The 53,877-nt window shown below is 67.0% G+C and carries 57 protein-coding genes (2 of these 57 cut by a window edge); 20 read left to right on the top strand and 37 right to left on the bottom strand.

All coding sequences use genetic code 11. The features are described 5' to 3' along the window. From PV773_RS15485 to acnA, 3 genes are all read right to left on the bottom strand, one after another. Window positions 1-190, bottom strand: the 5' portion of a protein-coding gene (locus tag PV773_RS15485; RefSeq protein ID WP_347967211.1) for a type II toxin-antitoxin system HigB family toxin. Its footprint begins 107 nt before the window's first position; only the first 190 of its 297 coding nucleotides appear in the window; its start codon is at window positions 188-190; its stop codon lies beyond the left edge, outside the window. A gap of 70 nt (window positions 191-260) precedes the next feature. Further along, entirely contained in the window at window positions 261-1,016 is a 756-nt protein-coding gene (locus PV773_RS15480; RefSeq protein ID WP_347967210.1) for a sulfite exporter TauE/SafE family protein, read from the bottom strand. A gap of 166 nt (window positions 1,017-1,182) precedes the next feature. Next, entirely contained in the window at window positions 1,183-3,873 is a 2,691-nt protein-coding gene (acnA, locus tag PV773_RS15475) for an aconitate hydratase AcnA (protein WP_347967209.1), read from the bottom strand. Between the two features lie 283 nt (window positions 3,874-4,156). Here acnA and ccmA point away from each other — a divergent pair, with 283 nt between their 5' ends. From ccmA to PV773_RS15455, 4 genes are all read left to right on the top strand, one after another. Next, complete coding sequence (ccmA, locus tag PV773_RS15470; RefSeq protein ID WP_347967208.1) at window positions 4,157-4,768, top strand: heme ABC exporter ATP-binding protein CcmA; 612 nt, start codon at window positions 4,157-4,159, stop codon at window positions 4,766-4,768. 222 nt (window positions 4,769-4,990) lie between these two features. Then, complete coding sequence (gene ccmB / locus PV773_RS15465; protein WP_347967207.1) at window positions 4,991-5,656, top strand: heme exporter protein CcmB; 666 nt, start codon at window positions 4,991-4,993, stop codon at window positions 5,654-5,656. Window positions 5,657-5,796: 140 nt separating this feature from the next. Then, on the top strand, window positions 5,797-5,967 hold the full coding sequence (gene ccmD, locus PV773_RS15460) for a heme exporter protein CcmD (protein WP_347967206.1): 171 nt from the start codon (window positions 5,797-5,799) through the stop codon (window positions 5,965-5,967). Continuing rightward, entirely contained in the window at window positions 5,964-6,539 is a 576-nt protein-coding gene (locus PV773_RS15455) for a DsbE family thiol:disulfide interchange protein (protein WP_347967205.1), read from the top strand. Before ccmD ends, PV773_RS15455 begins: the two co-directional genes overlap by 4 nt. A gap of 49 nt (window positions 6,540-6,588) precedes the next feature. Here PV773_RS15455 and PV773_RS15450 read toward each other — a convergent pair whose 3' ends face one another. The 5 genes from PV773_RS15450 to dapF form a co-directional block, all read right to left on the bottom strand. Then, window positions 6,589-6,756: a hypothetical protein gene (locus PV773_RS15450; protein ID WP_340040837.1), complete on the bottom strand. Its 168-nt coding sequence runs from the start codon at window positions 6,754-6,756 to the stop codon at window positions 6,589-6,591. A 165-nt stretch (window positions 6,757-6,921) separates the two neighbouring features. Then, window positions 6,922-7,575: a septation protein A gene (locus PV773_RS15445; RefSeq protein ID WP_347967204.1), complete on the bottom strand. Its 654-nt coding sequence runs from the start codon at window positions 7,573-7,575 to the stop codon at window positions 6,922-6,924. A 41-nt stretch (window positions 7,576-7,616) separates the two neighbouring features. Beyond that, a complete protein-coding gene (gene ftsY, locus PV773_RS15440) occupies window positions 7,617-9,389 on the bottom strand; it encodes a signal recognition particle-docking protein FtsY (protein WP_347967203.1) in 1,773 nt (590 codons plus the stop codon). A 13-nt stretch (window positions 9,390-9,402) separates the two neighbouring features. Beyond that, window positions 9,403-10,686 (bottom strand): tRNA (N(6)-L-threonylcarbamoyladenosine(37)-C(2))-methylthiotransferase MtaB, encoded by a 1,284-nt coding sequence (mtaB, locus tag PV773_RS15435; protein WP_347967202.1) that lies wholly within the window; start codon window positions 10,684-10,686, stop codon window positions 9,403-9,405. Continuing rightward, entirely contained in the window at window positions 10,686-11,570 is an 885-nt protein-coding gene (gene dapF / locus PV773_RS15430; RefSeq protein WP_347967201.1) for a diaminopimelate epimerase, read from the bottom strand. The genes mtaB and dapF overlap by 1 nt, the downstream gene beginning before the upstream one ends. 225 nt (window positions 11,571-11,795) lie before the next feature. Between dapF and PV773_RS15425 the strand changes: the two genes are divergently transcribed. Together PV773_RS15425 and zapE are read left to right on the top strand one after the other, a co-directional pair. Beyond that, on the top strand, window positions 11,796-12,335 hold the full coding sequence (locus PV773_RS15425) for a protease inhibitor Inh/omp19 family protein (protein ID WP_347967200.1): 540 nt from the start codon (window positions 11,796-11,798) through the stop codon (window positions 12,333-12,335). A gap of 32 nt (window positions 12,336-12,367) precedes the next feature. Then, on the top strand, window positions 12,368-13,561 hold the full coding sequence (zapE, locus tag PV773_RS15420) for a cell division protein ZapE (protein WP_347967199.1): 1,194 nt from the start codon (window positions 12,368-12,370) through the stop codon (window positions 13,559-13,561). 65 nt (window positions 13,562-13,626) lie between these two features. On the opposite strand, the gene PV773_RS15415 is transcribed toward zapE, so the two are convergent. Further along, window positions 13,627-14,325 carry a ceramidase domain-containing protein gene (locus PV773_RS15415; RefSeq protein ID WP_347967198.1) on the bottom strand — a complete coding sequence of 233 codons (699 nt, stop codon included), beginning with the start codon at window positions 14,323-14,325 and terminating at the stop codon, window positions 13,627-13,629. Window positions 14,326-14,543: 218 nt separating this feature from the next. Here PV773_RS15415 and PV773_RS15410 point away from each other — a divergent pair, with 218 nt between their 5' ends. Both PV773_RS15410 and PV773_RS15405 read left to right on the top strand, forming a co-directional pair. Beyond that, window positions 14,544-15,311, top strand: coding sequence for a DUF1223 domain-containing protein (locus PV773_RS15410; protein ID WP_347967197.1), 768 nt, complete (start codon window positions 14,544-14,546; stop codon window positions 15,309-15,311). A gap of 395 nt (window positions 15,312-15,706) precedes the next feature. Further along, window positions 15,707-16,093, top strand: a complete 387-nt coding sequence (locus tag PV773_RS15405) for a DUF2794 domain-containing protein (RefSeq protein ID WP_340040857.1) — start codon at window positions 15,707-15,709, stop codon at window positions 16,091-16,093. Window positions 16,094-16,112: 19 nt separating this feature from the next. Here PV773_RS15405 and PV773_RS15400 read toward each other — a convergent pair whose 3' ends face one another. Beyond that, entirely contained in the window at window positions 16,113-16,664 is a 552-nt protein-coding gene (locus PV773_RS15400) for a DUF308 domain-containing protein (RefSeq protein ID WP_347967196.1), read from the bottom strand. Between the two features lie 197 nt (window positions 16,665-16,861). Between PV773_RS15400 and PV773_RS15395 the strand changes: the two genes are divergently transcribed. Next, a complete protein-coding gene (locus tag PV773_RS15395; RefSeq protein WP_347967195.1) occupies window positions 16,862-18,964 on the top strand; it encodes an EAL domain-containing protein in 2,103 nt (700 codons plus the stop codon). On the opposite strand, the gene PV773_RS15390 is transcribed toward PV773_RS15395, so the two are convergent. The 6 genes from PV773_RS15390 to PV773_RS15365 all read right to left on the bottom strand — a co-directional run bounded on the left by PV773_RS15390 (window position 18,965) and on the right by PV773_RS15365 (window position 23,981). Continuing rightward, on the bottom strand, window positions 18,965-19,843 hold the full coding sequence (locus PV773_RS15390) for an SDR family oxidoreductase (protein ID WP_347967194.1): 879 nt from the start codon (window positions 19,841-19,843) through the stop codon (window positions 18,965-18,967). Window positions 19,844-19,878: 35 nt separating this feature from the next. Continuing rightward, window positions 19,879-20,322 (bottom strand): nuclear transport factor 2 family protein, encoded by a 444-nt coding sequence (locus PV773_RS15385; protein WP_347967193.1) that lies wholly within the window; start codon window positions 20,320-20,322, stop codon window positions 19,879-19,881. Between the two features lie 26 nt (window positions 20,323-20,348). Then, complete coding sequence (locus PV773_RS15380) at window positions 20,349-21,254, bottom strand: NAD-dependent epimerase/dehydratase family protein (RefSeq protein WP_347967192.1); 906 nt, start codon at window positions 21,252-21,254, stop codon at window positions 20,349-20,351. A 76-nt stretch (window positions 21,255-21,330) separates the two neighbouring features. Continuing rightward, window positions 21,331-22,980 carry a CopD family protein gene (locus tag PV773_RS15375; protein ID WP_347967191.1) on the bottom strand — a complete coding sequence of 550 codons (1,650 nt, stop codon included), beginning with the start codon at window positions 22,978-22,980 and terminating at the stop codon, window positions 21,331-21,333. Window position 22,981: 1 nt separating this feature from the next. Then, window positions 22,982-23,512, bottom strand: a complete 531-nt coding sequence (locus PV773_RS15370; RefSeq protein ID WP_347967190.1) for a copper chaperone PCu(A)C — start codon at window positions 23,510-23,512, stop codon at window positions 22,982-22,984. A gap of 88 nt (window positions 23,513-23,600) precedes the next feature. Further along, on the bottom strand, window positions 23,601-23,981 hold the full coding sequence (locus PV773_RS15365) for a hypothetical protein (protein WP_347967189.1): 381 nt from the start codon (window positions 23,979-23,981) through the stop codon (window positions 23,601-23,603). A 197-nt stretch (window positions 23,982-24,178) separates the two neighbouring features. On the opposite strand from PV773_RS15365, the gene PV773_RS15360 reads away from it, so the two are divergent. Continuing rightward, window positions 24,179-24,595, top strand: coding sequence for an ACT domain-containing protein (locus PV773_RS15360; RefSeq protein ID WP_347967188.1), 417 nt, complete (start codon window positions 24,179-24,181; stop codon window positions 24,593-24,595). On the opposite strand, the gene PV773_RS15355 is transcribed toward PV773_RS15360, so the two are convergent. From PV773_RS15355 to PV773_RS15340, 4 genes are all read right to left on the bottom strand, one after another. After that, the gene (locus PV773_RS15355; protein WP_347967187.1) at window positions 24,586-25,491 is read right to left on the bottom strand and encodes a bestrophin family ion channel; all 906 of its coding nucleotides are present in this window, start codon (window positions 25,489-25,491) and stop codon (window positions 24,586-24,588) included. The two genes, PV773_RS15360 and PV773_RS15355, sit on opposite strands and share 10 nt — an antisense overlap. A gap of 100 nt (window positions 25,492-25,591) precedes the next feature. Beyond that, complete coding sequence (locus PV773_RS15350; RefSeq protein ID WP_347967186.1) at window positions 25,592-25,978, bottom strand: GNAT family N-acetyltransferase; 387 nt, start codon at window positions 25,976-25,978, stop codon at window positions 25,592-25,594. Window positions 25,979-26,072: 94 nt separating this feature from the next. Beyond that, the gene (locus PV773_RS15345) at window positions 26,073-27,107 is read right to left on the bottom strand and encodes an aspartate-semialdehyde dehydrogenase (RefSeq protein ID WP_347967185.1); all 1,035 of its coding nucleotides are present in this window, start codon (window positions 27,105-27,107) and stop codon (window positions 26,073-26,075) included. A 108-nt stretch (window positions 27,108-27,215) separates the two neighbouring features. Then, window positions 27,216-27,347 (bottom strand): hypothetical protein, encoded by a 132-nt coding sequence (locus PV773_RS15340; protein ID WP_347967184.1) that lies wholly within the window; start codon window positions 27,345-27,347, stop codon window positions 27,216-27,218. Between the two features lie 154 nt (window positions 27,348-27,501). On the opposite strand from PV773_RS15340, the gene PV773_RS15335 reads away from it, so the two are divergent. Together PV773_RS15335 and PV773_RS15330 are read left to right on the top strand one after the other, a co-directional pair. Continuing rightward, entirely contained in the window at window positions 27,502-28,161 is a 660-nt protein-coding gene (locus tag PV773_RS15335; RefSeq protein ID WP_347967183.1) for a GNAT family protein, read from the top strand. A 243-nt stretch (window positions 28,162-28,404) separates the two neighbouring features. After that, window positions 28,405-29,166, top strand: coding sequence for a DUF805 domain-containing protein (locus PV773_RS15330; RefSeq protein ID WP_347967182.1), 762 nt, complete (start codon window positions 28,405-28,407; stop codon window positions 29,164-29,166). Window positions 29,167-29,234: 68 nt separating this feature from the next. On the opposite strand, the gene leuB is transcribed toward PV773_RS15330, so the two are convergent. The 5 genes from leuB to leuD all read right to left on the bottom strand — a co-directional run bounded on the left by leuB (window position 29,235) and on the right by leuD (window position 33,372). After that, complete coding sequence (gene leuB, locus PV773_RS15325; protein WP_347967181.1) at window positions 29,235-30,338, bottom strand: 3-isopropylmalate dehydrogenase; 1,104 nt, start codon at window positions 30,336-30,338, stop codon at window positions 29,235-29,237. A 150-nt stretch (window positions 30,339-30,488) separates the two neighbouring features. After that, on the bottom strand, window positions 30,489-31,292 hold the full coding sequence (locus PV773_RS15320) for an endonuclease/exonuclease/phosphatase family protein (RefSeq protein WP_347967180.1): 804 nt from the start codon (window positions 31,290-31,292) through the stop codon (window positions 30,489-30,491). Between the two features lie 16 nt (window positions 31,293-31,308). Continuing rightward, window positions 31,309-31,689, bottom strand: a complete 381-nt coding sequence (locus tag PV773_RS15315; protein ID WP_347967179.1) for a RidA family protein — start codon at window positions 31,687-31,689, stop codon at window positions 31,309-31,311. 10 nt (window positions 31,690-31,699) lie between these two features. Continuing rightward, entirely contained in the window at window positions 31,700-32,530 is an 831-nt protein-coding gene (locus tag PV773_RS15310; RefSeq protein WP_347967178.1) for a hypothetical protein, read from the bottom strand. Between the two features lie 236 nt (window positions 32,531-32,766). Then, complete coding sequence (gene leuD / locus PV773_RS15305) at window positions 32,767-33,372, bottom strand: 3-isopropylmalate dehydratase small subunit (protein WP_347967177.1); 606 nt, start codon at window positions 33,370-33,372, stop codon at window positions 32,767-32,769. 201 nt (window positions 33,373-33,573) lie between these two features. Here leuD and PV773_RS15300 point away from each other — a divergent pair, with 201 nt between their 5' ends. Next, window positions 33,574-34,767, top strand: a complete 1,194-nt coding sequence (locus tag PV773_RS15300; RefSeq protein WP_347967176.1) for a chloride channel protein — start codon at window positions 33,574-33,576, stop codon at window positions 34,765-34,767. A 45-nt stretch (window positions 34,768-34,812) separates the two neighbouring features. Here the strand turns inward: PV773_RS15300 and PV773_RS15295 are convergent, their stop codons facing one another. Next, window positions 34,813-35,262 (bottom strand): glyoxalase superfamily protein, encoded by a 450-nt coding sequence (locus PV773_RS15295; protein ID WP_347967175.1) that lies wholly within the window; start codon window positions 35,260-35,262, stop codon window positions 34,813-34,815. 262 nt (window positions 35,263-35,524) lie between these two features. On the opposite strand from PV773_RS15295, the gene PV773_RS15290 reads away from it, so the two are divergent. After that, window positions 35,525-35,833 carry a hypothetical protein gene (locus PV773_RS15290; protein WP_347967174.1) on the top strand — a complete coding sequence of 103 codons (309 nt, stop codon included), beginning with the start codon at window positions 35,525-35,527 and terminating at the stop codon, window positions 35,831-35,833. 63 nt (window positions 35,834-35,896) lie between these two features. Here the strand turns inward: PV773_RS15290 and PV773_RS15285 are convergent, their stop codons facing one another. The 5 genes from PV773_RS15285 to PV773_RS15265 form a co-directional block, all read right to left on the bottom strand. Continuing rightward, window positions 35,897-36,385, bottom strand: a complete 489-nt coding sequence (locus tag PV773_RS15285; protein WP_347967173.1) for an SRPBCC family protein — start codon at window positions 36,383-36,385, stop codon at window positions 35,897-35,899. Window positions 36,386-36,411: 26 nt separating this feature from the next. Beyond that, a complete protein-coding gene (locus tag PV773_RS15280; RefSeq protein ID WP_347967172.1) occupies window positions 36,412-36,753 on the bottom strand; it encodes a metalloregulator ArsR/SmtB family transcription factor in 342 nt (113 codons plus the stop codon). A gap of 149 nt (window positions 36,754-36,902) precedes the next feature. Continuing rightward, the gene (locus tag PV773_RS15275) at window positions 36,903-38,342 is read right to left on the bottom strand and encodes an FAD-binding oxidoreductase (protein WP_347967171.1); all 1,440 of its coding nucleotides are present in this window, start codon (window positions 38,340-38,342) and stop codon (window positions 36,903-36,905) included. A gap of 160 nt (window positions 38,343-38,502) precedes the next feature. Further along, the gene (locus PV773_RS15270) at window positions 38,503-39,291 is read right to left on the bottom strand and encodes a DUF2189 domain-containing protein (protein ID WP_347967170.1); all 789 of its coding nucleotides are present in this window, start codon (window positions 39,289-39,291) and stop codon (window positions 38,503-38,505) included. Between the two features lie 106 nt (window positions 39,292-39,397). Then, window positions 39,398-41,377 carry a BTAD domain-containing putative transcriptional regulator gene (locus PV773_RS15265; RefSeq protein ID WP_347967169.1) on the bottom strand — a complete coding sequence of 660 codons (1,980 nt, stop codon included), beginning with the start codon at window positions 41,375-41,377 and terminating at the stop codon, window positions 39,398-39,400. Window positions 41,378-41,550: 173 nt separating this feature from the next. On the opposite strand from PV773_RS15265, the gene PV773_RS15260 reads away from it, so the two are divergent. After that, entirely contained in the window at window positions 41,551-41,793 is a 243-nt protein-coding gene (locus tag PV773_RS15260) for a DUF1127 domain-containing protein (RefSeq protein WP_347967168.1), read from the top strand. A gap of 906 nt (window positions 41,794-42,699) precedes the next feature. Here PV773_RS15260 and PV773_RS15255 read toward each other — a convergent pair. Next, a complete protein-coding gene (locus PV773_RS15255) occupies window positions 42,700-43,869 on the bottom strand; it encodes an FAD-binding oxidoreductase (protein WP_347967167.1) in 1,170 nt (389 codons plus the stop codon). Window positions 43,870-43,965: 96 nt separating this feature from the next. Here PV773_RS15255 and PV773_RS15250 point away from each other — a divergent pair, with 96 nt between their 5' ends. Together PV773_RS15250 and PV773_RS15245 are read left to right on the top strand one after the other, a co-directional pair. Continuing rightward, the gene (locus PV773_RS15250; RefSeq protein WP_347967166.1) at window positions 43,966-44,856 is read left to right on the top strand and encodes a CoA ester lyase; all 891 of its coding nucleotides are present in this window, start codon (window positions 43,966-43,968) and stop codon (window positions 44,854-44,856) included. Between the two features lie 21 nt (window positions 44,857-44,877). Beyond that, the gene (locus tag PV773_RS15245; RefSeq protein ID WP_347967165.1) at window positions 44,878-45,084 is read left to right on the top strand and encodes a DUF1737 domain-containing protein; all 207 of its coding nucleotides are present in this window, start codon (window positions 44,878-44,880) and stop codon (window positions 45,082-45,084) included. A gap of 27 nt (window positions 45,085-45,111) precedes the next feature. Here PV773_RS15245 and PV773_RS15240 read toward each other — a convergent pair whose 3' ends face one another. Beyond that, window positions 45,112-45,534, bottom strand: coding sequence for a metallopeptidase family protein (locus PV773_RS15240; protein ID WP_340040922.1), 423 nt, complete (start codon window positions 45,532-45,534; stop codon window positions 45,112-45,114). Between the two features lie 192 nt (window positions 45,535-45,726). On the opposite strand from PV773_RS15240, the gene PV773_RS15235 reads away from it, so the two are divergent. Genes PV773_RS15235 through PV773_RS15225 form a run of 3 tightly spaced genes read left to right on the top strand, consistent with a single transcriptional unit; the run spans window position 45,727 to window position 51,462 of the window. Continuing rightward, complete coding sequence (locus tag PV773_RS15235) at window positions 45,727-46,737, top strand: hypothetical protein (RefSeq protein ID WP_347967164.1); 1,011 nt, start codon at window positions 45,727-45,729, stop codon at window positions 46,735-46,737. Next, window positions 46,679-48,136 (top strand): DNA polymerase Y family protein, encoded by a 1,458-nt coding sequence (locus PV773_RS15230; RefSeq protein ID WP_347967163.1) that lies wholly within the window; start codon window positions 46,679-46,681, stop codon window positions 48,134-48,136. The genes PV773_RS15235 and PV773_RS15230 overlap by 59 nt, the downstream gene beginning before the upstream one ends. Further along, complete coding sequence (locus PV773_RS15225; protein ID WP_347967162.1) at window positions 48,133-51,462, top strand: error-prone DNA polymerase; 3,330 nt, start codon at window positions 48,133-48,135, stop codon at window positions 51,460-51,462. Before PV773_RS15230 ends, PV773_RS15225 begins: the two co-directional genes overlap by 4 nt. Window positions 51,463-51,513: 51 nt before the next feature. Here the strand turns inward: PV773_RS15225 and PV773_RS15220 are convergent, their stop codons facing one another. The 4 genes from PV773_RS15220 to PV773_RS15205 all read right to left on the bottom strand — a co-directional run. Then, complete coding sequence (locus tag PV773_RS15220; RefSeq protein ID WP_347967161.1) at window positions 51,514-51,741, bottom strand: Trm112 family protein; 228 nt, start codon at window positions 51,739-51,741, stop codon at window positions 51,514-51,516. Window positions 51,742-51,869: 128 nt separating this feature from the next. After that, on the bottom strand, window positions 51,870-52,541 hold the full coding sequence (locus PV773_RS15215) for an LON peptidase substrate-binding domain-containing protein (RefSeq protein WP_347967160.1): 672 nt from the start codon (window positions 52,539-52,541) through the stop codon (window positions 51,870-51,872). 65 nt (window positions 52,542-52,606) lie between these two features. Beyond that, window positions 52,607-53,572 (bottom strand): thioredoxin, encoded by a 966-nt coding sequence (trxA, locus tag PV773_RS15210; protein WP_347967159.1) that lies wholly within the window; start codon window positions 53,570-53,572, stop codon window positions 52,607-52,609. Between the two features lie 60 nt (window positions 53,573-53,632). Then, window positions 53,633-53,877 carry the final stretch of a prolyl-tRNA synthetase associated domain-containing protein gene (locus PV773_RS15205; protein WP_347967158.1) on the bottom strand. Its footprint extends 268 nt past the window's final position, so 245 of the gene's 513 nt are visible here — the last part of the coding sequence; the start codon falls outside the window, past its right edge; its stop codon occupies window positions 53,633-53,635.

The raw sequence follows: 53,877 nt of genomic DNA, 5'->3' as shown, positions 1-53,877 counted from the left end.
TGCCCGCGATGTCGAAGACAATGCGGTTGTCGGCCACAAAATCGACGTTCGCGCCGAAGAAAGCCTTTACGTCAGCCGGGCCAGTCCAGGTGGCTGTGCCTACCGCATGATACCAAGCGGTCAGCGGACGCTGCGCCTGGGGATGTTTGTCCCAGAAGTCCCGCAGCGTCTTCTTGCTCAATATCTGCATGGCTACATATAGCTAGTTCCCAATTTGGGAACAAGTAGGATATTCCCAATATGGGAAGATCGTGGCGTCCTCAGCCCTTGGTGAAATAATAGAATGCCAAAAACAGCCCGACCGCGACCACGAAGCTGCGGACAACGGCCTGCGGCACGCGCCGCGCCGTCCAGACGCCGGCATAGCCGCCGAGCGCCACGCCCGGCACCATGATCGCCGCTTCCACCCAGGCCACCACCCCGCCCGAGGCGAAGATGACGATGGCGACCGCGGCGATGACGATGGACAGCATGTTCTTCAGCGCATTCAGCCGGTGGTAGTCGCCGCCTTCGGTGAGACCGAGGGTGGCGAGCATCATCACGCCCATGCCGGCGCCGAAGAAGCCGCCATAGATCGCGGTGAAGAACTGGACGATGCGGCCGGCGCGCGAGGACGATGCACCTTCCTGTCGCTGGGCGAGTTTTTTCGGCCGGAGCCAGGGGCCGGCGGCGAAAAGCGCGGTGGCGGCGAGCAGCAGCCACGGCACCAGCGCGCCGAACGAGACATTGTCCAGCGACAGCAGGATCAGAGCGCCGGCCAGCGCGCCGACGGCGGAGATGAAGGCGAAGGCGAGGGCGCCGCGCCACATGCGCCTGATGTCGGCGAGATAGGCGTAGGTCGACGTGACGTAGCCGGGGAACTGGGCGATCGACGATGTGGCGTTGGCGGCGATCGGCGGCAGGCCGGTCATGGTCAGCGCGCCGAAGGTGAGGAAGGTGCCGCCGCCGGCGATGGCATTGACGACGCCCGACAGGAAGCCGGAGAGGAAGAGGATGGCGACGGAAACAAGCGACAAGGCTGGCCTGCGGGGTGCGTTGCGATGCAATCGTCTCTAGGCAGCGCCGGCCCACAAGGCAAGGGATGCTGCCTTTCCGGTTCTTGCCGCTGTCGCCCAGGTCAGAAAAAAGCCGCCGGAGCTTGCGCCCCGGCGGCCTTGATTCACGTGTAACGCTACGGCCGCCTTACGCGGCGAGGTCGCGCAGAACGTACTGCAGGATGCCGCCGTTCTTGAAGTAGTCGAGTTCATCAAGCGTATCGATGCGGCAGAGGATCGGAACGTCCTTCGTCGAACCGTCGGCGAAGGTGATCTTGGCGACCATCTTCTGGCGCGGCTTGATGGTCTCGAGACCCTCGATCGTCACCTGTTCGTCGCCCTTGAGGCCGAGCGTCTTCCAGGTCGTGCCCTCTTCGAAGGTGAAGGGGATCACGCCCATGCCGACCAGGTTCGAGCGGTGGATGCGCTCGAACGACTGGGCGATGACCGCGCGCACGCCGAGCAGGTTGGTGCCCTTGGCTGCCCAGTCGCGCGACGAGCCGTTGCCGTACTCGACGCCGGCGAAGATCACCAGCGGCACGCCTTCGCTGCGGTACTGCATGGCGGCGTCGTAGATCGGCATCTCTTCCTTCGACGGATAGTGGAAGGTGTAGCCACCCTCGCGGCCGTTCTCGCCCAGCATGTGGTTGCGGATGCGGATGTTGGCGAAGGTGCCGCGCATCATCACCTCATGGTTGCCGCGGCGCGTGCCGTACTGGTTGAAGTCGGCGACGCCGACGCCATTGTCCATCAGGTACTTGCCGGCAGGCGAAGCCGCCTTGATCGAACCGGCCGGGGAGATGTGGTCGGTGGTGATCTTGTCGCCGAACAGGCCGAGCACGCGCGCACCCTCGATCTTGCCGATCTGGCCGGGCTTCGAGCCCATGCCGACGAAGTAGGGCGGGTTCTGCACATAGGTCGAGTTGTCGTCCCAGGTGTAGGTCTGGCCTTCCGGCGCCTTGACGTTCTGCCAGTTCTCGTCGCCCTTGAAGACGTCGGCATACTTGCGGGCGAACAGCTCGCGAGTGACGTTCTTGGCGATGAACTCCTCGATCTCGGCGCTGGTCGGCCAGATGTCCTTGAGGAACACCGGCTTGCCGTCGCGATCCTCGCCCAGCGGCTCGGTCGTCAGATCCTTGGTGACCGTGCCGGCGAGCGCATAGGCAACCACCAGCGGCGGCGAGGCCAGGTAGTTGGCCTGCACGTCGGGCGACACGCGGCCTTCGAAGTTGCGGTTGCCCGAGAGCACGGCCGCACCGATCAGGCCCTTGTCGTTGATGGTCTTCGAGATCGGCGCCGGCAGCGGGCCGGAGTTGCCGATGCAGGTCGTGCAGCCGAAGCCGACGAGGTTGAAGCCGATCTGGTCGAGCTCCTTCTGCAGGCCAGCCTTCTCAAGGTACTCGGCAACCACCTGCGAGCCGGGAGCGAGCGAGGTCTTGACCCACGGCTTCTGCTTGAGGCCGACGCGGTTGGCGTTGCGGGCGAGCAGGCCCGCGCCGATCAGCACGCTCGGGTTCGAGGTGTTTGTGCACGACGTGATCGCGGCGATCACCACGTCGCCGTGGCCGAGGTCGAAGGTCTCGCCCTCGACGGCATAGCGCTTGGCCGTGTCGACGGTCTTCTTGTACTCGGCTTCCAGCGCGGTCGCGAAGCCCGAGGCGATGCCTTCGAGCGGGATGCGGCCTTCGGGGCGCTTCGGGCCGGCCATCGACGGAACGACTTCGGAGAGCTCGAGTTCGAGCAGGTCGGTGAACACCGGATCGGTCGACGAGGCGTCGCGCCACATGCCCTGCGCCTTGGAATACTCCTCGACGAGCGCGATGCGGTTTTCGGCGCGGCCCGACATGTTGAGGTAGCGGATGGTCTCGGAATCGACCGGAAAGAAGCCGCAGGTCGCGCCATACTCCGGCGCCATGTTGCCGATGGTGGCGCGGTCGGCCAGCGTCATGTTGGAGAGGCCGGGGCCGAAAAACTCTACGAACTTGCCGACGACGCCCTTCTTGCGCAGCATCTGGGTGACGGTCAGCACCAGGTCGGTGGCGGTGACGCCTTCCTTGAGCTTGCCGGTCAGGCGGAAGCCGATGACCTCCGGCAAAAGCATGGAGACCGGCTGACCGAGCATCGCGGCCTCGGCCTCGATGCCGCCCACGCCCCAGCCGAGCACGCCCAGACCGTTGATCATGGTGGTGTGCGAGTCAGTGCCGACGCAGGTATCCGGATAGGCGGTCGTCACGCCGTCCTCGGTGTTCGTCCAGACGGTCTGGGCGAGGTATTCGAGGTTGACCTGGTGGCAGATGCCGGTGCCGGGCGGCACGACGCGGAAGTTGCGGAACGCCTGCTGGCCCCACTTCAGGAACTTGTAGCGCTCTTCGTTGCGCTCGTATTCGAGCTCGACGTTGCGGGCGAAGGCCAGGGGGGTGCCGAATTCGTCGACGATGACCGAGTGGTCGATGACGAGGTCGACCGGAACCAGCGGGTTGATCTTCTCGGGATCGCCGCCGAGCGTCTTGATGCCGTCACGCATGGCGGCGAGGTCGACCACGGCCGGAACACCGGTGAAGTCCTGCATCAGCACGCGGGCCGGGCGATAGGCGATCTCGACGCCGGCGGTGCCCTTGTCGGTCAGCCAGCCGGCCACGGCCTGGATGGCTTCCTTGGTGACCGAGCGGCCATCTTCGTTGCGCAGCAGGTTTTCCAGCAGCACCTTCATCGAGTAAGGCAGCTGCGAGACGCCGGTCAGGCCGTTCTTCTCGGCCTCGACGAGGCTGTAGTAAACATACTCGGCCCCACCCGCGGTCAGGGTGCGGCGGCAATTGAAACTGTCGAGTGATTTGGACACGTGCGATCCATCCTTGTCTGTTCAGCCTACACGGGAACGGACTCCGATGGCATGCAATCACGCGCAAAGGTGCGGGTACGGCCATTTCCGCTGTCCGCTCCCAAGCAACCCGAGCCGTTCAAGGCGGCGCGTGCGCTGGTTCGGCGCATATTCTGTTTCCATGCCGACCGCTGGCATGGTCGAGTGGCATATAGAGAATTTCCTGGAATAGTTCTAGACGGAGAATCGCCTAATTTGCTGCGACGCAAGACAGCGGCAAACCGGCTTCGGCGACGGGGGAAGCATGCGGCTGATCGCCGATGATCTGAGCGGGGAAAGGGGCGGCGAAACGGTTTTCGCCGGCGTCGGTTTCGCGCTCGGAAACGGCGAGGCGCTCACCGTCACCGGGCCCAACGGCTCAGGCAAGTCGACCCTTCTGCGCGTCGTCGCCGGCCTGCTGCCGCACGCCCACGGGCGAATCGCCGTCGAGGGCGGCGGCGAGGATTTCCCGACGGTTGCGTCCGCGTGCCACTATCTCGGCCACCAGAACGCAATGAAGGCGGCGCTGACGGTCTCCGAGAACCTGGAGTTCTGGCAAAGCTTTGCCGGCAACGGCAAGCTCGGCATCACTGAAGCGCTGGAGGACGTCGGCCTCGACGGCCTCGGCCATCTGCCCTTCGGCTATCTCTCGACCGGCCAGAAGCGCCGCGCCGCGATCGCCAAGCTGCTCATCAGCCATCGCCCGGTCTGGCTTCTGGACGAGCCGACCGCAGGCCTCGACAAGGCGTCCGAAGCGCAGTTCGCCGCCCTCATGCGCGACCATTGCCAGGCCGGCGGCATCATCGTCGCCGCGACCCACCTGCCCTTGGGGCTGGAAGGGGCGAAGACGCTGGAGATGGGGCGGGCGCATGTCTGAAAGCTCCGCGCTTCTTCGCACCCCCCTCTGTCCTGCCGGACATCTCCCCCGCAAGGGAGGAGATTGGCAGCTCCAGCCTTGCCGCCATTCCTGCACCATTGGCGATTGGCGACGACCGGCCCACAGCGTGATCTCCCCCCTTGCGGGGGAGATGTCCGGCAGGACAGAGGGGGGTGCGAAGAAGCGCGACCTTTCCGCCCAGATCAATGGAAGGCAGCTCTCATGCTAGCCCTCTATCTCCGCGACCTCAGGATGGGCGTCCGCGCCGGCGGCGGGGCGCTGACCGGCGTGCTGTTCTTCCTTGCCGTCATCGTCACCATCCCCTTCGGCGTCGGCCCCGACCTCAACCTGCTCGCCCGCATCGGTCCGGCCATCCTCTGGATCGGCGCGCTGCTCGCCAGCCTGCTCGGCCTCGACCGGCTGTTCCAGGCGGACCGCGAGGACGGCTCGCTCGACCTTTTGGTGCTCAACGCCGACCGGCACGTGCTGGCGCTGACCGTCTTCGTCAAATGCCTGGCCCACTGGACGGCGAGCGTGCTGCCGCTTGTCGTCGCCGCCCCGATGCTCGGCCTGTTCATGAACATGGAACCCGTCGGCATCGGCGCCGCCGCTCTCACCCTGCTCGTCGGCACGCCGGCGATCGTCTTCGTCGGCGCCGCCGGTGCGGCGGTCACCGTCGCCCTGCCGCGCGGCGGGCTGCTGATCTCGGTATTGATCCTGCCGCTGGTCATTCCAGTGCTGATCTTCGGCGTCACCGCCGCCTATGGCGCGGTCAACGACCCTGACCCGTTCATGCCGCCCTTCGTGATCCTCTGTGCGCTGACCCTGTTCCTTGCCGTCATCGGCCCGCTGGCGGCCGCCGTGGCGCTGCATTCGGGCACCGACTGAACATCTGTCCGGCGATCACGATCGCTTCATCGCGGCCGGGTGCGGCGCGACGTCCGATTGCATGCGCGCGCGCTCATGGCTAATTGAAGCGTGGTCGGAAAGATTGTCATGTTTGAACTTTGTCAGCGGACTGCCGCCCGATGAGCCCACACGCCCTCTACGTCACGGCGGCTTACGGCGCTTCGGCCCTGGCCATAGCCGGCCTGGTCCTGTGGATCCTCTTCGACCAGCGCGCCCGCAAGCGCGAGCTGGCGGAACTCGAAGCCGCCGGCCATCGCCGCCGCTCGGACCGCAGCGGAGCCCGTCCATGAGCATCGAAACCGAAAATCCGCCACGCCCGCGCAAGCTGTTCATCCTGCTGCCGCTGCTGCTCTTCCTGGCGCTGGCGGGCGTGTTCCTGGCCCAGCTCCTGTCCGGCCGCAACCTTGCTGTGGTGCCGTCGGCGCTGATCGGCCAGGCGGCGCCGAAGACAGAGCTGCCGCCGCTCGAGGGCGTGTCGCTGCCCGGCCTCAACTCGGTGGATTTCATCGGCAAGGTGACGCTGGTCAATGTGTGGGCGTCGTGGTGCGCACCCTGCCGCGAGGAGCATCCGGTGATCGTCGAGCTGTCCAAGGACCAGCGCGTGACGGTGGCGGGGTTCAACTACAAGGACAAGCCCGAGAACGCCCGCCGCTTCCTCGGCGAGCTCGGCAATCCCTTCGACGTCCTGGGCGTGGACCCGAAGGGTCGCTCGGCGATCGACTGGGGTGTCTACGGAATCCCCGAGACCTTCCTGGTCGGCAAGGACGGCAAGGTCGCGTTCAAGCATGTCGGCCCGATGACGCCGGAATCGGTACGGGCGACCCTCATGCCGGAAATCGAGAAGGCGCTGGCCGCGCAGTAGTCGAATTCGCTCAGGTTACGGACGCGCCGTTACGGACGCGCCGTTCGGGTTAGCCGTAAACCTGCTTGAAGGCCTGGTACAGCATCTCGCTGCGGTCGGCGCGCATATCGGCGAGGTCGCGGCCCGAGAAGCTGTCGATCTCGGCGACGAGGCGCTTGTACTGCTTGCGCTTGGCGGCGCTCTGACGCGCGCGGCTCAGAAGGCTGTCGAAGAACATGGTTCCGTTCCTTTCATCCGCCGCACGTTGCGGCGCGATATGACCTCCCTGATCGATCTCAGGATGACATAGGAACTGCTGCACTGCAAAATAAGATGCTGCAACGCAGCAATGCGCCTTGCGCATGGCGCATTAACGAGGGGTTGGGATTTCGGGCAACCCGGCCTATTTGCCGGGCTGCTCCTCCAGCGAATGGCGCATGATCAGCGGCATCTGGCTGAAGGTGAAAAGCAGCGTGATCGGCATGATGCCCCACACCTTGAAGGCCACCCAGGTGTCGGTCGAGAAACTGCGCCACACCACCTCGTTGACCACCGCGAGGAACAGGAAGAACAGCCCCCAGCGGAAGGTGAGCTTGCGCCAGCCCTCGGCGTCGAGCTTGAAGGCGGAATCGAAGACGTAGCCGAGCAGCGACTTGCCGAACAGCAGTCCGCCGAGCAGGATGACCCCGAACAGCGTGTTGACGATGGTCGGCTTCATCTTGATGAAGACGTCGTCCTGCAGATAGAGCGTCAGCGCGCCGAACACGAAGACCACCGCGCCCGACAGCAGCGGCATGATCGGCAGCGACCGGGTCAGCGTCCACGAGGCTGCCAGTGCGATCGCCGTGGCGGCCATGAACAGGCCGGTGGCGATGAAGATCGGCCCGCCGAGATCGGCCAGCGCCGGGAAGCGGGCCGCGAGCCATTCGCCGCGGGCATTGGCGAAGAAGAACACCACCAGCGGCCCGAGTTCCAGCACCAGCTTGAGCAGCGGGCTGACCTCCTGCTTCTTGCGCTGCGGATCGGAGGGGTCGCGTTCGAGGATGGGTGCGTTCATGGCTTCCTGGCTTCCGATCGTTTCCGGCTAGCGGAAACGCATCAGGCGACTCCCGCGATCGCCTTGGCGAAATCGCTCGCCGAAAATGGTTCGAGATCGTCGACCTGCTCGCCGACGCCGATGAAATAGACCGGCAGTCTATGTTTGGCCGCGATTGCGACCAAAATACCGCCGCGCGCCGTGCCGTCGAGTTTTGTCATCACCAGGCCGTTGACGCCCGCCACATTGCGGAAGATCTCGACCTGGTTGAGCGCGTTCTGGCCGGTGGTGGCGTCGACCGTCTGCAGCACCGTGTGCGGCGCCTCGGGGTCGAGCTTGCCGAGCACGCGCACGATCTTCGCGAGCTCGGCCATCAGCTCGGCCTTGTTCTGCAGGCGGCCGGCCGTGTCGATGATCAGCACGTCCGAGCCCGCTTCCCTGGCCTTCTCGAAGGCGTCGTAGGCGAGGCCCGCGGCGTCCGCCCCGAGCTTGGTGGCGATGACGGGCGACTTCGTCCGCTCGCCCCAGATCTTCAGCTGCTCGATGGCCGCGGCACGGAACGTGTCGCCGGCGGCGAGCATCACCGACAGCCCGCCTTCGGTCAGCTTGGCGGCGAGCTTGCCGATGGTGGTGGTCTTGCCGGTGCCGTTGACGCCGACGACCAGGATGACATGCGGCTTGTGCGAGAGGTCGAGCTCCAGCGGCAGCGCCACCGGCTTCAGCACCTTCTCGACCTCGACCGCCATGATCGAGCGGACCTCGTGGTCGGACACGTCCTTTCCGTAGCGGCTCGACGCCAGCGCATCGGTGACGCGCAGCGCCGTCTCGACGCCGAGATCGGCGCGGATCAGTACGTCCTCGAGGTCCTGCAGCGTGTCTTCGTCGAGCTTCCGCTTGGTGAAGATGCCGGCGATGTTGCCGGAAAGCTCCTTCGACGAACGCGACAGGCCCTGGCGCAAGCGCTGGAACCACGACAGGCGCGGCTTCGGCGCAGCCGCCTCGACCACCTCGGCCTTCTGCTCGACCTTCTTCTGGACGGTGACCTTGCCGGCGGATGGCTTTGGCTCTGCCGCGGGAACCGCCGGTTCGGGCGCTGCCTCCACGGGTGCCCGCTCGGCAATGGTTTCGCGCAGCGCTGCGACCGGCGCGACCTCCTCTCCCCCCTTGAGGGGGAGATGGTCCGAAGGACCAGAGGGGGTCGTCTCTGCAACGCGCGGCGTCGCGTCCGGCGATTCGGCAACCCCACCCGGCCGCTGCGCGGCCACCCTCCCCTCAAGGGGGAGGGGAATCGCAGGCTCCGGCTCGGGCGCGCGCATCGTCGGTTCGGGCGCGGAAGGCGCCGGGCGAGCAGGAATTTCTTCCGGCGGTTCGGGCGAGGCCGGCTCTGCCGGCGGCAGCGGAACTTCAGCCGGTGCTGGCTCGGGTTCTGTCGGCGCAGGCTCAGGCTCGACCGGGCTCGGCGCAGGCACGGGCTGCTCGGCGGGCTTTTCAGGCTCGACGGCAGGAACTTCTGGTTCCGGAGCGGGCTTCGGCTCTTCCGGCGGAACAGGCTGTGGTGCAGGCTCAGCCGGAGCAGGCTGCTCGGCCGGTTTGGGTGCGGGCACTATGGGTGGCGCAGGCGGTGCTTCCGGAGCCGGTTCCGGCTTCGGTTCCTCGGCCGGTGTGTCCGGAACAACAGGCGTGTCCGCTGCCGCCGCCACCGCCACCTCTTCCGTCGGCTTCAACGCTTCCAGCGCGTCGAAATTCAGCGGCGGCAGGACCTCGTTCTCGGCCGGCTGCTCGACGGTCTCCTTCTTGCCGAAAGAGAAGACTTTCTTGATGAACCCGAATGCCATGCGGTCGCTTTCGTCAGGCCGCGCGTGCGGCGGCCGGTGCCGCGGTCAGTCGCTCGCCGTCGTGCCCGGCGATGTCGACCTCGACGATTTCGCCCGCAGCACCCTGGTCGAGCGCAACGAGGGTGAAGCCTTCCGTGCGTCCGAGCCCCTCGCGCTCGACGAGCACCTTCTGGTGCGAGCCCTCGAGGGCGTCGAGATGGCGTTTGTAGGCGGCGTCGCCTGTGGCGCGCAGGCGCGCGGCGCGCTGCTTGACGATCTCGCGGCGAACCTGCGGCATGCGCGCGGCAGGTGTTCCTTCGCGCGGGGAAAACGGGAAGACGTGGAGATGGGTCAGCCCGCACTCCTCGACGATGCGGATCGAGTTCTCGAACATCTCGTCGGTTTCGGTCGGGAAGCCGGCGATGATGTCGGCGCCGAAGACGATGTCGGGGCGAAGCTTGCGCACGTCGGTGCAGAACTTTATCGACTGGTCGCGCAGATGGCGGCGCTTCATGCGCTTCAGGATCATGTCGTCGCCCGACTGCAGCGACAGATGCAGGTGCGGCATCAGCCGCGCCTCGGTCGCCACGGCCTCCAGCAAATCCTCGTCGGCCTCGATGGAATCGATCGAGGAGAGGCGCAGCCGGCGCAGGTCGGGCACCTGGCGCAGGATGGTCTTGACCAGCTTGCCGAGACGCGGCGCGCCCGGCAGGTCGGCGCCGTAGCTGGTCATGTCGACGCCCGACAGCACCAATTCGGCATAGCCGTTGCCGGCGAGCCGCTTGATCTGCTCGACGACAGCGCCCATCGGCACCGAGCGCGAATTGCCGCGGCCATAGGGGATGATGCAGAAGGTGCAGCGGTGGTCGCAGCCGTTCTGCACCTGCACGAAGGCGCGGGCGCGCCCCTCGATCGCATCGACCATATGGCCGGCGGTCTCGCGCACGGAAAAGATGTCGTTGACGCGGGCCTTCTCGAAATCGTTGACGCCGAAGTCCGGCAGCGCCCGATAATTGTGCGCCTTGAGCTTTTCCTCGTTGCCCAGCACGAGGTCGACCTCGGCCATGTCGGTGAAGGCCGCCGGATCGGTCTGCGCCGCACAGCCGGTGACGATGATGCGCGCGTCGGGGTTCTCGCGCCGCGCCTTGCGGATCGACTGCTTGGCCTGGCGCACGGCTTCGCTGGTCACCGCGCAGGTGTTGAAGATGACCGCGCCGCCCTTGAGCTCCTCGAGCCCGGCGGCCTTGGCCTCGCGCTTCATCACCTCGGATTCGTAGGTGTTGAGGCGGCAGCCGAAGGTAACGACATCCACCGCCATCAGGCGACGTCCTGCTGGTCGCGGCGCCAGGCGCCGGTGGCGGGATCGAAGCTGCCGGAGAATTCCCACTCGGCCGGGCCGGTCATGACCACGTGGTCGTCGGCGCGCCAATCGATCTTGAGCGTCCCGCCGCTCGGCACGGTGACCGTGACAATGCGCCCGGTGCGGCCGGTGCGTGCGGCCGAAACGGCAGCCGCGCAGGTCGCCGAACCGCAGGCCAAGGTCAGGCCGGCGCCGCGTTCCCAGGTGCGCAGGTTCAGCGTCTCGCGCGACGTCACCTGCGCGATCGAGATGTTGGCGCGCTCGGGGAAGATCGGGTGATTTTCGAGCAGCGGGCCGAAACGGTCGAGATCATAGGACCAGACGTCGTTGTCGACCCAGAAGATGGCGTGCGGGTTGCCCATCGAGGCGACCGAGGGCGAGTGCAGCAGCGGCGCATCGATCGGCCCGATCTGCAGCTCGATGGCGCGCGTGTCGCGGAACTCCTCGGCCAGCGGAATGTCCTGCCAGCCGAAGTGCGGAATGCCCATGTCGACCGAGATCGAGCCGTCCTCATGCTCCTCGGCATTGAGGATGCCGGCAACCGTCTCGAAGGTGAACAGCTTCTGGCCGGTCTCGGCGGCGAGCGCCTGGACGACGCAGCGCATGCCGTTGCCGCAGGCCTGCGCCATGGTGCCGTCGGAATTGATGATAGCGATGTAGTTCGCGGTGCCCGGCGTGCGTGGGTCGTGGATCGCCATGATCTGGTCGAACTTGGTCGCCGCATCGGCGGCCAGCGCGATCGCCGCGGCGGGGGTAACGCGGTCCGCACGGCCGCGCATGTCGGCGACGATGATGTCGTTGCCGAGCCCGTTCATCTTGGCGAAAGGGGCCTCATTGGCCATGGCGAAAAATTCTCGCGGCTGTTTGGCGCCTATATGGCGGAAAGCTCGCGGAATTACCAGTGTTGGCGGGCTCTGGGGCGTGCTGCGACAAATTTGCAACAATTTCATACGCAAACCCTATTTTAACCATATCGGGTTGAAATTCTGCCAACTTCGCCGCTTTAGAGGCGAGCTATCGACCACGCGGGGGCGCCTCCCAGGAACCGCCCCGATGGAGGGACTGCAATGGCACTATCGAACCCTGGCCTGCTGGCCGCATCGCTGATCACGCTGATGACTGTGGCCGGCTGCACCAGTTCGCGCCTTTCCTCGATGGACTCCCAGCCGGCACCGCTGCCGCCGGCTCCTGCCGGCACCGTGACCAGCGGCCAGCTGCCGCCGCCCGCGGCGCCCGGCACGGCGAGCGCCTCGCAGTTCCCGGCGGCACCGCAGACCCAGGTCGCGGCCCTGCCGACGGATGGCGGCGCGGCCGCGGCCAACGCACCCGATCTTACCGCCGCCAGCGTTGCCGGCGTGTGGAGCGCCTCGGTTTCCGGCCAGAGCTGCAAGGTGGCCACCCCGCAGACCAAGTTCGGCCAGGGCTTCCGCGCCGGTCCGCTGCGCTGCCCGGCTCCGGTCGACGGCGTCAGGTCGTGGAACGTCTCGGGCAAGCAGCTGACGCTCTACGACGATGCCGGCTCGCCGCTGGCACGCCTCTATGCGTCGGGTGAGGGCCGCTTCGACGGCCAGACCTCCAACGGCCTGCCGATCTCGCTCAACCGCTGACGCGGCGTCTCCTCCCGCGGTTGGAATGAACCATGCACGTGCGTGACGGCCTGCAGACCCACGTGACCGTCAGGCAGCGCTACGACCATCTTGTCGAGCTGGGCACCGTGCGGCGGGATCCGGCCCAGCTCGCGATCGTCGCCGCCCTCGACCGCCTGATCGACGAGATCTCCGACAAGCGGCTGGCGCGCAAGTCGAGCGCGCTGGGCTGGCTGTTCGCCAGGGGCAAGCCGCAGCGCGAGCCGATCAAGGGGCTCTACGTCCATGGCGGCGTCGGCCGCGGCAAGACCATGCTGATGGACATGTTCTTCGAACTCGTCCCGGTCAAGCACAAGCGCCGCGTCCACTTCAACGACTTCATGGCCGACGTGCACGACCGCATCCAGAAGCAGCGGGCGGCACGCAAGAACGGCAAGTCGCGCGACGACGACCCGATCCCGCCCGTGGCCGCACAGCTCGCCGAAGAGGCCTGGGTGCTGTGCTTCGACGAGTTCTCGGTCACCGACATCGCCGACGCGATGATCCTGTCCAGGCTGTTTTCGGCGCTGTTTGCGCAGGGCGTGGTTCTCGTCGCCACCTCGAACGTGGCGCCTCGCGACCTCTATCGAGACGGCCTCAACCGCCAGCTGTTCCTGCCCTTCATCGCCCTGCTCGAGGCCAATTCCAGGGTCCTCAATCTCGACGCCGACACCGACTATCGGCTGGAGAAGCTCGACCGCGTTCCGGTCTACCTCACTCCGCTCGGCGAGGCGGCAGACCGCGACATGGACAAGGCCTGGGCCAAGGTCACGCATGGTGTTGCCGCCGAGCCTGCGACGGTCGCCGTCAAGGGCCGCAAGGTGGCGGTGCCCGCTGCCGTCGGCCGCGCCGCGCGCTTCTCCTTCGCCGACCTCTGCGACAAGCCGCTGGCGGCGCGCGACTATCTGGCGATCACGGCGCACTACAAGACGATCTTCGTCGACCATGTGCCGGTGATGGCCGAGGCCAACCGCAACGAGGCCAAGCGCTTCATCCTTTTGGTCGACACGCTCTACGACCAGCACATCAGGCTGGTGGTCAGCGCCGCGGCATCGCCCGACAAGCTCTACGTCGGCAAGCGCGGCCACGAGGCCTTCGAGTTCGACCGTACCTCGTCGCGGCTCATCGAGATGCAGGGCGCCGAGTGGCTCGAGGGTTGGGCCGAAAGGCATGCCGCTGCGGACAGTGCGGTCGCAACGGCGGTCTGACTGCCAGCAGGACTGCCACGCTGATGCGTGGCGAACCTTCGCGCGAACCTCTCGTCTCGCGGCCGTCAGGCCTTGGCGACGCCGGCGATATGTCGAGGCGCGCTGCCCGGTCTTGCGTAGCGCGCCGTGGCGGACAGCAGCACCCCGAGCATCAGGCCGTTCAGCAGGTGCCACATGAAATGCGTGCCGATCGGCAGGCTGTCGCAGAGCAGCGGGTCGGCGACCCGGCAGGCGACCGAGCCGGCGAAGATCGTCGCCGCGGCGATATTGTACCAGCCGGCAGGGTTGCCGCTGGCAATCACCATGCCGCCGAAGACGATCAGGGCAAGGAACGGCGACAGATATCCGGTGGTGCCGTTGGACGCCGCCCGCAGCCAGTCGGGCAGCATGAAGGTGGCGAAGCCGACCACGACGTAGAAGGCGAGGAAGATGCCGAGCGCCCTGGGCCACGGCAGGGCGGCGAACCGCCGGAGATTGAACAGCGTGTAGGCGAGCGTGAAGCCGGCAATCGGCAAGATGTCGGCCCATTTGGTGCCTTCGGTGGCGAAGGTGTGGAACAGCGTCGAGCCTATCCCGATTGCCACCACCCACCAGCACAGCAACTCGGCGAAAGCGCCGGCCTGGTGTCGCCGTACCTCGTAGATGCCCCACAGGCCGGCGGCGAAGAAGGCGAGATTGCTCATTGCATTGAACGGCTCCGCCCACAGCCCCGGCTCAAGACGCTCGCAATAGAGATCGACGTTTCGACCGAGATATTCCAGCATTGTACCCGCCTCGTCCCGCCACGATGGAATATTAGCTTCAGATTCATGACAAACGTAGAGGATTCCGTCTGAACGTGGCAAATGCGTCCGTAACGCGCGGGAGGCTTGCCGTGCTGGCAGTTTCACCTCAACGTGACTTCACGTTGAATGGCGCTTCTGCCACATAATGGCCGCAACCATAAAAAGCCGGTAACGCCGGCCGAGGAAGTTGGATCGGAATGGAGTTTCGCGCATCTCGTTGGCTGGCGGGTCTGGTGCTGGCCGTGGGCGCCATTGCCGGCTCGGCGACAGCCGAGGCGAAGGAGCGGCCCCTTGGCGTGATCGAACTCTTCACCAGCCAGGGCTGCAATGCCTGTCCGCCCGCAGACGAGCTTTTCGCCGAATTCGCCGCCAGGGACGACGTCGTGGCACTGGCATATCACGTCACGTATTGGGACTATCTCGGCTGGCAGGACAACCTCGCCAACAAGGAAAACACCGACCGCCAGTACGGCTACATGCGCGGCTTCGGCGCGCGCGCCGTCTACACGCCCCAGGCCGTCGTCAACGGCCGCACCCACATGAGCGGCGCCAAGCGCGACGACATCACCCAGGCGCTCGACAATCTCGAGAAGACCGGCCAGGGCCTCAACGTCGACGTCCACATCACCGAGAACGCCGACACGATTTCCATCGACGTCGGCCAGGTCGAGGGGCCGCAGCGCATCAACGCCCACCTTGTGCTGGTCTATTTCGGGCCGCCGCAGCTGGTCGACCTGTCGCGCGGCGAAAACAAGGGCCGCCGCATCACCTATTGGAATGCCGTCACGGACGTGAACACCGCCGGCATGTGGCACGGGGAAAAGCAACGCTTCGACCTGCCGCGCAGCGAGGTGGAGAAGAAGGGCGGGGCGGCGGTGCTCCTGCAGGCCGTCGGCAAGGACGGGCTACCGGGCCCGATCCTCGGGGCGGCAGTCATCCGCAAGGCGCGCGGTCCGATGCGCTGAGCGCAAGAAGCAAAAAGGCCGACGTCGGCTTTCGCCTGACGCCGGCCTAGATTTGGGATCGTCGCACCGCCGGCTCATCCCTAGGGAGAACCGAGGTTGGTTCGATCCGACTCTGGCCCGTGGGCGGGGGGCTTGGGGTTTACGAGCCGGTGCCGGACCGAACCGTCTCAGGCAACACGGGTAAAGTCGTCGGACATTGGGGCGTCAGCGCGGATAAAAAAAGGCAGGAATGTGGCGAGACATCACCAATTCCAACAGTTTGTTTCGTAATCGTTACCAAGGCTGTAATCTTTCGTGAACCCTTCGCCGAATGGTTTGATTCGGCTTCCCGGGTTGCAATTCGAGCGCGAATGCGCGACCCTCGACAGGGTCGGAATCTGCAAAGGGAATCATTGATGACCGATCGCAGTGCCGGAGCGGAGGACGGCGAGACATCCGCAGTCCTGATCCCGCTCCACGAGGCCCGCCGGGAGCGCCAGGACCTGCCGGTGGCCTTCGAAAGGCGGGAACTGGACCAGATCCTCCGGCTCTATGGACGCATGGTCGCCGCCAATGAGTGGCGTGACTACGCGATCGACCACATGAGCGATCGCGCCATCTTCTCGGTGTTCCGCCGCACCAGCGAAACGCCGCTCTACCAGATCGTCAAGGACCCCAAGCTGGCGCGCAAGCAGGGCGCGTTCAGCGTCGTCGCCGCTGGCGGCCTAATCCTGAAGCGCGGCCATGAACTCGCCCGGGTGCTGGGCGTCTTCGACAAGCGCCTGAAGCTGGTCGAGGCCTGAAACCGCCGCCATAGGCCGATCAGCCGTCCGCATGGATGCGCCAGGCGTGGTAGAGCTGGGCCGCCGCATAGGCGAGCATTAGCAGCATGGCCACGCGCATCAGCGTTCCGGCGCTCGTCAGCGGCACGAATATCAGTGCGAGGCCGAAGGCGGCGTAGATCGCGCCGCCAACGAATGTCGGCCAGAGGCGCGTCTGCCGCTCGCTGCCCAGCATGCTCGAGGCCATCTCGATCAAGCCGACCAGAAGCGCCAGCAACCCCACCAGCCAGGCCAGCAAAGCCGGGGTGAAGACCGTGATCAGCACCCCGCTGCCGATGACGAGGACACCGGCAGCGATCGACAGCAGGTTGCGGGCGAGTGTGAACCAGTGGCCTGCGTTTTTCGGAGCCGCATAGTCGACCGTGGCAAGCCCCAATACCCCGTCGACCAGCAGCAGCCCGCCCCCGACCAGCACTAGCAGCTGCACCGCCTGTGCGGGGTAGACAAACGCGACCAGCGCCGCGGCAGCAATGAGGATGCCGCGTAGGGCCGTCAGCACCGCTTCGAACCGTTGCGACCTCTCAGCGGCCATTTCTTGCCTCCATCGTCTGGGCCATTGTGGCGACATCGGACAGGGCTTGGCAATGGCTCCCGGACCGCGGATGCCCCGCGAGACGCGCCAGCCGCTGGAATCCTGTACGATTCGCAAATTAGCGATTTCTTTGAATTTTCGGACGAACACTCCTCGCCGGGGTAGCCGGACTTGTGCTGGCATTGGGGGCTGGGGCGATGTTCAAGGTCATTTCCTGTCTTGCTTACGAGCACGATTATTCCTTCGTGATGGTCGCGGCCGTCGTCTGCATCGCCGGCGCGGCGATGACCATGCGGCTGTTCGAACGCGCCGCCCGGCTTTCGCCCGAAGCCCGCAACGCCTGGATCGTGCTGTCCGGCGTCGCCTGCGGCTCGGCGATCTGGACCACCCATTTCGTCGCCATGCTCGGCTTCCGCCTGCCCTTCGAGGCGGCCTTCGATCCGGTCCTGACCATTGCGTCGCTGCTCATCGCCATCTTCTTCACGGCGGCGGGGCTGCACCTGTCGCTCAGCCCGCCCAAGGGCGTGCCGGTCGAGACCGGCGGCGTCGTCATCGGCATCGGCATCGCCGCCATGCATTTCACCGGCATGCGCGGCTACGAGATCGCCGGCCGCATCGAATGGGATGCGACGCTGGTGAGCGCCTCGGTCCTGTTTGCCGTCGCCTTTGGCGCTCTCACCATGCACCTGGCGGCCAGGCAGCCGGTCCGCCATTCCAAGCTCTTGTCGGTGATCACCCTCGTCCTCGCCATCTGCACCATGCATTTCACCGCCATGGGTGCGGCTACACTGGTTCCCGACCCCTCTGTCGTGGTGCCGGCCCAGCTGTTCTCGAGCGAGTTCCTGGCCGTGCTCGTGCTCGCCACCATGGCCATCATCGCCGGGCTGACGCTTTCGGTCATGGATGCCAAGTCGCAGCGCGAGCTGGTCGACAGCTTCCGCCATGCCGCCCAGCACGACCCGCTGACGGGCCTGCCCAATCGTGCCTTCCTGTCCGACAACCTGCCGGCCATGCTGTTGCGCAGCGATGCGGCCGGTCGGAAGGCTGCGGTCATCGTCGTCGATCTCGACCGCTTCAAGGAAATCAACGACGTCCATGGCCACAGTGTCGGCGACCAGTTGCTGCGCACGCTCTCGGCCAGGCTCAGGGGGCTGATCGGCTCGGGCGAGCTGGTCGCGCGCGTCGGCGGCGACGAGTTCGTCGCGGTCAAGCAGGACGTGTCCTCGGCGCGCGAGATCGACGATTTCGTCCGCCGCCTCATCGACAGCGTCCTCGACCCGGTCCAGAGCAAGGCCAAGACCCTGTCGGTCGGCGCCAGCGTCGGCATCAGCGTCTATCCCGACCACGCGGCAAGTGCAGACGATCTGATCGGGGCCGCCGACCTTGCCATGTACCGGGCCAAGCGCGCCGTCTCTGACAAGGTCTGCTACTACGACCGGTCGATGGACGAGGGCCGGCGCGAGCGCAGCGCGCTCGCCATCGAGCTGCGCCATGCGCTCGAGCGCGACGAATTCGAGCTCTACTACCAGCCCCAGCACGACGTCCGCACCGGCGAGGTCTGTGCCTACGAGGCACTGCTGCGCTGGCATCACCGCGAGCGCGGCATCGTCCCGCCCGAGGAGTTCATCCCGATCGCCGAGGAGAACGGGCTGATCATCCCGATCGGCGAGTGGGTGCTGCGGACCGCCTGCGCCGAGGTTGCCGGCTGGCGCAAGCCCTACAGGATCTGCGTCAACATCGCCGCGGCGCAGCTCACCCAGGCGGACCTGCCCAAGGTCGTGCACGAGACGCTGCTTGCCACCGGGCTTGCGGCCTTGCGGCTCGAGCTGGAGGTCACCGAGGCCAGCATCATCGAGGACCGCGACCGCGCTCTTCACATCGTCCGCCAGCTCAAGGCGATCGGCGTCACCATTGCCATGGACGACTACGGGGTCGGCTATTCGTCGCTGTCGACGCTGCAGATATTCCCCTTCGACAAGGTCAAGATCGACCGCTCCTTCGTCGACGACGTGGCCAGCAACGACGCCTCCGCCGCGATCGTGCGTGCCACGATCCTGCTTGCCAACCAGTTGAAGATTCCGGTTCTCGCCGAGGGCGTGGAGAGGCAGGAGAACTTCGAGTTCCTGCGCGCCGAAGGCTGCGCCGAGATGCAGGGCTTCCTGTTCGGCCGGCCCCAGCCGCTGTCCGAGATCGCAAGTCTCGTCGGCCGCCCCGACATCCGTCCGGCGGAGCCGTCCAGGGCAGGCGCCGGCCCGCGGCTCGAGGACGCGGCGCTCGAAACGCGGCAGAGCGCCGCCTGACTAGCCCTTTCGGGCGTGCGGCCGCGGCGTGTAGCCGTCGGCCTCGATGACCGGCAGGTGCGTCCAGGCGTCGTCACCGGGCATGCGCATCCAGGCGCCCGCGGCGAGCACGCCGCCGTCGACATGGATGGTCGTGCCGGAAACCCAGCCGGAGAGCGTGTCCGAAGCCAGGAAGAGGGCTGCGCCCGCCGAGTCTGCGCCTTCGCCGAAGCGGCCGATCGGAAACCAGCGTTTGAGGTGTTCCAGGTTCTCCGGCGGCACCCTGGGCGTCGCTACGATCTGCGCCGAATTGGTGGTCTCCGGCGCGATCGCGTTGACGCGTATGCCATGTTGGCCGAGCTCGACGGCGAGGCTCTGGGTGAAGCCGGTGACGGCCGCCTTGAACGCCGAATAGACGACGGTCATCGGGATGCCGCGGAAGGCCTCGATGGTCGACACGTTGATGATGCTGCCCCCGGCGCCGCCTGCCCGCATCAGCGGGATCGCTGCCTTGCTCATGTGGAACATGTGCAGCAGGTTGATGCCGTAGAGCGCGTCCCACTCCGCCTGGGTCGACTGCTCGAACGGGGTCTTGAAGCCGAGATAGTCGCCGACATTGTTGACCAGCACGTCGAGCCGGCCGTAGCGCGCCCCGACCGCCTCGACGACGCGGGCGACGTCGGCCGCCTTGCGCACGTCCGCCTCGACGACGAGATGGTCGTCCCCCAGGGCCGTGCGCGCCGAGGCTGCGCGAGCCGGATCGATCTCGGCCACCGCGACCTTCATGCCGGCCCGGGCGTAGAGCTCGGCCGTCGCCCGGCCGATGCCGGCGCCGCCGCCGGTGACGATGGCCACCTTGCCGGCCAGTCCGAGTATCGAGAGTTCTTCCGCGCTGGTCATCTTGTCCTCCGCAACCGGCAAATCGGGGTCGGGCCTCAGGCTGGGGTTTCCTGCGCCTCGTAGGTGTGGGTCGCAACCACAGCCAGCTCGCGCCGTGCAAGGCGCCAGCCCTCTGCCGTCCTGGCAAATCGGTCCTGGTAGCGGATGGTCATTTCGTAGCAGAGATAGCGGCCGGCGGGATCGCGGAAGTAGTGGCGGGCGATGCAGTACGTCTCGCCTTCCGCACCGCCCTCGACCGGCTTGACCACCTGGTTGAGCACGGCGTGGAAGGTCTTGAGATAGCGCTCCCTGAGCATCGCCGGGATGCCGCGGATCTGCTCCGGCCCCTCGAAGGTGCCGCGCGGCGCCACGATCGTGCCATCGGCGGTGAACTGGGCCGCGAGCAACGCGCCGTCACCCTTGTCGACCGCGTGCGCATAGCGTTCCGACACCCTCCGGAGTGCCACTTCCATGAGCAGCGTGCCCTGGTCGTCGGCCATGATTGCCCCTCCAAACGGTCGTTGCGCTATGCGCCGGACACCTGGGCGAAGACCTCGCGCAGCGCCCGCTGCACGTCGTTGCGGCGATAGCCGAGCAGCCTGGTCTCCTCGGGATCCGGCTCATAGGCGAGGATGTTGCCACGTCCCGGAACGATGAAGAAGTCGGGCAGCAGCGGATGCTCCTCGTTGCGCTCCTCGACCCGGTGCGGATTGCCGACGGCGTCGAACAGCGACTGGAAATACTGCTGGAAGGTCAGGTTCTCGTCGCCGACCAGATAGGCCTTGCCGCTCTCGGCGCGCTGGAACGCGCCCCAGATGGCTTCCGCCAGCGACTGCACCGACATGTAGTTGGTGCCGCCTGGCGGGGCGAAGACCGGCAGGGCCGTCTCGCCGCGCGCATAGGCCATCAGCGTCTCGTAGCGCTTGGTGGGCAGGCCCTTCACATGGCCGACGATCGACGGCGGGTTGAGCGTCGAGACGTTGAAGTCGTCGGTCGCCAGCGACCGCACGCCCTCGTCGGCCAGGCTGCGGCCGCGCACATAGGCGTTGGTCTCGACCAGGTCGGGCATGACCTGGTGATAGTAGCTGCCGATATGGACGACGCGGCGCACGCCGGCCTTGCGCGCCAGCTCGACGAAGGCCGGCACGCCCTCGATCTGCATCTTGGTCCAGAATTCGTTCTCGTCGGTGCCCTTGGGCAGGTGGCGGATGTCGTTGCCGGCGGCAAACAGGATGCCGTCGAAGGGCGCGAGATCGGCGGCCGAGAAATCACCCTTGGTGTAGTCGCCGTAGATGGTCGGGTATGCGGCCATCGGCGTCGTTTCAGGCGCCGGCTTGCGCGCCGCCAGCACCACTTCGTTACCGAGCCCCTTGAGATAGCCCGCCGTGTGGCCGCCGATCATGCCCGTGCCGCCGATGACGAGGATTTTCATGCGCATGCTCCCGAGCATTCCGGATCGATGGCGGGCAAGATAGGCGGCGATGCCCGCGAGGCATCGTCCGTATCGACTACCAGCCGGGCTCCGGCCGGATCAGCACGTCGCCGTTCAGCGTCGTCCGCCGGCTGTCCGAGATGTCGACGTCGATGGCGACGCTCCATGTGCCTGCCGCCGGCAGGTCGAGGTCGTCGATGCGCCACGTGCCGTCGCCGGGCTTGTAGCCCTCTGCCTTGATCTCGGCGGATCCGGGCCGGCTTAGCCTGAGCATCACGCCGCGTGCATCCAGCGGGCCGAAGTCGCCGGTCATCACCACGATCGAAGCGCTCGCCCTGCCGGCATGGCCGGGGCTGATGGCGAGATCGGCCATGGCCTCGGCCGCATGGATATGGGTCGCGGCGGGCTCGGCCGCTTCGATCGCCAGTACGCGCGGCGGCGGCGTGAAGCGGAAACCGGCGACGACGCCGAGGATCGCCACCATCAGCATCGTCTCCACCGCGATGCTGCGCACCAGCCAGCGTTGGGCGGCCGCCTGCTCGGCCAGCGCCGGCCTGGTCAGGCGCCAGCGGTTGATGCCTGCGAGCAGCAGCAGAAGCGCCGCCAGCGCGAGCTTCAGCAACAGCAGCCGGCCGTAATCCGAGCGCCAGAGCGCAAGCGGCGTTTCGACCTGGACGATTGCCAGCACCAGCCCGGCAGCAAGGAGCGCAGCCAATACATAGGGGATGGCCATGGAGAACCGCCGCAACGCGGCTTCCGCGGCTTCGCCGCCCTCGCGCCAGGCAAGGCCGAGCGGCAGCAGCGCGCCGGTCCAGAAGGCGATGCCCGTGCCATGGACGAACACCATCGGCACAGTCAGCCATTGCGGGGCAGCGGCGCTGGCATGGCCGCTTGCCGCCAGCGCCATGCCTGTGCCCGCCAGGCCACCGAGCGACAACCAGCGCGCCGGCCGGCCCGTGACGGCCAGCGCCGGCAGAGCCATTGCCAATGCCAGGAAGGCCATGGTCGTGGTCGAGCCGTAGCTGGTCGCTGTCGCCGCCTGCCAGGCCATCACGCTGCCGAAAAAACCGAGCGGCGCCCCCATTGCATCGAGCCCCTGGAGCCCGAAGGAGACCGGCGCGGCAATCAGGCCGAGCACCACAAACGCAGCCGTGGCGCCGCGGCCAGAGTTCTTGCCGGGCTCCAGCCAGGCGAGCGCAAAGGCGCCGCCGACGCCGAGGAACAGGCCGAGATAGAGTGCCAGCCTGGCGCTCCAGATGGCGAAGGTGCGCGCGCCGTCGTTCGGCTCGGCCGCGGTGGGCGGTGTTGCGCTCGGTCTGCCGATGGAGAAGGACAGTGCGCCGCCGACGGGATGACCGTCGGCGGAAACGGCGCGCCAGGAAAGCAGGTAGGTGCCCGCGGTGTCCTGCGCGGGCCAAGCGATCGTCAGATCGGTGCCGACGGCCTTGGCCGCCAGCCGCGCCGCGCCGCCGTCGGGCGCCGAAAGCTCGATGACGAGCGGCATCACGGCTTCGCTGAAGCCGAGCACGATCTCGGCGGGTGCAGCCGGAAGCACGACGCCCTCGTTCGGTGTCGAGCGCAACAGCGATGCATGGGCGTTCGCCGTCGCCGTTGTGCCGAGGAAGGCCGCGACCGCGACGACGAGGCAGCAGATCAGCAGCGGCAGGCGCGCGTCAATCCCGGCAAGGCTGGTCCCGGGACGTGAAGGACGGCGCGCGCTCACCATGTCAGTGGCCCGAGTGGTCCTGGCTCTGGCCGCCCATCTTGTCGACCGCGAACTCGACCGTCACCGTTCCGGCCTTCTCGAAGGTCAGCGTGCCCCGGAACTTCCCGCCCTCCTTCACCGGCGCCTTCAGGCCGATGAACATGATGTGGTAGGAGCCGGACTTGAAGGCGACCTCGCCGCCGGCCGGGATTTCGACGCCGTCGGTGATCTGGCGCATCTTCATGACGCCGTCGGCGCCGACGCTCATCTCGTGGATCTCGGCCTTGTCGGAGATGTCGGACTGGATCGAGACCAGGCGGTCGGCCTCGCCGCCCTTGTTCTTGATGACGAGGTAGCCGCCCGCGACGCGCGCTCCGGGCGGCGTTGCGCGAGACCAGGGGTGGTCGATTTCGAGCTGGCCGCCCTTGAATTCGTGAGCGAAGAGGCCGTGGGCCGTTGCAAACAGCAATGTCAGGGCAAGGACGAAGATGCCGAGGCGCTGTTCGATGCTGCCGAAAAGCGGGCGCGCGATGGCGGGGGCGGAAATGTTCATCTGGAACTCCGATGGCAATGGCGCCGGTACTGGCGGCGCATGACTTGATTCAGAAGGTCGGGTGGCCGCTCGGTCGCGGCTGCGGGCGTCAGGCGGCCATCGGCGGTGCACGCGGCCTGCCCGGGTCGTGGTCCGGTGCCGTCGGCGGGGCGAGCCGCGCAGGCTGGACCACGACGGCCACGTCGCGCAACCGCCCGGCGGGAAGGGCGGCGCCATCCGGCGGCGAAGCCATCGGCGTGGCGAACATGTTGCAGCCGAGCGTGCAGCATTGCGGCAGGCTCGCGTGGTTGCTCTTGGCCGGTGCCGTGTGGTCTGCGATCGAGGTGATGCAGAGCGGATTGCCGAACATGTCGAGCGGCGGGGAGCCCTGGCCGAGCGTGAGCGCACCCGCCGTGGTCTTCAGCATGACGATCAGCGCCACGGCGAGCGCGGCCCCGATACTCCATCTCTTGCGAGCAAGTGCGATCATGCAAACCTTCAGCTTGGGTGGAGAGTTAGCATTTTCGCCAGCGGCGGAAAATCGCCGGCTGCTGCGACATTTTCGGGAGTGCGGCCTTTCTCGCGAATGGAAGCAGTTTCGGGTCTGTGCTTGACCCCTCGTCTCCGACATCTCACCTTCGGCGTCGAATTGGGCCGATCGACCCATGCGCGTACGGCGAGGCAACAATGAGCGGCGAGACCGACCTCCAGCTTCTCCTGGCTTCCATGGCGCCGCACCTTGCGCCCGATGTCTATGTCTTCGCCACGGTGCCGCGCGGAACGCCGATGCCTGCCGGTGTGGATGCGGTGATGAGCTTTCGCGAAGCCGAGGGGACGACGCTCATCTTGCGCGAGGAGGATGCGCGCAATGCCGGCGTCGAGGCAGCCTTCGCATGCCGGATGGTGACGCTCGACATTCATTCGTCGCTGGAGGCGGTCGGCTTCCTCGCCGCGATCACCACGCACCTCGCCGCCGCTGGCATGGGTGTAAATCCGGTCTCGGCCTTCTACCACGACCATCTTTTCGTGCCGGCCGCCCGGGCCGACGAGGCCATGGTCTTGCTCAAGCAACTGGCGGCAGAGGCCGCCCGGCCTCACGAATAGAAATAGTTCTCGGCGGCGAGCATCTGCGGCGGCGTCTCGCCCAGCGCCTCGAACACGGAGATCTCGCAGACACGGCAGAGCCCGTCGAGCGCGAGGTCGTTGGCCTCCATGCCGAACGGGTCTTCCAGTTCCTCCGACAGCGCGTCGAGGCCGAAGAAGGTGTAGGCGATGAGCGCCGTGAACAGCGGCGTCGCCCAGCCGACGGAACCCGCCAGGCCGAAGGGCAGGAGCAGGCAGAAGATGTAGGCGGTGCGCTGCAGGAGCAGCGTATAGGCGAAGGGCAGCGGCGTGCCCATGATGCGCTCGCAGCCGGCCTGGAGGGCGGCGATGGCCGACAGCCTTTCGTCGAGGATGCGGTAGTCCATCGCCTCCAGCGCCTTGGCCCGCTTCAGCGCCGCGATATTCTGGCCCATGCGCCGCATCACGGCGTCCGGCCGGTTGGTGGCGGCATGGATTTCATCGACAGCGTCGCCGATGAAAGGCCGCGCCGCCTCGCGCGTGTCGACCCGGCGCAGTTCGCCGCGGAGGAAATGGCAGAAGGCCAGGGCGTCCATCAGCAGCGGCCGCAACTCGGCCCGGTCGGAAATCATCGCTGTGGCTGCGCGCGAAAAGTTGCGGATCTCGAAGACGAGCTGGCCCCATAGCTTGCGCGCCTCCCACCAGCGGTCGTAGGCGGCGTTGTTGCGGAAGCCGAGATAGATGGACAGCGCCACGCCGAGCAGGGCGAACGGCGCCACGCCGGCATTGCCGAATTCGAGACCGAGCAGCCTGACGGCCACCACCACCACGGCGCCGTAGCCGGCAAAGCCGATGATCTGCGGCAGGATGCGCGGCACGACCGAACCGCGCATGACGAAGAACAGCTTGAGCAGGTTCGTGCGCGGACGGACGATCATGTGGCAGGTACCTCTTTGCGCCGGATAGTGTGCCGCAGGACAGCCAGATGTCATCCTCCAATCGCGACATGGGCGGTGATTTCGTCAGGTGGTTCAGAAGCTACGGGACGAAGCGATGACCAGTTCGAATGGCGGAGGCTTCGCGAACATAAAGAACATCCGGCAGGCTTTCTTCGTTGCCGGAGCCGTCGCCGAAGGTTTCCGCGGCGAAGCCGTGGCGTTGGTAGAAGCGCCTGGCGCCTGAATTGGCCTGGAAGCAATGGAGCTGGACGCGCGGCATGCCTGATGTGGCATGGCGCAAGAGGCGGCTGCCGATGCCGCGGCCGGTAAAGGCGGGGTCGAGGTAGAGCTGCTCGATCCGGTCGTCCTTGACCGAGACAAAGCCGACGATGCGGCCCTCGCAGGCTGCGACGGTGAGTTGCTGGTGGGCGAGGAGAACATGCCGGACGAAATGCAGGTCTTCATCCGGCGTGTGCAGTTGCGGCATCTAGTCGAAGGCGGCGAGTGCCGCCCTCAGGATGCGGGCGATGTCGCCTGCGTCATGGGCCTCGGCCGGACGCAGCACGACATCGGTCATGCCGTCAGGCTGCCTTCTGCTTCGGCTTGATCAGGCCGCGCGCGACCAGGAGCTCGGCGATCTGCACGGCGTTGAGGGCCGCGCCCTTGCGCAGATTGTCGGAGACGATCCACATGGCGAGGCCGTTCTCGACCGTGCCGTCCTCGCGGATGCGCGAGATGTAGGTGGCGTCCTCGCCGGCGGTTTCGACCGGGGTGGCGTAGCCGCCGTCCTCGCGCTTGTCGATGACCAGGCAGCCGGGCGCCTCGCGCAGGATGTCGCGCGCCTCGTCGGCGGTGATCGGGTCCTCGAACTCGATGTTGACGGCTTCGGAGTGGCCGATGAACACCGGCACGCGCACGGCGGTGGCCGTCAGCTTGATCTTGGGGTCGAGCATCTTCTTGGTCTCGGCCACCATCTTCCACTCTTCCTTGGTGTAGCCGTCCTCCATGAAGACGTCGATGTGGGGAATGACGTTGAAGGCGATGCGCTTGGTGAACTTCTTGGCTTCCACCGGATCGGCGACGAAGACGGCGCGCGTCTGGGTGAACAGCTCGTCCATGCCTTCCTTGCCGGCGCCCGAAACCGACTGGTAGGTCGAGACGACGACGCGCTTGATCTTCGCCTTGTCGTGCAGCGGCTTCAGCGCCACCACCATCTGGGCGGTCGAGCAGTTCGGGTTGGCGATGATGTTCTTCTTGGTGAAGCCGGCGATGGCGTCGGGGTTCACCTCCGGCACGATCAGCGGCACTTCGGCGTCATAGCGCCAAGCCGAGGAGTTGTCGATGACGACGCAGCCCTGCTTGCCGATCTTGGGCGACCATTCCTTGGAGATGTTGCCGCCGGCCGACATCAGGCAGATGTCGGTGTCGGAGAAGTCGTAGGTGTCGAGCGCCTTCACCTTCAGCGTCTTGTCGCCATAGGACACCTCGGTGCCCTGGCTGCGGCGCGAGGCGAGCGGAACCACCTCGCTGGCGGGGAAGCCGCGTTCCTCGAGGATATTGAGCATTTCGCGGCCCACATTGCCCGTGGCGCCGACGATCGCAACCTTGAAACCCATCAGATCACTCCTGTCCCTCTCCGCTCGTTTCCTGGAGAAAACCCGCTGGCCAGCGCGGGCTTCATCTCCCGGGCCGGGCCCGGGAGAGGGTGAGCAGGCCAAGGGAAATCACACCGTTTTGGTGGTGGTGGTTTTGGCCATGGTTTTGGTCGAAAGCAGGGAAACGGCTCCGCGCCCGGCACGATTTCCGTCGTGGCCGGGGAAATCGAATGCGAAAAGCGCCATCAAGAGGCCGCGCATCGGAGGGGTTCCCTGTTCGCCGCCGCTTTTATCCGGTTTCGGAAAAGAGTCAATCGCGGCAAGGCCGCTTCGGCCGCAAGATGGCGGGTGGCAAGGCCTGGCAGTTTCACGCTAGAATTGCGGCATGCGCCAAGCCGGGCAGGATGCGAAGCCGATGGGCCAGCCAGCCGATGCCAACGTGCCGGTCGCGACCGTCATCGACGGGCGCCATGGCAGGCTCAGGCCGCTCGGCGTAGCGGATGCCCCCGCACTCTACCGGCTCTCGCACGACGGGAACGTCGTCGCCACCTGGGCCGAGATGAAGGTCGGGCCGTTCGCCGACGAAGCCGCGTTCGCCACGCACGTCAACGACCTCCTGGCCGACCCGAAGCGCGCGTTCTTCGCCGTCGTCGATCTCCAAGGTGCCGTACTCGGCTGGCTGTGCCTGATGGAGGCCAGGGTCGCGCACCAGGTCGTCGAACTCGGCTACGTTCTGTTCACGCCCGGCATGCAGCGCACGACGCTTGCGACCGAGGCACTCTACCTCGTCATGCGCCACGTGTTCGAGGAACTCGGCTATCGCCGCCTGGAATGGACCTGCACGGCGGAGAACGGCAGGTCGCGCACCGCCGCTGCCCGGCTGGGCTTCACCTATGAGGGAACGCATCGCGAAGGGCTGCTGCTCAAGGGCCGGCCGCGGGACATCTGCATGTATTCGATGCTGTCGTCGGAGTGGTCGGGCAGCCGCGCCACGATGGAACGCTGGCTGGACCCAGGCAATTTCAGGGACGGCGGGCAGTTGCGCTCGATGGACGAGATCAGGGCAGGGTTCTAGCGCGGTCCGCTGCGCTCGTTCCTTGTCGCCGCTACGCTTGCAGCGGGCGATCTCCGCCGCCAGCGCCTCCAGCTTGTGAGTCCATGGTCCGCGAAACCGCTCCAGCCACGCATCGACCTGCTGCAGCGGCTCGGCCTCCGCGCGCCGTCGACGTGCATCGCGGCATGGGTGGTGCCGCGATGCACTTGCTAGGATCGACGACATTGCTCATCCTGTGCACTCACTTGCTGGATGGGGGCATCGATGCGAGGAGAAGTTCTGCACTACAACCAGGCCGAAGGCTTCGGATTCATCACCGGGGCCGACGGCAACCGCTATGCCTTCGCCCGCGAGGACATGCGCCAGGCAGCCACGATGGGCAAGGGCACCCAGGTGGAGTTCACGCCGTCCGGCGGGCAGGCCCGCGATGTCTTCGCCATCCATGCTCCGATTGAGCGCCCGGCAGCCCCCATTCCCCAAGCGGGGCGGTCGGTGCCGCGGTTCGGCCGCAGCGGCGCGACGGACAGCATGTCGCCGCTAACGGGCTACGCGCCCGCGCCAACCCCGAGCTACGCGTCTGACAGCGGCGCATCGACCGGGCTGTGGTCCTATTTCCGGCAGGCGATCACGACCCATTACGTCAATTTCCGCGGCCGGGCGCGTCGGAAGGAGTATTGGGGCTACGTTCTGTTCTGGCTGATCGCCGTAACGGCGCTTGCCATCGCAGGCTTTGCCGTCGATGCCGCGACGGGCAATCTCGACGCGGGCATGGGCGAGCCCGTCATCGGATTCGCGCTTCCCGGCCTGTTCGTCGTGGCAACGCTCCTGCCCGGCCTCGCAGTCACGATACGCCGGATCCACGACCTCGGCCTTTCGGGCTGGTTCTATCTGCTGATCCTGCTGCCCTATGTGGGCGGCCTGATCATCTTCGTCTTCACTTTGATCCCGTCGCAGAAGCACGAGAACAGGTGGGGGCCGGTGCCCGCGGGGGTGAGAATCCCCACGCCTTACGCTCCGACCGCCTGAAGACTTCCGTCAGGACAAAACAAAAGCGGCGCCCCAAGCAGCGCCGCCTTTTGTTGTTCGGCCAGGTTTCAGGCGAAGAACTTGGCCAGGATGGCGTCGCCCATCTGGGTGGTGCCGACCTCGGTCTTGCCTTCCGACATGATGTCCCTGGTGCGCAGGCCGTCGTCGAGGACCGCGGCGATCGCCGCCTCGAGGCGGTCGGCCTCTGCCACCATGTTGAACGAATAGCGCAGGCACATGGCGAAGGACGCGATCATGGCGATCGGGTTGGCGATGCCCTTGCCGGCGATGTCGGGGGCCGAGCCGTGCACCGGCTCGTAGAGCGCCTTGCGCTTGCCGGTCTTGGCGTCGGGCGCGCCCAGCGAGGCCGACGGCAGCATGCCGAGCGAGCCGGTCAGCATGGCCGCCACGTCCGACAGCATGTCGCCGAACAGGTTGTCGGTGACGATGACGTCGAACTGCTTGGGCCAGCGCACCAGCTGCATGCCGCCGGCGTCGGCCAGCATGTGGTCGAGCTTGACGTCCGAATACTTGGCCTTGTGAGTGGCGGTCACCACCTCGTTCCACAAAACGCCCGACTTCATGACGTTGCGCTTTTCCATCGACGTCACGTGGTTCTTGCGGGTGCGGGCGAGCTCGAAGGCGACGCCCGAGATGCGCTCGATCTCGAAGGTGTCGTAGACCTGCGTGTCGATGCCGCGCTTCTGGCCGTTGCCGAGGTCGATGATCTGCTTGGGCTCGCCGAAATAGACGCCGCCGGTCAGCTCGCGCACGATCAGGATGTCGAGGCCCTCGACCACCTCCTGCTTGAGCGACGAAGAGGCGGCCAGCGCCGGATAGCAGATCGCCGGCCTGAGGTTGGCGAACAGCTCCATGTCCTTGCGCAGGCGCAAGAGGCCGGCCTCGGGGCGCACCTCATAGGGGACGGCGTCCCACTTCGGGCCGCCGACGGCGCCGAAAAGCACGGCATCCGCCGCCATCGCCTTGGCCATGTCGGCGTCGGAAATCGCCTGGCCGTGGGCATCGTAGGCCGAGCCGCCGACGAGGCCTTCCTCGGTGGCAAAGCCGCTGCCGAGCTTCTCGTTCATGGCGGCGATCAGCTTGCGGACCTCGGCCATGGCCTCGGGGCCGATGCCGTCGCCGGGCAGGAGAAGAAGATTGCGCGTCGCCATGGGAAACCTTTCCGAAAGATGCGTGAACCGCGGCCTTGCTAGCCTTGGCGGGGCGCCGGTGCAAGCAGGAAAGGGCGTGCCACAAGGCGCAAATGGCTCCGCCAGCGCTTGTTGAGCCGGATTCGTGTTCCGACCGGCTTGAGAACGGCTCTACCCGATCTCAAGCAGCAGCGCCCGATGGTCGGAGACCTCCGGTTCGGCCACCACCTCGAAATTGCACACCTCGACGTTGGCGCTGACCAGCATGTAGTCGGCGAAGCGCGGCGTCTTGCGGTAGAAAGAGGTTCGCGTGTCGGTGAAGCCGCGGGACGTGACCAGCTCAGTCAGCCCGATGTCGCGCAGTGCTGAGAGCATCCGGCCGTCGGGCAGCACGTTGAAGTCGCCGCAGACGACCAGCCCATCGCCATCGCGGCGCAGCGTGCCGATGATCTCGATCAGCCGCGCCGTCTGCGCGTCACGGGCCGGCGTGTCGTCCTTGCCGTCCAGGTCGCGCAGGCCATGCAGGTGGACGACCACAGTCGTCCGCCCCGAGGCATAGTCGTGCAGTCGGACGGCATGGGCGTTGCGCGAGCGCGGATGCTCGCCGAAGCCATCGGCCGAAAAGCCGCCATGGATGAAATCCTGCGCCTGCCCGACGATCGGCAGCGCGCCCCTGACGAAGGTCGCCAGCCCCCAATCCGACGGAACCGCCCGGTCGCCGTCGTAGAGTGGGCCGCGCGCGGCGGGACAGAAGAAGGCCTGGTGCCCGGGCAGGGCGCCCGCCACCTCGGCGAACAGGTTGGCTCGCTGCGCAAGCTCGCTGCCGCCATCGCGATAGATCAGCCACGGCGTCGTCGCCTCAAGCGTGCTGGTCGCCTCCTGCAGGCAGAGCACGTCGGGGTTCTCCGCCCTGACATAGTCGACCAGCTGCTCGCCGAGCCTGCCGCCCCAGCCGTTCAGCGATAGGATGCGCAAGCAGCTCTCCCCGCGGTCACCTGCGCTTCAGCGCCGTCACCTCGATCTCGATCTTCATCTCGGGCTTGTTGAGCTGGCAGACGATCATCGTCGCGGCCGGGCGGATGTCGCCAAAAGTCTCGCCGAGGATCGGGAATACCAGGTCCACATGGGCCTGGTCGGTGATGTAGTAGTGCGTCCGCACCACGTCGGCCATGACGAAGCCGCCCTCCTGGAGCGCCTTTTCGATGGTCGCCAGGCAGTTGCGCGTCTGTGCTTCGACGCTGTCGGGCATCGTCATCGTGGCATAGTCGTAGCCGGTGGTGCCCGAGACGAAGCACCAGTCGCCCTGCACGACGGCGCGCGAATAGCCCGCCGTCTTCTCGAAGGGCGAACCGGTGGAGATCAGCTTGCGCATGGTGTCCGCCTCACTGCGAGACCAGGGCCTTGGTCATGGCGTCCTTCACCTCGCCCGGCCATTCGGCCAGCGCCGGCCAGGTTTTGGGCTCCGGCGTGTCGCCCGCCTGGGCGAAATAGAGCTTCTTGCCTGCGGCATCGACGCCTATGAAGGCATCGGCGCTGCCGCAGGCGTGCGGCACGCAGCCGCTGGCGAAGAGTACCCCCGAGGCCGTCTTCTCCGGCTCGCCCGACACCGACAGGCCGAGCGCCACCTGTTCGAGCTGGTCGCCGAGCAGCGCCGCCGCCGCCGCATAGAGTTCGGCATTGGCGAAGAAGTCGGCAGGATAGGTGATCTTGTCGGGCGCAATGTCGGCCCAGGTGGTGCCGGGCTGCGGCGTGAAGCTCAGCTCGCCCGCGACCTTGAGGCCGTCCTGCGGCGACCAGCTGCGCACCGGTGCCTTCGATCCCGGCCTGAGATAGGGCACGAAATAGAGCGCATCGCTGGTGGCGGCCGCCGGCGGGGTGCCGCATTCGTCGGCGCCGACGATGGTCGACTGGATGCCCGCCTCCGTTTTCCAGGCCAGCACCGTCGCCGGGCCACAGGCATTGCCGCCGTCGCCGACGTCGAAGATGGCGACCTTGGTTCCGTTGAGGTCCACGGTACGTTCGAAGTAGGCGACGTAGTTGCGGGCGAGTTCCTTGCCGTCATAGGTGAGGATCTTGTCGAGGTCTTCGGTCTCGTTGATGGTGAAGGTGCCGCCCTCGAAGGGGATCTCCACCGGCTCGTCCGACTGGGCCAGTGCCTGTACCGACAGGCTGCCCGCCAGCGCGATCGAGGCAAGGAGGGTGGACGGCTTCATGCGACGCTCCCGAAAATCCAATGTGATGTCCGGAGCGGCCTTGGCCGCACTCCGAATCGCGGAGCGCGACAATGCCATGGCGCCGCTGTGGTGTCAGCCGTTCGGCATTGCACCAAATCGACGTTTGTGGCTTGCCAGCATCACGGAATCGCGAGCGTCGACCGCCCAGCAAAACGAAGAAAGCCCCGTTCTGATGGAACGGGGCTTTCGGGCAATCTCGAATGCGAAGCGGGCGATCAGGCCCAGGGGCGGCTTTCGCCGACCTTCTTCTCGTAGCTGTCGATCGAGCCGGCCTTCTCCATCGTCAGGCCGATGTCGTCGAGGCCGTTGAGCAGGCAGTGGCGACGGAAGTCGTCGAGGTCGAACTTGACCACGCCGCCGTCGGGGCCGCGGATTTCCTTGGCTTCGAGGTCGACCGAGATGGTGGCGTTGGCGCCGCGCTCGGCATCGTCCATCAGCTTGTCCAGATCTTCCTGGCTGACGGTGATCGGCAGGATGCCGTTCTTGAAGCAATTGTTGTAGAAGATGTCGGCGAACGAGGTCGAGATCACGCAGCGGATGCCGAAGTCGAGCAGCGCCCAGGGCGCATGCTCGCGGCTCGAGCCGCAGCCGAAATTGTCGCCGGCGACGAGGATCTCGGCCTTGCGGTAGGCCGGCTTGTTGAGCACGAATTCGGGATTCTCCGAACCATCCTCGTTGTAGCGCATCTCGGCGAAAAGCCCGGTGCCAAGTCCGGTGCGCTTGATCGTCTTGAGATAATCCTTGGGGATGATCATGTCGGTGTCGACGTTGACGATCGGCAGGGGGGCGGCGACGCCTGTCAGCTTGGTGAATTTTTCCATGGCTTTTGCCCGTCTGGCTGTTGCGGGGATTTTGGCTTGCCCCGCTTTACACAAGCTTGGCCGGGAATCAAAGCGTTTAGGCGTTGCGGAAGCCGGGGCGCGCCGTCGATGCTGCGGCGCTTCGCAGTCGATCGACCGGCGCTCGTGGCCCTGCAGGGCCGTTCGCCATAGAATGGATGCTCCGGGCGATGGGGAGGCGGGATGGAATCGTTGACGAAGACGCAGATTGTCAGGCTCGCGCTGCTCGCCGGTGGGGTGGGGCTGCTCGCCGGTATTGCCGCGGCAGCGATGCTCTGGCTGATGCAGGGCGTCAGCTCGCTTGTCTGGGCGGTCAGCGATGCCCGCTGGTACATTGCCGTCGCGGCGATCGCCGGCGGAGCGCTGATCGGCCTCACGCGGATGAAGGGTGCGACCGACGGTGTCGACGAGCAGCTCGCGGCCCTGCGCGACCCGGCGCATATCCATCGACGCAACGCCCTCTATGTCGGCATGGCGGCGGTGGTCGCCGTCGCGTTCGGCGGCGCGGTCGGACCCGAGGCCGGATTGCTGGCGGTGGTGGCGGAACTGACCTCCGCCATTGCGATCTTCCTTGGCCGGAGCCATGCCGATATGCGGGTCATTGGCGAAGCCGGCGCCGCCGGAGCGCTTTCCGGTTTCTATGGCTCGCCGCTCGGCGGCGCGGCCTATGCCGACGACAAGCCCGAGGCGCCGCGCGCCATGCTGCTGCTCGCCGGAGTTTGCGGGCTGCTCGGGTTCCTGCTGGCGGCGCTGCTGCTGCTGTCGGGTGGCTTCCATCGCATCGAGCTGCCGGCGTACTCCCCGCCGGGAGATGGAAGCGATCTCGTCCTGGCCGTCGTCCCCGCGATGCTTGGCGCCACGGTGGGCGTGCTGTTCCTCTTTGCCCTGCCGGCGGCAAAGGGGCTGGTCCATCGCGTGTTGCCGTCGGTTTTCTGGCAGCCCGTCGCCGGCGGCGTGGCCTTCGGCCTCCTCGCTGCGATGCTGCCTATGCTCAGGTTTTCCGGCCACAACGAGATTGCCGGCATGCTCGAATGGGCGGCAACTGCCGGCATGGCGGCATTGCTGCTGCTGGGCGCGCTCAAGGTGGTGGCCGCCGTGCTTTGCCTGTCGACGGGATGGCTGGGCGGGGCGATCTTTCCGCTGATCTTCGCCGGCGCTGCCGCAGGGGCGTCGGTGCTTGCCATTGCACCCGGCATCGCACCGGCGGTGGCGATCGCCGCCGGCATAAGCGCCGCCGCCACGGCCGGGCTGGGCCGGCCGATCGCTGCGGTGCTGATCATGCTGTTCGTGGTCGATGGTTCGCTGTTCGGCCCGATCTGTGTCGGGGCGCTGTGCGGTTATGCCGGCAGCCTGCTCGCGCCACGGCCGGAACACTAGCTGACGAAGCGTGCGGGCCGCCGCCGTGACGGCGGCCCATGCCGGTCAGGCGCGGGCGAGCGCCATCACGCCGGTTTCGGTGCCGGTCAGCCGGCGCGAGCGGCCATCGGCGCCCACCACCATCTGGATGCGCCGGCGTTCCGACGAGAACAGTTTCGAGGTCGACACGTCCACCGGCGGGTTGAAGGCTATGGTGACGCGCCAGAGATCCGGCTTGATCGTCTCTTCGAGGCCGATGACGCGGCCCCTGGCCGGGTTGCCGTTGAAGGTGCCTGCGACGGTCTCGCCGACGCCGAAGGGTACGGCCCCCTTGGGCTCGTCGGCCTTCGCTGTTACCGGACGCGCCGCAAGCGTGTTCCAGTCGCGGGCGCCGTTCTGCCTGGCGACCAGCTCGAGGGCCTTGGCGTGGCTGATGTCGAAACCCTCGGCGGCGAGCGCGTCGCGCAGCCTGCGGGCATTGGTCTTGTAGTCGGTCGGGGTCTGACCGTTGGTCATGGTTTCGCTCCTTCGCGATTGGCGAACGGCGTCTTTCGAAATCGGGAGCCCGCATTGCCGCTTCGGCCGTCGCATCGACAGGGAAACGAGATTTTCGAGGGAAGCTTCACCGTGCCTTGCGGCTGCGGGCGGCAGGGGCTTCCCGCCCTTGACCGCGCTCAGATAGGGAGAAGCCGACGCAACGTCAATGGCTTGGTCGCCCATTGCATCGGCTGCGCCAAGCACTACCTTGAGCCTTGGGCGGACGACGCGGGAGAATTGGATGCCGAATCTTGCGAAAAGCTCTCTGCTTGCCGCCGCCGTTCTGCTAGGCGGCATGGCGCAGGCGTTCGCAGGCGGCCTGGTGGGCCAGCCCGACCGTGACACGCTGATCCGCGAAGGCCGCTTCGACGAGCTGCAGATCCTCGAGAACCGCGAACGGCGAATCGAATTCCAGCAACGGCAGCAGCGGCTGCGCGAGGTCGACCGCCAGACGGCCAACCAGCCGACCCCGAGGCCGGACGTGCCGGTGGTCCGGCCGGGCTGCCGGATCGATGTCTTCGGCAGCAATTTTCTCCGCGCCTGCCGCTGAAGTTTTCTCCCCGGCCGCGCGAGGACCCGCCCGAGGCGCGGGATCGTGGCGGATAGTGGTGCTCTACCCGGCCGCCACCCGTTCTGCCAGCACGTCGTCGAGCCGGTCGTAGCCGGCGGCTACGCCATCGGCCATGCCAACCTGGATTGCGCCGTCGCGGACCTTTTCCGAGCTGTAGAGAACCGTCGTCACCGAGGTGGGGCGGCCGTCCCTTTCGGTCAGCACCAGCGTCACATGTGCCTCGCCGTCGGTCCAGTCCATGTCGAAGAGCTCGGTGCTGGCGAGCCTCTCGGGCCTGACGATCTCGCGATAGGTGCCGGTCATGCCCATGTCGCGGCCGTCGACGTGCTGCCAGACGAAGCGATAGTTCCCGCCGACGCGCAGGTCGATGTCGCAGACCGAAAAACGCCAGCCGTCGGGGCCGGTCATCCAGCGCTTCAGCAGCGCCGGGATCGTCCAGCAGTCGAAGACGAGGTCGCGCGGCGCGTCGAAGACGCGCGTCATTGCGATCTCGCGCGCGCTCGGCGTGGTCACTTCCAGTCGGTGCGTCATCGTCCTCTCCTCGTGTCGGTTTCGGCTCAGGCCTTGCCCTTGTGCGCCTGCAATTCGGCAAGCAGGGCATCGAGCCGCCTGTAGTTGCCTTCCCAGACCTTGCGGTATTGCTCCATCCAGCCTACGGCCTCGGCGAGCGCCGCGCCCTCGATGCGGCAGGGCCGGCGCTGGGCGTCGCGGCCGCGCGAAATCAGCCCGGCGCGCTCCAGCACCTTGAGATGCTTGGAGATCGCCGGCTGGCTCATGTCGAAGGGGTCGGCCAGCTCCATCACCGTCGCCTCGCCCCCGATCAGCCTGGCGAGGATCGCCCGCCGCGTCGGGTCGGCAAGTGCTGCAAAGGTGGCGTCGAGGCGTTCGGACGGCGTCATCGTATGAACTCGATGTTGATAACAAATTGGTTATATAAAAGATAGGCTGCGTTGTCCAGACAGTCGCCGGGGCTTGTCCAGAGCGCGGGCAAGGAAAGGCCCTCCCCGTTGGGGGAGGGCTACTGCGGGCAGAGCCCTTGGCGGAGGCGCTACGCCGCCTTGCGGGCGTGCCGCGCCTTGAGGTTCTGGTTCAGGCGGAAGAAGTTCTTCGGGTCGTATTTCTGCTTGACCTCGATCAGCCGCGCATAGTTGACGCCATAGGCGGCCTCCACCCGGTCCGCTTCGTCCGACGGCATGAAGTTGATATAGGCGGTGCCGATCGCCTGCGGCTTGGTCGCCTCGTAGATGCCACGCGCCCAGGCGATGCAGGCGTCGTCCATCGCCGCCTCGCGCCAGCGCCCATGTACGTTCATGACGTAGTGAGAGCTACGCTGCGGGAAGGCGGTCGCCTCGGTGGCGACCTGTCCGGCGACGCCGCCGACATGGCCGATGAACACCTCGCACTCCGGTCCGGGCAGGTTTCGGATCGCCTGGTCGAGCGCATCGATGGTCTCGTCGGCCAGTTCGATGAAGTCGTGGCTCTTCCAGTAGTTGCGGGCGCCCGGCGCAAGCAGCGCGTCGAAGGCCGCCTGCCATCCGACGAAGGGGTTCGGTCCGACCACGTCGACGATCGGCTTGCCGATGCCGCGCAGGCGGGCCGTCGCCTGTTCGCCCGCCGCCATCTCGCCGCACCAGCACATGGCCAGCACCAGCACCTCCTTGCCGTGCCAGTCGGCCGGCAGGAACGGCAGCGGCGGGGCGCGGCGCGCAACCGTCCAGCAGGTCAGCTCGTCGGGGGCGTCCTCGAGCGCGGCCCGGTATCCTTCGAGCACCGCCTTGGCGTCGTCGAACGGGTGCACGACGAGGCCCGAAAGCACTTGCGGCCCGAGCTTGTGCAGCTTGAACTCGAAGGCGGTCACCACGCCGAAATTGCCGCCGCCGCCGCGGATGGCCCAGAACAGGTCCGGATGCTCGGCGGTGCTTGCCCGTAACAGCTCGCCGTCGGCCGTCACCACGTCGGCGGAAAGCAGGTTGTCGATGGTGAGCCCGAGCTTGCGCGCCGTCCAGCCGAAGCCGCCGCCGAGCGTCAGGCCGGCTATGCCGGTGGTCGAGTTGATGCCGGTCGGCACCACCAGCCCGAAGGCCTGCGTCTCCTTGTCGACGTCGGCCAGGATCGCGCCCGGCTCCACCCAGGCCCTGCGAGCTACTCGGTCGACGCGCACCGATTTCATCCTGGAAAGGTCGATCATCAACCCGCCGTCGCAGACGGCGTTGCCGGCGATGTTGTGGCCGCCACCGCGCACGGCGACGAGCAGGTTGTTCTCACGCGCGAAATTGATAGCGGCGATGACGTCGCCCGCGCCGGCGCAGCGCACGATCAGGCCGGGCCGGCGGTCGATCATGGCGTTCCAGATGGCGCGTGCCTCGTCGTAGCCGGGATCGCCGGCATTGAGCACGTCGCCGCGCAGGCTGGCGGCGAAGGCATCGAGCACAGGCGCGCTGAGCATCGCCATGCCTCCGTCCAGCGTGGTCAGGCTGAGGTCGTTCATGGGGCTTTCCTCCGTTGAGAGAAATGCCTCCTCGTCCGCATGGCGGCGGATTGTGCGCCTCGCCCGCCGCCGCGACAAGCCAGACGGCGGCGTTATGGCCGAATTTGATGAGCCGGGGCCTTTGACGGCACGCCGCCGGGCCCGTTCATGGCCCGAATGCCTACACCACCGCCCGCCGGTAGAGGTGCCAGGTCGCGTGCCCGAGCACCGGCAGCACCACCAGGAGCCCGAGGAACAGGGGTGCGCAGGCGGCGAGCACCGCCACCGTCACGATGAGGCCCCAGCCCAGCATCACCAGCGGGCTCGCCAGCACCGTGCGGATCGAGGTCAGCATGGCGGTGACGAAGTCGACCTCGCGGTCGAGCAGCATCGGGATCGAGATCACGGTGATCGAAAACAGCACCAAGGCAAGGGCTGCGCCCTCGATGTGACCGACCGCCAGGAACACCCAGCCCTCGTTGGTGGTCAGCACAACGTCGGCGAAGCGGTCGAGCGTGGCATAGGACATGCGGCCGAGGATCAGCGCCATCAGCAGCCTGATCTGGTACATCCATACCCAGAACACGAACAGCATCGTGAAGGCCATCCACGACACCTCGCGCCGGCGCTGGGCCCAGATGACCCGCCACACCTCCCGGGCCGTCGGCATCCGTCCCGCCTCCAGCCGGCGGCTGACCTCGTAGAGGCCGACCGCGGCGAAGGGGCCGACCAGCGGAAAACCGATGGCGAAGGGATAGATCAGCCACGGCTCGCGCAGCACCAAGAGCGAGGTGGTGATCGCCAGGCCGATCACCACGAAGACGGCGGCGATGGCGAGGCCGATCGCCGGCCGCCGCGCGAAATCCGCGGCACCCTCGGCCAGGCTGTCGCGGATGTCGGCCATCGTCAGCGCCCGCACCTCGGGCAGTGCCCCCGGCCGCCTGGCATTGCCGCTGCCCATGTCGACCATCGCTTCCTCCCTCGCTCGGTCCGCCACGATCCCAGCTTGCATCCCAGGGGACGGACGGCCTTGATCGAGATCAAGGGTGCGCGGAACCATTCACCCTTTGCCGCAGCTACTCCTCCGGCAGGCCGGCGCGCCGCCAGCCCTCGACGAAGGTGTCGAACAGGCGCGGGATGTGCCGAAACGGATGGCTTTTCTTCATCACCGCGATCGACACGCCGGGGTTTGCCGCCCTGAGCGTCGCGATGGCGCGGCGGGCGGCTTCGGGATCGCCGGCGAAGACGGAGTAGGCGGCGAGCTGGCGATAGGCCCAGGTCACCTGCGGGTTCTTGTCGATCATCTCCTGCGTGATCCTGGCTGCCCGGGCGAAATCGCCATCGAGCCCGCTCGCCGCCGCCAGCCCCATGGTGAAGTTGTGTTCCAGCGGATCGAACGGGCTCAGTGCCATGGCGCGCTCGAAGTCGCGCCTGGCCGCCTGCGGCTGGTCGCGGTAGATCGCGACCCATCCGGATCGGGCCCAGGCCCAGGCGCTGTTCGGGTCGAGCGCCAGCGCCCTTTCGATATAGGCGCCGGCGCGGCTCTGATCGGTGGTGCACATGCTGAGCGCCGCGCCGGTGGCCGTCAGCGCCATCGGGTCGTTGCTCGCCAGCCGCGCGGCCGTCTCGGCGTCCGCCAGCGCCAGCTCCCTCTCCCTGTCGGGGTCGGACGACCAGAGATAGGCGAGGTTCTGGGCGTGGCCCCAGGCGCGCAGCGCATAGGCGCGGCCATAGCTCGGGTCCGCCGCGATCGCCTGTTCGAGCAGTGCGATCCCCAGCCGGTTGCCGTCGCTCGTCGCGCTCCAGATGTCGGGATAGGCCCGTAGCACCAGCTCATAGGCCCTGAGGCTCTCCGGCGGCTTGCGCCTGGCGGCCTCGATCTCGGCCTTGAGCAGGGCCGGGTGCATGGCGCCGGCAACCTGCCCTGCAATCTCGTCCTGCAGGGCGAAAATGTCGGATGCGGCGCGGTCGTAGCGTTCGGACCAGATCTGGGCGCGCGTTTGCGTGTCCTCCAGCTTGACGGCGACCCGCACCCTGTCCATCGACCGGCGCACCGAGCCTTCGACGGCATACTGGACGCCGAGTTCGCGCCCGATCTCGGCAAGGTCGACGAAGCGGCCGCGATAGGTATAGGCCGACTGGCGAGCGATGACGAAGAAATCGCTGACCCGGGAAAGCGTGGCGGTGATCTCCTCGACCACGCCTTCGACGAGAAACTCGTCCTCAGGGCCGCTCAGGTTCTCGAACGGCAGCACCACGACCGAGGGTTGATCGGTGCCGCGCGACGGCGGCTGACGGTCCGTCGCCGGCACGGCCGGAACCTCGGGCGGGCGGGCAGCCTCGCGTTCTCCCGCGATCAGCGCGCTCGTGGCGGCCTCCGGCTCGGCCCCGAGTTCGCGCCGCAGCGCCTCCTGGCACAGCTTGTATTGCCTGAGCGCCGCGTTCGGCTGGCCGCGCTGCAGGCATAGCCGGATGATGGCTCGGTGCGCCTCCTCGGCTGTCGAATCCGCCGCGAGCAGCCTTTCCGCCAGCCGCTCGCAGGCCGCCGCTTCTGGCGAACCGGGTTGCGGCGCAGCCTGGCTCAGCCGCTCAGCCACCTGCAGGGCGATGCGCCGATAGGTACGCTGGTGCGGCGCGAACCAGTCCAGCCCGTCGTGGATCGCGTCCGTGGCAAGCAGGTCGCCCCGGTATAGTTCGGCGGCAGTCGCAAGACCGCCGTCGTCTCCTTGCGCCGTCTGCTCGAAAACCCAGATATCGGCTGTGCCTGGCTCCGCCTTCAGCGTGACGGTGTCGAGGTCGCTTTCGATCTCGACCCTGGCGGCGTTTCCGGCCGGAAAGCTGCGCCTGATGTCGACAAGGGCCTGGCGCAGGCTGTTGCGCGCCTGCGCCTCGCCGCGCCCCGGCCAGAACGCCTCGCACAGCGCCTCGCGCCGCACCGGCTTGCCGCCTGCCAGCACCAGGGCGGCGAAAACCTGCGCCGTCTTGCGCGTGGCGAAGCGGACAGGCCGGTTTTCCGGGGAAACCACCTCGAGGCCACCGAACAACCGAATGCGCATCAGCGTGCTCCAGCACTGGCGATGTCATGCAACAATAACACTGCCGAGGCCCGATTTAACGCCGATTTAGCGCGGTCACGCAGCCCTTTGCACGCGCCGTTCACGCCGCTTGAACGCTGGCATCACAGCCGGATGGCAAAGTCTCCCCATCAACTTCGCTATGGGAGGCCACGATGGCTTACTCGGCATATTCCGGCCACAAGCTGCCGGCATCCGGTTTCACCGCACGCTTCGTCGAAGCCGCAGCCACGCGTTTCGCCGCGATCGGCGACTGGTACCGGCTCGTCCGTACCCGCAGGGCGATCGAGGCGCTCGGCCCAGAGCAGCTCAAGGACATCGGCTATCCTTCGGCCGAAGCGAAACCCTCGATGGAGGTCGACCGCGGACTGATGGATAAGCTCATGACCATGCGCTAGACGCGTGGAGCGGCGATCGCCGCGGCGCCTCGCAGGGGACCGCCGTATCGCAAAAGCAATATTCGGGCCGTCCGGCTCGCGAACGATCAAATTCGTCGAATTCGCCTATCTTATGGTTAACCACCTTCTAGGGCCTTTGTGGACGCCCCTGCGGCATCGGCCTACGCTTCCATCGTTGCGAGTACCGATGGAGGCGAATATGGCAAAGCGGCCCTTTACTGTTTGATTTCATCCGCGGTCTCGCCTCTCTGCCGTGCGTCGGTGCCGGCGGCGATATGGGCGGCGGGCGCGAAAGCTGATCCGGCATTCGTGCCGGGTACGACTGAGCCGTCCGGGTCCGAGCCCGCGACGGCTCTTTCATTTTCCCGGTCGCTCGCAGCCTTCGGCCGCCCTGCCGAGTTCGCAGGCGGGGATAAATTTCCGGCCATTGCCGAGACAACCTGTTGTTATTGCGTGGACTTCAAAAAAACTTCCGGCGGATTTCTCCACGCCTTCGAGAGCCGGCTTAAGATCGGGTCATCTCCCTCGCGGGAAGCCTGGTGCGCACCGGGTATCAGGTGGGGGAGACGGTGTCCTGGCCGGTGGCGCTAACGGTGGCGTCGCTGGGTGTTGAGCCCCCAGGCCAGGGCCCCGCCAGCCGTCGCGCGAAAACGCGTTTCCACGGCACGAGGGCGGGGCAAGAGCACCGGCGGACGCATGGCGGCGTGCCGCACACATAGTATCAGGAAGGCGCGCGCCATGCGTCGGCTTCCCACATGACCAAATCCCGGCTGGTGCGCCAGGCCGGGCGGCTTGCCTATGGGCTCGGCGCATCCGTCACAGAAGGTATTCCGCAATGAAGCCATCGACCGACAACCGGGTTGCGTGACCTCATCCTCCGGCATGCTCGGGATGAGGGGCAGAAAGCTAGATCACGTTCAGCTCGCGGAACGCCCGGCCCTCGGCGATGCGCTGGTAGCCGAAGGCGGAGCAGTCGATGCTGCGGTAGCTGCCATGGACGATGAGCTCGGCCAATGCCCTGCCGACGGCCGGCGCCTGCTGCAGGCCGTGGCCGGAGAAGCCGTTGGCGAAGATGAAGTTCTCGACCTCGGGATGCGGGCCGATGACGGCGTTCTGGTCGAGCGCGTTGTAGTCGTAGTGGCCGACCCAGGCGCGCGTCGGCTTGATCGCCTCGAAGGCCGGCACGCGGGTGGCGAGCACGGGCCAGATCACCTCTTCGAACAGCGGCCAGTCGGGGTTGAAGTCTTGCGGATCGGCCGCCTGCTCGCCGTCTTCGCTCTCGGCACCGCCGGTGATGTAGACCGAGCCCTCGGGCCGGACATAGACGCCGCTCGGGTCGACCATCAGCGGCATGTCGTCGAAGCGGTCGCGCGCCTCGAACACGAAGACGTTGCGCTTGCGCGGCTCGACCGGCAGCACGAGGCCTGCCATGGCCGAGACCTTGCCGGCGTTCGGGCCGGCGGCGTTGATGATGGTGCCCGCTTCGAGCCTTTCGCCGTTCGTCAGCGTCACGGCGGTGACGCGGCTGCCCTGCCGCTCGATGCCGGCGACTTCTGCCGTGATCAAGTCGATATTCTTGGTCTTCAGCGCCTTGCGGAACAGGCCGAGCATGGCATGCGCGTCGAACCAGCCTTCGCCCGTCCGCCCGTAGGCGCCGGCGGAAAGGCCCTCGGTCGAGATCCACGAGAAGCGCTTCGAGAGCTGTCCGGCGTCCTCGAGCACGATGTCGGCGCCCTCGGCCATCTGCGCCTCGTGGTTGGCCTTGAGGATGGGCAGGCCGTTCTCGCCGGCGAGGATCAGGTAGCCGCCCTCGCGGAAGCCGATGTCGGCGTCCTCGCCGAACTCGTCCTTCAGCCGCCGGAACAGGCCGAGCGTGAACTGCGACAGGCGGATGTTCTCGGGGATCGAGAACTGCTGGCGGATCGAAGCGCAGGACAGCGTGGTCGCGGCCGTGGCGAATTGTGGATCGCGTTCGACCAGCGCGATCGAGCCGGTAAAGCCCTCGTCGCGCAGATAGTAGGCGATCGAGCTGCCGACGATCGCGCCGCCGATGATGACCACGTCGTAGCGTGCCATGAAATGATTCCGTCTGTTCGGATGGAGGAGGAAAGCAGTTACGCCACCGCCCGGCAAGCACTTGCAAGGGCCAGCATTGCCGGGCAAGAAGACCAGATGTCACATTCTCCGTCCCGCCCCCGCCGTTCGGCGCTGTTCGTGCCCGCCACCAACGAGAAGGCGATCGCCAAGCTGCCGCAGCTTGGCTGCGACGCCGTCATCTTCGACCTGGAGGACGCCGTGCTGCCCGAGCACAAGGCTGTGGCGCGCGACAGGCTGGCGGGCTTCTTCGCCGAAAGGCCGGCGGGCCACCGCGAGTTTCTCGTCCGCATCAATTCGCTGGCGAGCCCCTGGGGCGTGGAGGACCTTACGGCGGCGAGCGGATGGGCCATCGACGGCGTGCTCCTGCCCAAGATCGCGACGCCGCGCGACATCATCGAGGCGGGCGACGTTCTCGACGACAACGACGCGCCTGACAGCGTCCGGCTCTGGGCGATGATCGAGACGCCGCGCGCGCTGGTCAACATCGCCGCCATCGCCGAGCTCGGCCGCGATCCCGCCGCGCGGCTCGCCTGCCTGGTCGCCGGGCTCAACGACCTCGCCAAGGACACCGGCGTGATGCTGACGCCCGACCGCCGCTACCTGCAGGCCTGGCTGATGCAGATGGTGCTCGCGGCGCGGGCCGGCGGCGTCGACATGCTCGACAGCGTCTCCAACGATTTTCGCGACCTCGACGCCTTTTCGGGCGGATGCCGGGAGGCGGCCGCGATGGGCTTTTCAGGCAAGACGGTGATCCATCCCGCCCAGATCGGCCCCGCCAACGAGGCGTTTTCGCCCTCGGCCGAGGCGCTCGCCGAGGCACGCGCCGTGGTCGAGGCCTTCGCGCTTCCGGGAAATGCCGGGCGCGGTGTAATCTCGCTCGAAGGCAAGATGGTCGAGCGGCTGCATCTCGCCCAGTCCGAGAAGCTGCTCGCCCGGGCGGCGATGATCGAGAAGCTGAAGAACTGACAGCGCGATGCGGAGACAAGCATGAAACTCTACCGCTTCCTGACCGGCCCCGACGACGCCACCTTCTGCCACAAGGTGACGGCGGCGCTGAACAAGGGCTGGCACCTGTTCGGCTCGCCCACCTATTCCTTCGATGCCGAGACCAGGACCATGCGCTGCGGCCAGGCCGTGGTGAAGGACGTCGACGGCGTCGAATACGATCCCGCCATCAAGCTCGGGGATTTCTGAGCGGGTGAATGCGTGGAGGCGCCGCGTTCAGTCGACCGACGCTTCCAGCTTTTCCATGTCGTCGTCGGAGAGGCCGAAATGGTGGCCGATCTCGTGGATCAGCACATGGGTGACGATGTCGCCCAGCGTCTCCTCGTTCTCGGCCCAGTAGTCGAGGATCGCCCGGCGGTAGAGGGTGACGCGGTTGGGGCCTTCGCCGGTCTGCGGGTTCCAGCGCTCGGCGATGCCGCGTCCTTCGAACAGGCCGAGCAGGTCGAAGGGCGTCTCCAGCGACAGGTCGTCCATGATCTCGTCGGTCGGGAACTCGGCGATCTGGATGACGACGTCGCCGGTGAGCGCGCGGAATTCTTCCGGCAGGTGGGCATAGGCTTCGAGCGCCAGGAGCTCCATCTCCTCGATCGAGGGCGACAGCTGGTCGTGCCAGGCGCGGGTCTTGTAGATGCGGGCCATTCTTCTTCCTTTTGAGGGCATATAGCCTTTCACCGCACGCCTTACGAGGCCTTTGCCGTGGCGGGGATGATTTAGGCGCCGGAGGCACTTGCCCGGAGAGGAATAGATTCTCATCGAATCGGCTTGACTCTCCTTGATGGCTCTGGAATCTATAAGAACATAACGGGAACATATTGAGGAAGGCAGACCGACATGGCGACCAGCGCCGTGGCGCGGGACGTCGTTTTTGCCCTGCGCCGGAAGATAGCGAAGATCGAGGGGACGCTGGCCGAAAGGCTGGCCCCGCCTTCCGACGGCCAGTCTTCCGCCGGCCAGCCTGTTGCCGGTCTCCTGGTCCGCCGCAACGGCCTTGCCTCGGCGCGCGACTTCTTCCTGCCGACCGGCGTCGAGCGCCTCGACGAAATCCTGGGTGGTGGGTTGCCGAAGGCGGCGCTGACCGAGATTCACGGAACCGAAACCCGCAATGCCGGCGCTGCCGCAGGGCTCACCCTCTGCCTGGTCAGCCACATGCTCAGGGAGCGGTCGCGGCCGCAGGATCTGGTCCTGTGGGTCGGCACGGCGGAGATCTTCAGGGAGGCGGGTTTCCCCCATGCGCCGGGCCTGGACAGGCTTTTCGGCCTTGCGCCAGGGCAGCTGCTCTTCGCCGAGGCGCCCAAGCCGGCCGACGCCCTGTGGATCGCCGAAGAGGCCGCGCGCATCGACGAACTCGCCGCGGTGATCGTCGAACTACGCGGCAATCCGCGCGAACTGGATCTGACGGCGACCCGGCGGCTGCACCGGCGTGCGCAGGATGCCGGGCGGCCCGTGTTCCTCTTGCGCCACTCGGCCGTGCCCGAACCCACCGCCGCGCCGGTGCGCCTCGTCGCCGCGCCTGCGCCGGCTGTGTTGCGTCGCACGGTGCTCGGGCCGCTCGCCGGCTCCATCGGCCCGCCCGCCTTCGCGGTCGAGATCGGCAAGAGCCGCACGGCGCTTCCCGGCAGCTTCATTCTGGAATGGAACCCCGATGCACGCACCCTCGAACCAAGAAGAGACGCCGTCCCAGAGAATCGTGTCGCTGTGGTTCCCCCATCTCGCGGCCGAACGCATCCTCAGGCGGCGGCTGGGGCGGTCCTGGCGTTCCGCAACGCAGCCGAACCCGCCGCTGGTGACCAGCCACCGGGAGAACAACACCCAGCGCATCGCCGCGCTCGACGCGCGGGCTGAAGCGCTCGGGCTGCGGCGCGGCATGGGCATCGCCGAGGCGCGCGCCATGCACCCCGGCATCGACGTCGCCGAGGCCGATCCCGAAGCCGACCGGAAGCTGCTCGAAGGGCTCGCCGACTGGTGCGACCGCTACACCCCGCTGGTCGCGCTCGACGGCGCCGACGGGCTGTTCCTCGACGTCACCGGCTGCGCCCATCTCTTCGGCGGCGAAAAGGCGCTGCTCAACGACCTCATGATGCGGTTCTTCCACCAGGGCTTCGACGTGCGCGCCGGCCTCGCCTCGACGCCGGGGGCGGCATGGGCGGCGGCGCGCTACGCCACCGGCCACATCCTCGCGCCGGGCAGCGAGCGCACTTTCCTCGCCCGCCTGCCGCTGTCGGCGCTCAGGATCGATGCCAGGACGAAGACGAGCCTCGAGAGCGTCGGGCTGAGGACAGTGGGTTCCATCATGGACGGGCCGCGCGCCCCGCTCGTCCGGCGTTTCGGAGCCGTGCTGATCGAACGGCTCGACCAGGCGCTCGGCCGGCTCGAGGAGGCGATCTCGCCGCGCCTGCCGGTGGCGCCGCTTTCGGTCGAGCGCCATCTCGCCGATCCGCTGTCGCTCATCGACGACGTCGAGCGGCTGGTCGGCCTGCTCGCCGCCACCCTCAAGGTCGATCTCGAACGCCGGGAAGAAGGTGCGCGGGCGCTCGAACTGCTGCTGTTCCGGGTCGACGGCATGGTCAGCCGCATCACCGTTGGCACTTCGCGCCCCATCCGCGAGCCGGCCCTGGTGCGAAGGCTGTTCCACGAACGGCTTGCGGCATTGGGCGAAACCATCGATGCCGGCTACGGCTTCGATCTCGTCCGCCTGTCCGCGCTGTCGACGGCGCTGTTCGACGCGCGCCAGGGCGACCTTGCCGGCGCCGGCTCCGAAGAGGGCGAGGGACTGGCGATCCTGGTCGATCGCGTCGGCGCCCGGTTCGGCGAATCTGCGGTTCTGGAGCCTGTTCCGGCCGCAAGCCATGTTCCCGAGCGGGCGGTGTCGGTCATGCCCCGGGCGCGGTCGGAGACCCGCAAGGCTGCGGCGTCCGGGACGGGCACAGGCAAGGCCCGGCCAGCTGCCGAGCGCCCCATCCGCCTGTTCCGGGTGCCCGAGCCCATCGAGGTGCCTGCCACCGAGGTGCCCGACGGGCCGCCGCTCAACTTCCGCTGGCGTCGCGCCATGCACAGGGTGGCGCGGGCCGAGGGGCCGGAGCGCATCGCCCCGGAATGGTGGCGCGAGGGCGGCGCCGATGCACCGACGCGCGACTATTACCGCATCGAGGATGCCGACGGCCGCCGCTACTGGCTCTACAGGCAGGGTCTCTACAGCGCGCAGGCAGTGCCGCGCTGGTTCATGCATGGGGTCTTCGCATGAACGCGGTCTCTGTCACAGGCTATGCCGAGTTCGGCATCCGCTCGAACTTCTCCTTCCTGCGCGGCGCCTCGACGCCGGAGGAACTGGCCACGACGGCGAAGTTCCTTGGCTTTTCGGCCTTTGGCCTGGCCGACTGCAACACCGTGGCGGGCGTCGTCCGCGCCTGGAAGATGGCGGAGGAAGAGAAGCTCGCCTACCACCCGGGCTGCCGGCTGGTCTTTTCCGACGGCACGCCGCAAATGCTCGCCTATCCGCAGGACCGCGAGGGCTGGGGCCATCTCTGCCGCATGCTGACCCAGGCCAACATGCGCGGCGAAAAGGGTGCCCCCGATCTGCGCCGCGAGGATCTCCTCGAGTGGGGAAATCTTCTGTCCCTGGCCGTGCTTCCGGACCTTGCCGGCGAGGTCGAGCAGGAGATGCCGCTGCTGCGGCAGCTCAAGGAGCGTTTCGGAAACGCCCTCTGGCTGGCGGTCGCCCCTGCCTTCGGCGGCAGCGACCGCTTCAGGATCGAGCAGGCGGCGGCCATGGCCGCGACGGTTGGCCTGCCGCTGATGGCGACCAACGATGCGCTCTACCATGTGCCGGGCCAGCGGCCGCTGCATGACGTGCTGACGGCGATCCGCCTCAACGTGCCGGTCGCGGAAGCGGGCCTGGGACTTGAAGCGAATGCCGAGTGTCATCTCAAGCCGCCAGCCGAGATGGCGCGGCTGTTCCGCCGCCATCCGGAGGCGCTCGCAGAGACGCTGCGTTTTGCCGCGAGCCTGCATTTCTCGCTGGGCGAGCTCAAACACAACTATCCCGACGAGCCGACGGAATCGGGGCTCGGGCCGCAGGCGGAACTCGAAAGGCTGACCTGGGAGGGGGCGCATGAGCGCTATCCCGGCGGCATCCCGGAAAAGGTGAAGGGCCTCATCGGGCACGAGCTCGGCATCGTCGAAAAACTCAACTATGCCCGCTATTTCCTGACCGTCCACGACATCGTCAGCTATGCCCGCTCGCAAGACATCCTCTGCCAGGGGCGGGGATCGGCGGCCAATTCCATCATCTGCTACTGCATCGGCATCACCGATGTCGGGCCTGAGATCATTGATATCCTGTTCGAACGCTTCATCTCCGAGGAGCGGGGCGAGCCGCCGGACATCGACGTCGATTTCGAGCATGAGCGGCGCGACGAGGTCATCGCCTTCATCTACGAGAAATACAGCGCCAAGCGGACCGCGCTCGCCGCCTCCGTCGTCACCTATCGCGGCCGCTCGGCGCTGCGCGAAGTGGCCAAGGCCATGGGGCTGTCGGACGATGTCAGGAGCGCCATGTCGGGCTCGATATGGGGGTGGTACTCGTCCGAACTCGGCGAGCGGGAAGCCGGGGCCGGCGGTCTCGACAAGGCCGATCCGGTGACGCGGCATGTCATCGACCGCGCCAACGAGATCATGGGCTTTCCCCGCCATTTGTCCCAGCATGTCGGCGGCTTCGTCATCACCAGGGACCGGCTCGACGAGATCGTGCCCATCGTCAAGACGGCGATGGACGAGCGCAAGATGGTCGAGTGGGACAAGGACGACCTCGACGCCGTCGGCATCCTCAAGGTCGACATCCTGGCGCTCGGCATGCTGACATGCCTGCGCAAGGCCTTCGACCTGCTCAAGGCACATTACGACGAGCGCGATCCTTACGGCCGGCCCTATACGCTGGCGACGCTGCCGCCGGAGGACCAGAAAGTCTACGACATGATCTGCCGGGCCGATACGCTCGGCGTCTTCCAGATCGAGAGCCGGGCGCAGATGTCGATGCTGCCGCGGCTCAGGCCGCGCGAGTTCTACGACCTCGTCATCGAGGTGGCGATCGTCCGGCCCGGCCCGATCCAGGGCGACATGGTGCACCCCTATCTGCGGCGCCGGCAGGGCAAGGAGAAAGTGGATTTCCCCAAGGAGGAGCTGCGGCAGATTTTGGGCAAGACGCTAGGCGTCCCGCTGTTCCAGGAGCAGGCGATGAAGATCGCGATCGTCGCCGGCGGTTTTTCGCCCGGAGAGGCCGACAAGCTCAGGCGCGCCATGGCCACTTTCAAACGCACCGGCACAATCGGCAATTACCGAGAGCGGATGATCGAGGGCATGGTCGGCCGGGGCTACGAGCGCGACTTCGCCGAACGCTGCTTCAAGCAGATCGAGGGGTTCGGCGAATACGGCTTTCCCGAAAGCCATGCCGCGTCGTTCGCGCTGCTCGTCTACGCCTCCTGCTGGTTCAAGGCCTTTTATCCGGACGTCTTCTGCGCGGCGATCCTCAACTCGCAGCCGATGGGCTTCTACAGGCCGGCGCAGCTGGTGCGCGACGCGCAGGACCACGGCGTCGAGATCCGCCAGGTCGATGTCAATCGTTCCGTCTGGGACTGTACGCTTGAGCGTTCGGGCTTCGACCCAAAACGCATCCAGCAGCGCCACGCCGAAATGCGCGACGTCATCAAAAGCCGGCATGCCGTCCGGCTCGGCTTCCGCCAGATCAAGGGCCTGTCCGAAAAGAAGATGGAGGCGTTCGTGGCGCGGCGCGGGCAGGGCTACGATTCGGTGCGCGCCGTCTGGCTGCGCTCAGGGCTGGATGTCGGCGAGATCGAGCTGCTCGCCCAGGCGGACGCCTTCCGCTCGATCGGCCTCGACAGGCGGGCGGCGCTGTGGGCCGTGCGGGCGCTCGACGGCAGGAGTGCTGCCGAGATGCTGCCGCTGTTCGACCGCCCCGATGTCCAGCTGGCCGACAACGAGCCCGAGACGCAACTGCCGCGCATGCCGCTCGGCGAGCACGTCATCCACGACTACCGCTCGCTTGGCCTGTCGCTGAAGGCGCATCCGGTGGCCTTCCTCAGGCATCATCTCGACCGTGCCGGCATCACGCCCAACGCGCGGCTCGGCTCGGTGCCCGACGGGCGGCGTGTCTCCGTCGCCGGGCTGGTGCTGGTGCGCCAGCGGCCGGGCAAGGGCAACGCCATCTTCCTCACGCTGGAGGACGAGCATTCGATCGCCAATGTCATCGTCTGGGCGCGCGTCTTCGAGCGCTTCCGGCCCGTCATCATGGGGGCGAAGTTCATGCGAGTCACCGGCAAGCTGCAGGCGGAATCGGGCGTCATCCATATCGTCGCCGACAGGATGGAGGACTTGACGCACTGGCTGGCGGCGATGTCGGAGGAATTGCAGCCGGAGGCAGGCGCCGGGTCTTTGCCGGAAGGGCGGGCAAGTGCCGCGGACAAGGCGGCGCGCGACCCGCGCATGCTGCAGAGCTACGAAACTCTGGCCCGCAAGGCGAGCAGCGTCATGCCCAAGGGCCGGAATTTTCAATGATGCGGGTTTTACCGATGCGGGAGACGGGCTGATGGGTGTTCATGCCCCGCCTCATTCCGGCGACGGCCGCCGCTTGGTTCCCGTCTCCGCCTCGTCGACCGGCCTTGCCTCGGAAGGCAGCATGACCGGGATGCCGTCGCGGACGGGATAGGCGAGCCGCGCCAGCCGCGAGACCAGTTCGCCGCGCTCGGAGTCCCAGACGAGCGGCCCCTTGGTCAGCGGGCAGGCGAGCAGCTCGAGCAGCTTGATGTCGATGCCGCGTCCCTTAGTTTCGGTCATCCATACCTCCGCCTGTCGACCGCTTTTGTTCCGCCGCGCCCGTCGCATCCGGATGCTGCCATTTCCCCCCGCATCGTCCCCCGAAGCACGGCGGGATACGGTCACGCGGTTCCTTCGCTCGGCCCTGCCTATTGCAGGCTCGAACCGAAATCGTCGTTGTCGCGCGCCAGCGTCATCTCGGTGATCGCGATCAGCGTCTCGGCGCGGGTCTTGAGGTCGGGCGCCTCGAGCAGCGCCTGCTTTTCGGCGGCGCCATAGGGCGCCATCATCGACAGGGCATTGACCAGCATCGCATTGTCGGCCCGGCTGACGCTTTCCCAGTCGGCCTCGAGTTCGTTGGCCTGCAGATAGGCGCGGAAGGCGCGCAGCAGCGCCGGGCGGTCGATGTCGGTGGCGGCCCTGTCCTCGGCGAGATCGGCGACGAAGGGAGCGATCTTGCACTGCCTGAACGGGGTCTTGACCGCAAGCTCCTGCACCACGCGGAACCGGCACACCCCCTGCAGCGAGATCAGGTAGCGCCCGTCGCCGGCCTCGGTGAAGGAGGTGATGCGGCCGATGCAGCCGACCGGGCAAAGCTCGGGCTCGCCGTCGGCCATGAGCGTGCCGTCGAGCGCCGGCTGGATCATGCCGATCAGGCGCGAGCCGCCGATCGCCGCGTCGACCATCTGCAGGTAGCGCGGCTCGAAGATGTTCAGCGGCATGCGGCCGCCGGGCAAGAGCAGCGCGGCCGTCAGCGGAAACACCGTGACAGTCGCCGGGAGATCGGTGCCGAGCCTGTAATGCGCGTTACCTGCCTGCATGGTACACCCTGCCGGTCTCTATCTGGGGCGGTTCCGGCGCGCCGCAAGCCCGTTCCGCCCAATCGTCACGAAAACAGCAGCGACGACAGCTTGCGCCGGGTGGCGAGCGTCACCTCGTCGGTCATGCCCCAGGCCTCGAACAGCTGCAGGAGCTGCGCCCTGGCACCATCGTCGTTCCAGCTGCGGTCGGCCTTGACGATGGCGAGCAAATTGTCGGCAGCCTCGGTCCGCTGGCCCTTGGCGTTCTGGATCATCGCGAGGTCGAAACGCGCCTGGTGGTCCTTAGGGTTCTCGGCGATGCGGCGCTCCAGCTCCGCGGCGTCGCCCAGGCTGGCGGCCTGCTCGGCCAGCGCCAGCCTGGCGCGCACCGAGGCGATCGGCGCGGTGTCCTTCTTGTCCTCCGGGACCTGGGCCAGCACGTCTTCGGCTCCGGCCTTGTCGCCGGCCTCGAACAGCAGCTCCGCCAGCGCGGCGATGGCGTCGACATTGTCGGGCGCCTGCGCCAGCACGGCGTCGTACATCTGGGCCGCGGCCTGCAGGTCGCCCGCAGCGCGGGCTTCCGCTGCCGCGGCCATCGCGTCCTCGACTTGTGCGCCGCCGCCCTTGCCGGCGACGCGGTCGATGAATTCGCGAATCTGGGTCTCCGGCACCGCGCCCATGAAGCCGTCGACCGGTTGGCCGTTCTTGAAGGCGATGACGGCCGGGATCGACTGTATGCCGAGCTGGCCGGCGATTGCGGGATGGTCGTCGATGTTCATCTTGACGAGCTTGACGCGTCCGCCGGCGGCCTGCACCACGCGCTCGATCACCGGGGTCAGCTGCTTGCACGGCCCGCACCAGGGCGCCCAGAAGTCGACCAGCACAGGCTGCTTGCGCGATTCCTGGATGACGTCGGCGGCAAAGCCGGCCGTGCTCGTGTCCTTGATCAGATCGGCCGCCGGCGCCGCACCGGTTGCCGGCGCGCCGCCATATTGCACGTTGGTGGAGTATTGGCCGCTGACGCCGCCGAAGGGATTGTTCTGGTTGCTCATCTTCGATCTTTCGGTAGAGGCGGCCGCTCGCGATGGCCGTTAAAGCCAAGCATGTGGCGATCAGCCGGAGACTTTCAAGATAACAGGGTCGTGGCCGGTCGCACGGACGAAAAGCAAGAGGTCGTCGCGGCAGATCGAGGTGGTCGCCTCGTTGGTCAGCGGGTGGGCATTGACCACCTCGTTCTCCATCAGGGCGCTGTCGAGCACGACCTTCACGCGCGCCGCCGTATCGTTGATCAGGCCGAAGACGGTGACGGCTCCGGGGATCACGCCGAGCAGTTCCATCAGCGCCTCCGGCTTGCCGA

The sequence above is a fragment of the Mesorhizobium sp. CC13 genome (assembly GCF_039907765.1).
Taxonomy (GTDB): Bacteria; Pseudomonadota; Alphaproteobacteria; order Rhizobiales; family Rhizobiaceae; genus Aminobacter.
This window is presented reverse-complemented; position numbering and strand designations above follow the sequence as displayed.

What these genes read in the sequence shown, in the direction of transcription:
- PV773_RS15375 (WP_347967191.1), bottom strand. Translation starts at nt 22,980, where the DNA reads ATGGTGAGCGCGCGCCGTCCTTCACGTCCCGGGACCAGCCTTGCCGGG.
- ftsY (WP_347967203.1), bottom strand. Translation starts at nt 9,389, where the DNA reads ATGGCATTCGGGTTCATCAAGAAAGTCTTCTCTTTCGGCAAGAAGGAG.
- PV773_RS15270 (WP_347967170.1), bottom strand. Translation starts at nt 39,291, where the DNA reads ATGGTCGACATGGGCAGCGGCAATGCCAGGCGGCCGGGGGCACTGCCC.
- leuD (WP_347967177.1), bottom strand. Translation starts at nt 33,372, where the DNA reads ATGGAAAAATTCACCAAGCTGACAGGCGTCGCCGCCCCCCTGCCGATC.
- PV773_RS15350 (WP_347967186.1), bottom strand. Translation starts at nt 25,978, where the DNA reads ATGCCGCAACTGCACACGCCGGATGAAGACCTGCATTTCGTCCGGCAT.
- PV773_RS15330 (WP_347967182.1), top strand. Translation starts at nt 28,405, where the DNA reads ATGCGAGGAGAAGTTCTGCACTACAACCAGGCCGAAGGCTTCGGATTC.
- PV773_RS15400 (WP_347967196.1), bottom strand. Translation starts at nt 16,664, where the DNA reads ATGGCCGCTGAGAGGTCGCAACGGTTCGAAGCGGTGCTGACGGCCCTA.
- PV773_RS15220 (WP_347967161.1), bottom strand. Translation starts at nt 51,741, where the DNA reads ATGACCGAAACTAAGGGACGCGGCATCGACATCAAGCTGCTCGAGCTG.
- PV773_RS15280 (WP_347967172.1), bottom strand. Translation starts at nt 36,753, where the DNA reads ATGACGCCGTCCGAACGCCTCGACGCCACCTTTGCAGCACTTGCCGAC.
- ccmB (WP_347967207.1), top strand. Translation starts at nt 4,991, where the DNA reads ATGCTAGCCCTCTATCTCCGCGACCTCAGGATGGGCGTCCGCGCCGGC.
- PV773_RS15445 (WP_347967204.1), bottom strand. Translation starts at nt 7,575, where the DNA reads ATGAACGCACCCATCCTCGAACGCGACCCCTCCGATCCGCAGCGCAAG.
- PV773_RS15380 (WP_347967192.1), bottom strand. Translation starts at nt 21,254, where the DNA reads ATGAAAATCCTCGTCATCGGCGGCACGGGCATGATCGGCGGCCACACG.
- PV773_RS15370 (WP_347967190.1), bottom strand. Translation starts at nt 23,512, where the DNA reads ATGAACATTTCCGCCCCCGCCATCGCGCGCCCGCTTTTCGGCAGCATC.
- PV773_RS15235 (WP_347967164.1), top strand. Translation starts at nt 45,727, where the DNA reads ATGGCGACCAGCGCCGTGGCGCGGGACGTCGTTTTTGCCCTGCGCCGG.
- PV773_RS15340 (WP_347967184.1), bottom strand. Translation starts at nt 27,347, where the DNA reads ATGCGCGGCCTCTTGATGGCGCTTTTCGCATTCGATTTCCCCGGCCAC.
- trxA (WP_347967159.1), bottom strand. Translation starts at nt 53,572, where the DNA reads ATGAGCAACCAGAACAATCCCTTCGGCGGCGTCAGCGGCCAATACTCC.
- PV773_RS15450 (WP_340040837.1), bottom strand. Translation starts at nt 6,756, where the DNA reads ATGTTCTTCGACAGCCTTCTGAGCCGCGCGCGTCAGAGCGCCGCCAAG.
- PV773_RS15310 (WP_347967178.1), bottom strand. Translation starts at nt 32,530, where the DNA reads ATGAAGCCGTCCACCCTCCTTGCCTCGATCGCGCTGGCGGGCAGCCTG.
- dapF (WP_347967201.1), bottom strand. Translation starts at nt 11,570, where the DNA reads ATGGCCAATGAGGCCCCTTTCGCCAAGATGAACGGGCTCGGCAACGAC.
- PV773_RS15425 (WP_347967200.1), top strand. Translation starts at nt 11,796, where the DNA reads ATGGCACTATCGAACCCTGGCCTGCTGGCCGCATCGCTGATCACGCTG.
- PV773_RS15345 (WP_347967185.1), bottom strand. Translation starts at nt 27,107, where the DNA reads ATGGGTTTCAAGGTTGCGATCGTCGGCGCCACGGGCAATGTGGGCCGC.
- PV773_RS15285 (WP_347967173.1), bottom strand. Translation starts at nt 36,385, where the DNA reads ATGACGCACCGACTGGAAGTGACCACGCCGAGCGCGCGCGAGATCGCA.
- leuB (WP_347967181.1), bottom strand. Translation starts at nt 30,338, where the DNA reads ATGGCGACGCGCAATCTTCTTCTCCTGCCCGGCGACGGCATCGGCCCC.
- PV773_RS15255 (WP_347967167.1), bottom strand. Translation starts at nt 43,869, where the DNA reads ATGGCACGCTACGACGTGGTCATCATCGGCGGCGCGATCGTCGGCAGC.
- PV773_RS15250 (WP_347967166.1), top strand. Translation starts at nt 43,966, where the DNA reads ATGTCACATTCTCCGTCCCGCCCCCGCCGTTCGGCGCTGTTCGTGCCC.
- PV773_RS15295 (WP_347967175.1), bottom strand. Translation starts at nt 35,262, where the DNA reads ATGACCAACGGTCAGACCCCGACCGACTACAAGACCAATGCCCGCAGG.
- PV773_RS15355 (WP_347967187.1), bottom strand. Translation starts at nt 25,491, where the DNA reads ATGATCGTCCGTCCGCGCACGAACCTGCTCAAGCTGTTCTTCGTCATG.
- PV773_RS15225 (WP_347967162.1), top strand. Translation starts at nt 48,133, where the DNA reads ATGAACGCGGTCTCTGTCACAGGCTATGCCGAGTTCGGCATCCGCTCG.
- PV773_RS15275 (WP_347967171.1), bottom strand. Translation starts at nt 38,342, where the DNA reads ATGAACGACCTCAGCCTGACCACGCTGGACGGAGGCATGGCGATGCTC.
- PV773_RS15265 (WP_347967169.1), bottom strand. Translation starts at nt 41,377, where the DNA reads ATGCGCATTCGGTTGTTCGGTGGCCTCGAGGTGGTTTCCCCGGAAAAC.
- PV773_RS15410 (WP_347967197.1), top strand. Translation starts at nt 14,544, where the DNA reads ATGGAGTTTCGCGCATCTCGTTGGCTGGCGGGTCTGGTGCTGGCCGTG.
- PV773_RS15390 (WP_347967194.1), bottom strand. Translation starts at nt 19,843, where the DNA reads ATGACCAGCGCGGAAGAACTCTCGATACTCGGACTGGCCGGCAAGGTG.
- PV773_RS15215 (WP_347967160.1), bottom strand. Translation starts at nt 52,541, where the DNA reads ATGCAGGCAGGTAACGCGCATTACAGGCTCGGCACCGATCTCCCGGCG.
- PV773_RS15240 (WP_340040922.1), bottom strand. Translation starts at nt 45,534, where the DNA reads ATGGCCCGCATCTACAAGACCCGCGCCTGGCACGACCAGCTGTCGCCC.
- mtaB (WP_347967202.1), bottom strand. Translation starts at nt 10,686, where the DNA reads ATGGCGGTGGATGTCGTTACCTTCGGCTGCCGCCTCAACACCTACGAA.
- PV773_RS15245 (WP_347967165.1), top strand. Translation starts at nt 44,878, where the DNA reads ATGAAACTCTACCGCTTCCTGACCGGCCCCGACGACGCCACCTTCTGC.
- PV773_RS15415 (WP_347967198.1), bottom strand. Translation starts at nt 14,325, where the DNA reads ATGCTGGAATATCTCGGTCGAAACGTCGATCTCTATTGCGAGCGTCTT.
- ccmA (WP_347967208.1), top strand. Translation starts at nt 4,157, where the DNA reads ATGCGGCTGATCGCCGATGATCTGAGCGGGGAAAGGGGCGGCGAAACG.
- ccmD (WP_347967206.1), top strand. Translation starts at nt 5,797, where the DNA reads ATGAGCCCACACGCCCTCTACGTCACGGCGGCTTACGGCGCTTCGGCC.
- PV773_RS15260 (WP_347967168.1), top strand. Translation starts at nt 41,551, where the DNA reads ATGGCTTACTCGGCATATTCCGGCCACAAGCTGCCGGCATCCGGTTTC.
- PV773_RS15290 (WP_347967174.1), top strand. Translation starts at nt 35,525, where the DNA reads ATGCCGAATCTTGCGAAAAGCTCTCTGCTTGCCGCCGCCGTTCTGCTA.
- PV773_RS15405 (WP_340040857.1), top strand. Translation starts at nt 15,707, where the DNA reads ATGACCGATCGCAGTGCCGGAGCGGAGGACGGCGAGACATCCGCAGTC.
- PV773_RS15385 (WP_347967193.1), bottom strand. Translation starts at nt 20,322, where the DNA reads ATGGCCGACGACCAGGGCACGCTGCTCATGGAAGTGGCACTCCGGAGG.
- PV773_RS15395 (WP_347967195.1), top strand. Translation starts at nt 16,862, where the DNA reads ATGTTCAAGGTCATTTCCTGTCTTGCTTACGAGCACGATTATTCCTTC.
- PV773_RS15365 (WP_347967189.1), bottom strand. Translation starts at nt 23,981, where the DNA reads ATGATCGCACTTGCTCGCAAGAGATGGAGTATCGGGGCCGCGCTCGCC.
- PV773_RS15360 (WP_347967188.1), top strand. Translation starts at nt 24,179, where the DNA reads ATGAGCGGCGAGACCGACCTCCAGCTTCTCCTGGCTTCCATGGCGCCG.
- PV773_RS15455 (WP_347967205.1), top strand. Translation starts at nt 5,964, where the DNA reads ATGAGCATCGAAACCGAAAATCCGCCACGCCCGCGCAAGCTGTTCATC.
- PV773_RS15315 (WP_347967179.1), bottom strand. Translation starts at nt 31,689, where the DNA reads ATGCGCAAGCTGATCTCCACCGGTTCGCCCTTCGAGAAGACGGCGGGC.
- PV773_RS15335 (WP_347967183.1), top strand. Translation starts at nt 27,502, where the DNA reads ATGGGCCAGCCAGCCGATGCCAACGTGCCGGTCGCGACCGTCATCGAC.
- PV773_RS15300 (WP_347967176.1), top strand. Translation starts at nt 33,574, where the DNA reads ATGGAATCGTTGACGAAGACGCAGATTGTCAGGCTCGCGCTGCTCGCC.
- zapE (WP_347967199.1), top strand. Translation starts at nt 12,368, where the DNA reads ATGCACGTGCGTGACGGCCTGCAGACCCACGTGACCGTCAGGCAGCGC.